Annotated in this window: 54 protein-coding genes (1 of these 54 running past the window's edge); 29 read left to right on the forward strand and 25 right to left on the reverse strand. The window is 44.8% G+C overall.

Annotation, left to right across the window (positions count from 1 at the left end; all coding sequences use genetic code 11):
• Positions 1-245: hypothetical protein (locus HCZ42_RS05855; protein ID WP_167419810.1), on the reverse strand; the 245-nt coding region annotated here is incomplete at its 3' end.
• Positions 246-1,421: 1,176 nt separating this feature from the next.
• On the opposite strand from HCZ42_RS05855, the gene HCZ42_RS05860 reads away from it, so the two are divergent.
• The 5 genes from HCZ42_RS05860 (at position 1,422) to HCZ42_RS05880 (ending at position 4,450) form a co-directional block, all read left to right on the forward strand.
• Entirely contained in the window at positions 1,422-2,036 is a 615-nt protein-coding gene (locus HCZ42_RS05860; RefSeq protein WP_167419811.1) for a CAP domain-containing protein, read from the forward strand.
• A gap of 155 nt (positions 2,037-2,191) precedes the next feature.
• On the forward strand, positions 2,192-2,788 hold the full coding sequence (locus HCZ42_RS05865; protein WP_167419812.1) for a DJ-1/PfpI family protein: 597 nt from the start codon (positions 2,192-2,194) through the stop codon (positions 2,786-2,788).
• Between the two features lie 16 nt (positions 2,789-2,804).
• Positions 2,805-3,287, forward strand: a complete 483-nt coding sequence (locus tag HCZ42_RS05870; RefSeq protein ID WP_167419813.1) for a YbaK/EbsC family protein — start codon at positions 2,805-2,807, stop codon at positions 3,285-3,287.
• Positions 3,288-3,308: 21 nt separating this feature from the next.
• On the forward strand, positions 3,309-3,938 hold the full coding sequence (locus tag HCZ42_RS05875; RefSeq protein ID WP_167419814.1) for a LysE family translocator: 630 nt from the start codon (positions 3,309-3,311) through the stop codon (positions 3,936-3,938).
• A gap of 56 nt (positions 3,939-3,994) precedes the next feature.
• Positions 3,995-4,450 (forward strand): GNAT family N-acetyltransferase, encoded by a 456-nt coding sequence (locus HCZ42_RS05880; RefSeq protein WP_167419815.1) that lies wholly within the window; start codon positions 3,995-3,997, stop codon positions 4,448-4,450.
• A 64-nt stretch (positions 4,451-4,514) separates the two neighbouring features.
• On the opposite strand, the gene yghU is transcribed toward HCZ42_RS05880, so the two are convergent.
• A complete protein-coding gene (gene yghU / locus HCZ42_RS05885) occupies positions 4,515-5,372 on the reverse strand; it encodes a glutathione-dependent disulfide-bond oxidoreductase (protein ID WP_167419816.1) in 858 nt (285 codons plus the stop codon).
• A 160-nt stretch (positions 5,373-5,532) separates the two neighbouring features.
• Positions 5,533-6,180: an HAD family hydrolase gene (locus HCZ42_RS05890; protein WP_167419817.1), complete on the reverse strand. Its 648-nt coding sequence runs from the start codon at positions 6,178-6,180 to the stop codon at positions 5,533-5,535.
• A gap of 176 nt (positions 6,181-6,356) precedes the next feature.
• Here HCZ42_RS05890 and HCZ42_RS05895 point away from each other — a divergent pair, with 176 nt between their 5' ends.
• The 4 genes from HCZ42_RS05895 (at position 6,357) to nqrM (ending at position 8,398) form a co-directional block, all read left to right on the forward strand.
• Positions 6,357-7,235 (forward strand): NAD(P)-dependent oxidoreductase, encoded by an 879-nt coding sequence (locus HCZ42_RS05895; RefSeq protein ID WP_167419818.1) that lies wholly within the window; start codon positions 6,357-6,359, stop codon positions 7,233-7,235.
• A 195-nt stretch (positions 7,236-7,430) separates the two neighbouring features.
• Positions 7,431-7,712, forward strand: coding sequence for a DUF134 domain-containing protein (locus tag HCZ42_RS05900; RefSeq protein ID WP_167419819.1), 282 nt, complete (start codon positions 7,431-7,433; stop codon positions 7,710-7,712).
• A gap of 4 nt (positions 7,713-7,716) precedes the next feature.
• Positions 7,717-8,178 (forward strand): NifB/NifX family molybdenum-iron cluster-binding protein, encoded by a 462-nt coding sequence (locus tag HCZ42_RS05905; protein WP_167419820.1) that lies wholly within the window; start codon positions 7,717-7,719, stop codon positions 8,176-8,178.
• Between the two features lie 10 nt (positions 8,179-8,188).
• Positions 8,189-8,398, forward strand: coding sequence for a (Na+)-NQR maturation NqrM (gene nqrM, locus HCZ42_RS05910; RefSeq protein ID WP_167419821.1), 210 nt, complete (start codon positions 8,189-8,191; stop codon positions 8,396-8,398).
• Between the two features lie 50 nt (positions 8,399-8,448).
• Here nqrM and yqfB read toward each other — a convergent pair whose 3' ends face one another.
• From yqfB to HCZ42_RS05935, 5 genes are all read right to left on the reverse strand, one after another.
• On the reverse strand, positions 8,449-8,766 hold the full coding sequence (gene yqfB / locus HCZ42_RS05915) for a N(4)-acetylcytidine aminohydrolase (RefSeq protein ID WP_167419822.1): 318 nt from the start codon (positions 8,764-8,766) through the stop codon (positions 8,449-8,451).
• Positions 8,766-9,962 (reverse strand): DEAD/DEAH box helicase, encoded by a 1,197-nt coding sequence (locus HCZ42_RS05920; RefSeq protein WP_167419823.1) that lies wholly within the window; start codon positions 9,960-9,962, stop codon positions 8,766-8,768. The genes yqfB and HCZ42_RS05920 overlap by 1 nt, the downstream gene beginning before the upstream one ends.
• Before the next feature lie 213 nt (positions 9,963-10,175).
• Positions 10,176-10,460: a hypothetical protein gene (locus HCZ42_RS05925; protein WP_167419824.1), complete on the reverse strand. Its 285-nt coding sequence runs from the start codon at positions 10,458-10,460 to the stop codon at positions 10,176-10,178.
• A gap of 175 nt (positions 10,461-10,635) precedes the next feature.
• Positions 10,636-12,315 (reverse strand): RluA family pseudouridine synthase, encoded by a 1,680-nt coding sequence (locus tag HCZ42_RS05930; RefSeq protein WP_167419825.1) that lies wholly within the window; start codon positions 12,313-12,315, stop codon positions 10,636-10,638.
• 66 nt (positions 12,316-12,381) lie between these two features.
• Positions 12,382-12,783, reverse strand: a complete 402-nt coding sequence (locus HCZ42_RS05935) for a hypothetical protein (protein WP_167419826.1) — start codon at positions 12,781-12,783, stop codon at positions 12,382-12,384.
• Between the two features lie 148 nt (positions 12,784-12,931).
• On the opposite strand from HCZ42_RS05935, the gene HCZ42_RS05940 reads away from it, so the two are divergent.
• Entirely contained in the window at positions 12,932-13,801 is an 870-nt protein-coding gene (locus HCZ42_RS05940) for a LysR substrate-binding domain-containing protein (protein ID WP_167419827.1), read from the forward strand.
• Here the strand turns inward: HCZ42_RS05940 and HCZ42_RS05945 are convergent.
• From HCZ42_RS05945 to HCZ42_RS05955, 3 genes are all read right to left on the reverse strand, one after another.
• Positions 13,798-14,574: a siderophore-interacting protein gene (locus HCZ42_RS05945; RefSeq protein WP_368484169.1), complete on the reverse strand. Its 777-nt coding sequence runs from the start codon at positions 14,572-14,574 to the stop codon at positions 13,798-13,800. The two genes, HCZ42_RS05940 and HCZ42_RS05945, sit on opposite strands and share 4 nt — an antisense overlap.
• A 141-nt stretch (positions 14,575-14,715) precedes the next feature.
• Positions 14,716-15,801, reverse strand: a complete 1,086-nt coding sequence (locus HCZ42_RS05950) for a glycerol dehydrogenase (RefSeq protein ID WP_167419829.1) — start codon at positions 15,799-15,801, stop codon at positions 14,716-14,718.
• A gap of 108 nt (positions 15,802-15,909) precedes the next feature.
• A complete protein-coding gene (locus tag HCZ42_RS05955; RefSeq protein ID WP_167419830.1) occupies positions 15,910-16,494 on the reverse strand; it encodes a LysE family translocator in 585 nt (194 codons plus the stop codon).
• Between the two features lie 136 nt (positions 16,495-16,630).
• Between HCZ42_RS05955 and HCZ42_RS05960 the strand changes: the two genes are divergently transcribed.
• From HCZ42_RS05960 to HCZ42_RS05975, 4 genes are all read left to right on the forward strand, one after another.
• Positions 16,631-17,071 (forward strand): Lrp/AsnC family transcriptional regulator, encoded by a 441-nt coding sequence (locus HCZ42_RS05960; RefSeq protein ID WP_167419831.1) that lies wholly within the window; start codon positions 16,631-16,633, stop codon positions 17,069-17,071.
• A 171-nt stretch (positions 17,072-17,242) separates the two neighbouring features.
• Positions 17,243-18,871, forward strand: coding sequence for a methyl-accepting chemotaxis protein (locus HCZ42_RS05965; protein WP_167419832.1), 1,629 nt, complete (start codon positions 17,243-17,245; stop codon positions 18,869-18,871).
• A gap of 309 nt (positions 18,872-19,180) precedes the next feature.
• A complete protein-coding gene (locus HCZ42_RS05970) occupies positions 19,181-20,809 on the forward strand; it encodes a methyl-accepting chemotaxis protein (RefSeq protein ID WP_167419833.1) in 1,629 nt (542 codons plus the stop codon).
• Between the two features lie 463 nt (positions 20,810-21,272).
• Positions 21,273-22,316, forward strand: coding sequence for a GMP reductase (locus tag HCZ42_RS05975; protein ID WP_053407455.1), 1,044 nt, complete (start codon positions 21,273-21,275; stop codon positions 22,314-22,316).
• A gap of 172 nt (positions 22,317-22,488) precedes the next feature.
• Here HCZ42_RS05975 and HCZ42_RS05980 read toward each other — a convergent pair whose 3' ends face one another.
• From HCZ42_RS05980 to HCZ42_RS05995, 4 genes are all read right to left on the reverse strand, one after another.
• On the reverse strand, positions 22,489-23,892 hold the full coding sequence (locus HCZ42_RS05980) for a fructose-specific PTS transporter subunit EIIC (RefSeq protein WP_167419834.1): 1,404 nt from the start codon (positions 23,890-23,892) through the stop codon (positions 22,489-22,491).
• Positions 23,893-23,903: 11 nt separating this feature from the next.
• Complete coding sequence (locus HCZ42_RS05985) at positions 23,904-24,344, reverse strand: PTS sugar transporter subunit IIA (protein WP_167419835.1); 441 nt, start codon at positions 24,342-24,344, stop codon at positions 23,904-23,906.
• 225 nt (positions 24,345-24,569) lie between these two features.
• Positions 24,570-25,787, reverse strand: coding sequence for a mannose-6-phosphate isomerase, class I (manA, locus tag HCZ42_RS05990; RefSeq protein ID WP_439848986.1), 1,218 nt, complete (start codon positions 25,785-25,787; stop codon positions 24,570-24,572).
• 85 nt (positions 25,788-25,872) lie between these two features.
• Positions 25,873-27,780: a PTS fructose transporter subunit IIABC gene (locus tag HCZ42_RS05995; RefSeq protein WP_167419837.1), complete on the reverse strand. Its 1,908-nt coding sequence runs from the start codon at positions 27,778-27,780 to the stop codon at positions 25,873-25,875.
• 385 nt (positions 27,781-28,165) lie between these two features.
• Between HCZ42_RS05995 and HCZ42_RS06000 the strand changes: the two genes are divergently transcribed.
• Positions 28,166-29,008 (forward strand): helix-turn-helix transcriptional regulator, encoded by an 843-nt coding sequence (locus HCZ42_RS06000; protein WP_167419838.1) that lies wholly within the window; start codon positions 28,166-28,168, stop codon positions 29,006-29,008.
• A gap of 9 nt (positions 29,009-29,017) precedes the next feature.
• Here the strand turns inward: HCZ42_RS06000 and HCZ42_RS06005 are convergent, their stop codons facing one another.
• Complete coding sequence (locus HCZ42_RS06005) at positions 29,018-29,794, reverse strand: PTS sugar transporter subunit IIA (protein WP_167419839.1); 777 nt, start codon at positions 29,792-29,794, stop codon at positions 29,018-29,020.
• 23 nt (positions 29,795-29,817) lie between these two features.
• Positions 29,818-30,120, reverse strand: coding sequence for a PTS fructose transporter subunit IIB (locus HCZ42_RS06010; RefSeq protein WP_167419840.1), 303 nt, complete (start codon positions 30,118-30,120; stop codon positions 29,818-29,820).
• A gap of 268 nt (positions 30,121-30,388) precedes the next feature.
• Here HCZ42_RS06010 and HCZ42_RS06015 point away from each other — a divergent pair, with 268 nt between their 5' ends.
• Positions 30,389-32,260 carry a fructose-specific PTS transporter subunit EIIC gene (locus HCZ42_RS06015; RefSeq protein WP_167419841.1) on the forward strand — a complete coding sequence of 624 codons (1,872 nt, stop codon included), beginning with the start codon at positions 30,389-30,391 and terminating at the stop codon, positions 32,258-32,260.
• Positions 32,261-32,340: 80 nt separating this feature from the next.
• Here HCZ42_RS06015 and azu read toward each other — a convergent pair whose 3' ends face one another.
• From azu to arcC, 5 genes are all read right to left on the reverse strand, one after another.
• On the reverse strand, positions 32,341-32,793 hold the full coding sequence (azu, locus tag HCZ42_RS06020; protein ID WP_167419842.1) for an azurin: 453 nt from the start codon (positions 32,791-32,793) through the stop codon (positions 32,341-32,343).
• Between the two features lie 388 nt (positions 32,794-33,181).
• A complete protein-coding gene (gene ahpF / locus HCZ42_RS06025) occupies positions 33,182-34,750 on the reverse strand; it encodes an alkyl hydroperoxide reductase subunit F (RefSeq protein ID WP_167419843.1) in 1,569 nt (522 codons plus the stop codon).
• A 146-nt stretch (positions 34,751-34,896) separates the two neighbouring features.
• Positions 34,897-35,454 carry an alkyl hydroperoxide reductase subunit C gene (ahpC, locus tag HCZ42_RS06030; protein WP_053407466.1) on the reverse strand — a complete coding sequence of 186 codons (558 nt, stop codon included), beginning with the start codon at positions 35,452-35,454 and terminating at the stop codon, positions 34,897-34,899.
• A gap of 206 nt (positions 35,455-35,660) precedes the next feature.
• A complete protein-coding gene (locus HCZ42_RS06035) occupies positions 35,661-36,290 on the reverse strand; it encodes a TetR/AcrR family transcriptional regulator (protein WP_167419844.1) in 630 nt (209 codons plus the stop codon).
• Positions 36,291-36,400: 110 nt separating this feature from the next.
• A complete protein-coding gene (gene arcC, locus HCZ42_RS06040) occupies positions 36,401-37,309 on the reverse strand; it encodes a carbamate kinase (protein ID WP_167419845.1) in 909 nt (302 codons plus the stop codon).
• A gap of 398 nt (positions 37,310-37,707) precedes the next feature.
• On the opposite strand from arcC, the gene HCZ42_RS06045 reads away from it, so the two are divergent.
• From HCZ42_RS06045 to HCZ42_RS06060, 4 genes are all read left to right on the forward strand, one after another.
• On the forward strand, positions 37,708-39,111 hold the full coding sequence (locus HCZ42_RS06045) for an APC family permease (protein WP_167419846.1): 1,404 nt from the start codon (positions 37,708-37,710) through the stop codon (positions 39,109-39,111).
• 15 nt (positions 39,112-39,126) lie between these two features.
• Complete coding sequence (gene aguA / locus HCZ42_RS06050) at positions 39,127-40,218, forward strand: agmatine deiminase (protein WP_167419847.1); 1,092 nt, start codon at positions 39,127-39,129, stop codon at positions 40,216-40,218.
• Positions 40,219-40,296: 78 nt separating this feature from the next.
• The gene (gene argF / locus HCZ42_RS06055; protein ID WP_167419848.1) at positions 40,297-41,343 is read left to right on the forward strand and encodes an ornithine carbamoyltransferase; all 1,047 of its coding nucleotides are present in this window, start codon (positions 40,297-40,299) and stop codon (positions 41,341-41,343) included.
• 256 nt (positions 41,344-41,599) lie between these two features.
• Positions 41,600-42,193, forward strand: coding sequence for a DJ-1/PfpI family protein (locus HCZ42_RS06060; protein ID WP_167419849.1), 594 nt, complete (start codon positions 41,600-41,602; stop codon positions 42,191-42,193).
• 79 nt (positions 42,194-42,272) lie between these two features.
• On the opposite strand, the gene HCZ42_RS06065 is transcribed toward HCZ42_RS06060, so the two are convergent.
• The gene (locus tag HCZ42_RS06065; RefSeq protein ID WP_167419850.1) at positions 42,273-43,355 is read right to left on the reverse strand and encodes an ABC transporter substrate-binding protein; all 1,083 of its coding nucleotides are present in this window, start codon (positions 43,353-43,355) and stop codon (positions 42,273-42,275) included.
• A 206-nt stretch (positions 43,356-43,561) separates the two neighbouring features.
• Here HCZ42_RS06065 and HCZ42_RS06070 point away from each other — a divergent pair, with 206 nt between their 5' ends.
• Together HCZ42_RS06070 and HCZ42_RS06075 are read left to right on the forward strand one after the other, a co-directional pair.
• Positions 43,562-44,614 carry a FecCD family ABC transporter permease gene (locus tag HCZ42_RS06070; protein ID WP_167419851.1) on the forward strand — a complete coding sequence of 351 codons (1,053 nt, stop codon included), beginning with the start codon at positions 43,562-43,564 and terminating at the stop codon, positions 44,612-44,614.
• Positions 44,614-45,384 carry an ABC transporter ATP-binding protein gene (locus HCZ42_RS06075; RefSeq protein ID WP_254868898.1) on the forward strand — a complete coding sequence of 257 codons (771 nt, stop codon included), beginning with the start codon at positions 44,614-44,616 and terminating at the stop codon, positions 45,382-45,384. Before HCZ42_RS06070 ends, HCZ42_RS06075 begins: the two co-directional genes overlap by 1 nt.
• 39 nt (positions 45,385-45,423) lie before the next feature.
• Here the strand turns inward: HCZ42_RS06075 and HCZ42_RS06080 are convergent, their stop codons facing one another.
• Together HCZ42_RS06080 and HCZ42_RS06085 are read right to left on the reverse strand one after the other, a co-directional pair.
• Entirely contained in the window at positions 45,424-46,113 is a 690-nt protein-coding gene (locus HCZ42_RS06080; RefSeq protein WP_167419852.1) for an Ig-like domain-containing protein, read from the reverse strand.
• A gap of 442 nt (positions 46,114-46,555) precedes the next feature.
• A complete protein-coding gene (locus tag HCZ42_RS06085) occupies positions 46,556-47,227 on the reverse strand; it encodes an EAL domain-containing protein (RefSeq protein ID WP_167419853.1) in 672 nt (223 codons plus the stop codon).
• Between the two features lie 1,085 nt (positions 47,228-48,312).
• Here HCZ42_RS06085 and HCZ42_RS06090 point away from each other — a divergent pair.
• The 7 genes from HCZ42_RS06090 to HCZ42_RS06120 all read left to right on the forward strand — a co-directional run.
• Positions 48,313-48,894 (forward strand): hypothetical protein, encoded by a 582-nt coding sequence (locus HCZ42_RS06090; protein ID WP_167419854.1) that lies wholly within the window; start codon positions 48,313-48,315, stop codon positions 48,892-48,894.
• Positions 48,895-48,960: 66 nt separating this feature from the next.
• Positions 48,961-49,506, forward strand: a complete 546-nt coding sequence (locus HCZ42_RS06095) for a hypothetical protein (protein WP_167419855.1) — start codon at positions 48,961-48,963, stop codon at positions 49,504-49,506.
• Complete coding sequence (locus HCZ42_RS06100) at positions 49,503-52,268, forward strand: CS1-pili formation C-terminal domain-containing protein (protein WP_167419856.1); 2,766 nt, start codon at positions 49,503-49,505, stop codon at positions 52,266-52,268. Before HCZ42_RS06095 ends, HCZ42_RS06100 begins: the two co-directional genes overlap by 4 nt.
• A gap of 1 nt (position 52,269) precedes the next feature.
• Complete coding sequence (locus HCZ42_RS06105; protein ID WP_167419857.1) at positions 52,270-52,983, forward strand: hypothetical protein; 714 nt, start codon at positions 52,270-52,272, stop codon at positions 52,981-52,983.
• Between the two features lie 18 nt (positions 52,984-53,001).
• Positions 53,002-54,060, forward strand: a complete 1,059-nt coding sequence (locus HCZ42_RS06110) for a hypothetical protein (protein ID WP_167419858.1) — start codon at positions 53,002-53,004, stop codon at positions 54,058-54,060.
• Between the two features lies 1 nt (position 54,061).
• A complete protein-coding gene (locus HCZ42_RS06115) occupies positions 54,062-54,892 on the forward strand; it encodes an outer membrane beta-barrel protein (RefSeq protein ID WP_167419859.1) in 831 nt (276 codons plus the stop codon).
• Positions 54,893-54,979: 87 nt separating this feature from the next.
• On the forward strand, positions 54,980-57,671 hold the 5' portion of the coding sequence (locus HCZ42_RS06120) for a hypothetical protein (RefSeq protein ID WP_167419860.1). Its footprint extends 197 nt past the window's final position; the window shows 2,692 of its 2,889 coding nt (coding positions 1-2,692); it begins with the start codon at positions 54,980-54,982; its stop codon lies off the right edge, out of view.

The raw sequence follows: 57,671 nt of genomic DNA on the forward strand, positions 1-57,671 counted from the left end.
GTCACATTAGTCTCTGTTGCTGATGTCTCATTGGTGTTTGACGTTTCAGCAACATCTGAAGTATCGGTGGTGTCCGAATCATCGGCTACATTAGTCTCTGTTGCTGTCGGTCCGTCAAAGCTGAAAGTGTCTGAGATTGGATCTGTGTCCTCGAGGTTTGTTGTTGAGCTACCTGGGATAACACTGCCATTAATTTGTTTATCTTCATCAGAGGGGGAAGCACTTGAGTCACCTACATTTTTCATATCAATATCATTTGATTCTGTCTCGATACTCAGCGTAGAGCTATTAGTACTTGATGAAGATTGACTATTTCCCGACTCGGAGTTACATCCGGAAATTACTAGAATCATTATTGGTATGAAACACTTATAAATACCCAAAACTATCTCCCGTTAATATTTTTTAACTAATTGTTGAGTGGTTATTCATTATTTTTGAATTGTTTTTCACCAAGTTAAATAATGTTATTTTGTGTTGCAAAAAATGATAACTCTTTAGCTTATTTTTTGTCAATAATTTTGTTTTTATTTTAATAATATTTATTTTATGGATGTTTTTATCTGTTTGTAAATTAAGGGTATTGTTAGGGCTTTCTTAAGTTAAATTTTTGATGTGCCGGAAGAACTTGTTTAAGTCGGAGTGGAATTAGTGTCTCGAACATGGGTTACTAAGCTACTCATATCTAAGGAGGTAATAAATTCAATGACTTACCTTCAGATAGGTTTATAGCAAACGTTATGCATGGTGATAAGATTAATGGCACAGTTTATAAATGTATGCCGACTTTTAAAGTCGCTTCAATTGAATATAGTTGCTTATAATATTAAATTAAGTGAATCTAATTTTTTGTTCTTATTATCGGTAAATCATTAATTAACCTAATGAATTTTATTATAGTTAACCTCAAAGTAGAATGGTGGTTCCTTAATTTAAACTGTTTTTGATATTCAGTTGTCTATTTAAAACTGCATCTTATTAGATGAGATACGAAGCTGTCATTTATAAGAGTTACTGCATTGATAGTGTTTGATTAGAGTAATATTTAAAATATAGATAAGCGGCTTTAATTAGATGGGCTTAACTTAATAAACAAATGAAATTCAGTGTGTTACAGCACGAATAAGCTTCTTTATGTCACTTATTATAGCCATTGGATGTGTACAATATTGAGCCACCCACTCAGCTAACGTCATATGCAAGTCAACTTCCGAGCTATGTCATAGATTGTAAAGTCACTGTCAATATGCTCAAAAAACAAACGTTGCATATTGAGGATACATCACACAAATCAGTATAGTGGCAACCGCTTTATTGGTCAGGTGAATTACTCGCCACGCCTTATTTGGCAAGCCTTTGCCAAATTTTGAGCCAAACCTCCTTGGCTTTTCAAACTCCTTATTCTTATGGCTTTGTTTATTATGAAAATTATTCCAATATTTGCTTTATCTGCGCTATTTTTAGTTGGTTGTGGTGGGTCAGACGGAGACTCTTCAAGTCCTAAATCAACGACAACAAACAACAATGAGTTCAGCAACCCGATCGGAGAGGTAGAAGAGATCAACCAAACCGCTGGCTCAACCGACAACAGCAACACATACACACTCCCGGATTCAAATGAGTTCGCCGAAATGATGCTTAACGCAGTCAACCAGGTGCGTTCTGAATTCCAGCAATGTGGCGACACCACTATGCCGCCAGCTCCAGCACTAATGTGGAACTACGATTTAGAGCATGCTGCATTCGTTCATTCTAGCGATATGGCGAACGTTGACTTCATGGACCACACAGGTTCGGACGGCAGCTCACCTGATGAGCGTATTTCAGCAACCGGTTATGAGTTTAACGCATGGGCTGAGAACGTAGCCGTGGGCCATCGAAGTGTCGAAACAGTAATGGCATCGTGGATGGTGAGTGAAGGGCATTGCAAAAACATCATGAGTACAGACATTACTCAAATGGGCGCTTCTGCGGCCGTTAACCCTGATACACGTTACGGAACGTACTGGACACAGGTTTTTGCACGTCCTCGTTAATCTGAACGTCTAACCAATAAAGTGTTGAGAAAATGCCGAAGTAGGGAATCTCCTTACTTCGGCATTTGCTTTTATACGCGATAGTGGCATAAGCTGGGTCGAAAAATAAGCACTCGCGAGAACATACGCTTAGCACATAACCAAAAGGATTTGATATGGATATAGCGATCGTTACCTTTGAAGGCTTTAACGAATTAGACTCATTTGTTGCATCGGGAATCATCAACCGTATGCGCCACCTTGGTTGGAATGCCCAGATCACCTCGCCGACAGAGCAGGTAACGTCGATGAACGGCGTAACGATCAAAGCGCAGCAACCCCTCGAGTTTGCCAACCGTGCAGACGCGGTATTATTTGGTAGTGGAGTGTTGACTCGTGATATTGCGAAAGACACAAAGATTCTATCGCGCTTTTCCCTCAATCCAGAGAAACAACTGATTGGCAGTCAATGTTCCGGAGCATTGATTTTGGCCCAACTTGGTGTGCTCGATAGCGTGCCTGCGTGCACCGACTTAACTACCACGCCTTGGCTGTTAGATGCCGGTGTAAAAGTACTCGACCAACCCTTTTTCGCCAGCGGCAACATTGCCAGCGCTGGCGGCTGTTTGTCATCTCAATACCTTGCGACTTGGGTGATCAGTAAACTTGGTGACAAAGAACACGCCGCTTCCGCGATCCACTATGTTGCGCCGGTAGGTGAAAAAGAGAAATGGGTTGATCAATGTCTGACGGTTGTCACGCCTTATGTATAATTGAGGGGAGTAAGGTATGTCTGCGGAGCTAAAAGGTTCATCAGCCCGAGTTCAAGCATTTCTGTCTCAACATGGCCAAGATTTCTTAGTTCGGCAAATGCCAGCTTCAACTCGTACGGCAGTTGAGGCGGCAGAAGCAATCGGTTGTAGTGTATCTCAAATCGCCAAGTCTCTGATTTTTAAAGACGGAGAAACGGGTGACCCAATTTTGGTCGTTGCATCAGGAACGAACATGGTTTGCACCAAAAAGGTGAAAGCGGCGACAGGATTAAATTTAAAGAAAGCCGACGCTGACTTTGTCCGTGAACGTATTGGTTACGCAATTGGTGGTGTTCCTCCTGTGGCGCACAACCAAAGTGTCACAACAATTCTAGACGTCGACCTACAGCAATACGATGCAATTTGGGCGGCGGCGGGTACACCAAATACGGTGTTTAAACTGCACGCACAAGACTTGCCAGCCCTGACAAATGGTGAGTGGATAGAACTCGCTAAGTAAAAAATAAAGGAGAAAGCCTGCATGGATGTGAATTCACTATTGTTGTTTGTCGTTGCCTGTTTATCGATAAACTTAATCCCCGGACCTGATGTGATTTACATCGTTTCCAATACCATGAAAGGTAAAATGGCGAGTGGCATGAAAGCTGCTTTGGGGTTAGGGGCGGGTTACTTTCTGCATACCTTAGCCGCGTGTTTGGGGCTCTCTGCGGTCATTCTTAGTTCTGCGCTGGCGTTTAGTATTATCAAATGGTTAGGCGCAGCTTACCTGGTTTATCTAGGGATTAAGGCGCTGATCTCGATGTGGAAAGGAAGTAGCCAGTTAGTTGTGGATGAAACGGCACCTGCGAGCAACAATGTGTTTATGCAAGGTGTGGTCGTGAGCGTACTGAATCCAAAAGTTGCGCTGTTTTTCTTGTCGTTTCTTCCGCAGTTTGTCGACTTGACTCAAGGTTCGGTGAGCGCTCAATTGCTGGTTTATGGCGTGATTTTCAGTGTTTTGGCGACGCTATGTAATCTGGTTTACGCCGTGGCGGGTAGTTGGTTACTGAGTGGTACAAAGTCCCAGCGCTTTTCAAGAACCTTGGAAGGGGTATCTGGCGTACTACTGATTGGTCTAGCGGGTAAAATTGCCTTAAGTGACGCCAAATAATCGATTCTCGCTATGAAAGAAGCATGAGCGCGAGCCGACATGGATAGTGAATTTAGATGGAAATAAGAATAGACGATTTACAAGGTGGGGAAGTGATCCAGCTTCTCGAAGAGCATTTACAAGACATGTACGCGACCTCGCCAGCAGAGAGTGTGCACGCTTTAGATGTTGACGCGCTTAAAGCTCCGGAGATCACTTTTTTCAGTGGTTGGAAACACGGTAAGTTGCTAGGCTGTGTTGCGCTTAAAGAATTGGATAGCGATCAGGTAGAGATCAAGTCGATGCGCACGGCGTCGGATGCGCGTAACTTGGGCGTCGCATCTAGCTTGCTACAACATGTGCTGAAGATTGCCAGTGAGCGAGGCTATCGCTGCGTGAGTTTGGAAACCGGCTCTCAGGCTTTCTTTACGCCAGCACGTCGCTTATATGAGAAGTTTGGTTTTCGTTACTGCGGACCTTTTGGCAATTATCGAGAAGACCCAAACAGCAAGTTTATGACCCGCCTTCTGTAATTCGGCTGATAACAAAAAGCGATTCTTTTAGGAGAATCGCTTTGCTTATTTTGTGGCTAAGCCGCTAAGGTTTGAGCTTTAATACCGCGTCGATATCTTCGGCGTTATGGCGTTCTGGGACTTGTTCCCACTCTTCACCCCAAGCTCGGTTGACGATACGTCCGCGTTGTACCGCTTCACGCGCATCAATCATCTCTGCCCAACGTTTTACGTGTTTATAGCTGTCGACATCAAGAAACTCAGCGGCATCATACGCGCGGCCAAGAACCAAGTTGCCATACCATGCCCACGTCGCGATATCTGCGATACTGTATTCTTCACCCGCAAGGTAAGTGTGCTTCGCAAGTTGTTTGTCCAGCACGTCCAGTTGTCGTTTAGCTTCCATCGTGAAACGGTTGATTGGGTACTCAAACTTTTCTGGCGCATAAGCGTAGAAATGACCAAAGCCGCCGCCAAGATACGGCGCTGAGCCTTGAAGCCAGAAAAGCCAGTTCATCACTTGCGCGCGCGCTGCGGTGTCTGTTGGTAAGAAATGACCAAACTTCTCCGCTAAGTAGAACAGGATATTACCTGACTCAAAAACACTGATTGGTGTATCGCCGGAACGGTCTACCATCGCTGGGATTTTTGAATTCGGGTTTACTTCAACAAAACCAGAACCAAACTGGTCCCCGTCACCAATCTTGATCAAGTAAGCGTCGTATTCGGCTTCTTTCACCCCAAGCGCAAGCAGTTCTTCCAGCATGATGGTAACTTTCTGGCCGTTTGGCGTTGCCATTGAGTAGAGTTGAAGTGGGTTCTTGCCAACAGGTAGGGCTTGTTCGTGGCGGGCGCCAGAATCAGGACGGTTAATGCTAGCCCATTGTCCGCCGTTCTCTTCGTCCATTGTCCAAACTTTTGGTGGTACGTATTGGTTTGTCATTGTTGTTCCTTATCCAATTTAGTGGCTGCCTTTATGGATCATTGGGATGCAATCGATAAATACAAACCCCTTAAGGAAAATAGATTTAGAACGGATGACAATGGAATAGCAGAGAAAAGCATAACCGAGCCTATATTGGATAGGCTCGGAAAGTCAGTCTTTATTGCTGCTTGAGGTAACTCAACGCGTCGTGCAGAGAAGGTAAGATGATGGGTTTCAGTGCTTTAACTTCGTCACATGGCTCGACCAGATCTGGGATCTGGAAGGTCGTCATGTTTGCCGCAACGGCGCTACGCACACCATTGTTTGAGTCTTCAAACGCGATACATTGGCTGGCATCGACATTTAAACGATTAGCTGCAAGTAAGTAAATCTCGGGGTCTGGTTTGCCGTGAGAGACTTCGCAGCCACAGGTTAAACCGTCAAAATATTTATCCAAACCCGCAAGCTTGAGTTTGATCGTCGCCACTTCTTTGTGGGTTGACGTCGCCACCGCTGTTGGCACGTTGTTTTCGTTCAACCATTCGAGCAACTCAACCACACCTTGTTTCACTGGGATCGCTTGGTGTTTGACGATTGCATCGTAACTTTTACGCCACTCTTCGTGCAGTTCGTCGAGATACTCACCGTATACTTTGCGAAATACGGCATCTATCCCAGCAGCATTACGCCCAATGATAGACAGATAGATATCTTCGTAGAAAGGTTGGTTAACCGTTTCGCAAGCTTGTTTAAACACTTGCATGCAGACACGCTCGGTGTCGAGGAGTAGACCATCCATATCAAAGATGGCAGCTTGAAATTTCATGGAACAACTAATTCATACAACATAACGACAGGAATTCATTCTGTCACAGTTAGCGCCACGAGTAAAAGAGCAGCAAGTAAACTCAGCAATTTCAATAAAGTTCGAGTTGGTTAGTGAATTGTAAGGGGATTGTTTAGTACACTGATTTTCATAATTATCTGTCAGCGGAGAGAATGATGAGTAACAAGAAAGTTGCGTTTATCGGTTTAGGTGTCATGGGCTACCCAATGGCTGGATACGTGAGTAAAGCAGGCCACGAGACCAAGGTATACAACCGTACAAAAGCCAAAGCAGAAGCATGGGCAAGTGAGTACCAAGGTGAGGCTTGTGATACGCCAAAACAAGCGGCTGAAGGCGCAGATATTGTGTTCGTTTGTGTCGGCAATGATGACGATGTACGCAGCGTCGTTTACGGCGAAGAAGGTATTCTGGTTGGGCTTAAGCCAGGTGCGGTATTAGTCGACCACACCACGACATCCGCTGAATTAGCAGTAGAGCTAGCGCAGGCAGCCAAAGAATACGGCAACAGCTTTATTGATGCGCCGGTTTCAGGTGGCCAAGCAGGCGCAGAAAATGGCGTACTGACGATCATGTGTGGCGGTGAGCAGGCGATTTTTGATTCCGTTGTTGGAGTGATGGACGCGTACGCTAAACAGATCACGTTGCTGGGAGAGAATGGTCAGGGTCAACGCTGTAAAATGGTTAACCAAATCTGTATTGGTGGCATTTTGCAAGGACTGAGTGAAGCGATTCTGTTAGCGCAAAAGTCGGGTCTAGATATCGAACAAGTGGTCGATACCCTCAAGCATGGCGCCGCTGGTTCATGGCAGATGGAAAATCGCGCCGTGACAATGTCACAAGATAAGTTTGATTTTGGTTTTGCGATTGACTGGATGCGTAAAGACCTGGGTTTCTGCTTAAAAGAAGCGGAACGTGTAGGTATCGAACTGCCTTTAACTAAGAACGTTGATGAGCAATATGCGCAGCTACAAAAAGAAGGGCTAGGGCGCATGGATACGTCGGTACTGTTTAAATCGGTAGCGAAGCAACGCTAATCCTAACGCTATTTATAATAGGCTCAAATATTTAAAGAGGTGCAATCGCGCCTCTTTTTTTATACCTAACTTTTACGTGCGTAATCTAAATAGAGTTGGTGATTGTGCAATTTTGCAATCTTATGTTTTTAGCATATGCCAAAAACATAACACGCACTATGCTTAAGTCGTTCAGTCAGCGAGAGGAATCAAACGATGCCAAGACCCAAAATTCATCGTCGTGTGTGCGGAAGAGCAGCGCACTCGTGCTTCAAGCCCAACGGGATTCCTCTCCATCAGTTGGATAAGATTGAAATATTACCCGAAGAACTCGAAGCGATTCGTCTGGCGGATTTAGAAGGATTAAGCCAGTTGCAAGCTGCCGAGCAAATGGGTGTTTCTCGCCAAACCTTTGGCAACACAGTCAAAAAAGCGCGTTGGAAAATAGCCAAAAGCTTAGTTGAAGGTCAGGCATTGTTGTTTCCGACACAGGAGTAAGTTTATGTTGTACGCTATTCCAAATGATGGTCATCAAATCACCAATCACTTTATGAAAGCGCCATATTTTGCGATTTATAACCAGCTAGGTATGGTGAAAAACATTAAAAACCCTGCGTGTGACGGTGGTTGCCAAAACAAGTCCCAGCTATTGAATACACTCGTCGCTCAAGGCATAGATGCGGTGATCACCCGCAATATCGGCGAACGTTTACTGGCCAAACTACTAAAACAGCAAGTACGCGTATTTCGCGCTGCCAAACGTGCGGACTTAGAGCAGATTCTTCACGTTGAACGAACCGAACTGACGTCGAGTGAGCAAGGAAAAGCGTCTATCAACAACCGGAATAAAACCGCTCGTAGTGGTGGTTGTTGCGGTGACAAACAGTCGCATCAGGTTATGTCTTCGATTACCAAGCCAAGCGCCTTCCTGCGGGTAACAACTGCTAAGCTTATAGCAAAGTAAGGAGGCGAAAATGACGTGGTTATTGACCTTTTTAGGCTTTCTATTGGTGATATTGCTAATGGCTTTGGGGGTGATCTTTCACAACAAACGTATTCAGGGCAGTTGTGGTGGGCTGGGTAATGTTGGTGTCGACAAAGTGTGCAACTGCGAAACGTCATGTTCGGAGAAAAAGCTCTATCAGATATCGGAACCTCAGATAACCGAATCGATGAAAGATTAGTCGTTACAGCTGGATTAAAAAAGCCGCCTTATCGCAAGGCGGCTTTTTACTTAGACGAGCTCGTAACTGATTACAAATAAGGTGTCAGTATCGGGATAGATTTCGCGAATCAACTGCTTGAGCTTTGGTAGCTCAATGTATTCCTGCTGTGCGTGGAATTCGTTGATATCGTCAAAGTGCAACGGTTCTACCGAAAGAATTTTAACCTCACACACCTTTTTGTCTGTTTCAAGGGTAAACACTTCGACAATACTACCCGGCACGTAATGCGACTCGGACTCATCTCGGATGGTAATCGTCTTGTTGCCCGACGCAACCAGCGGTGTCAGAAACTCAAAAAAGGTGATCTTAGTAGGCACACTAGACATTAGCCTTCCTTCTGTTGACGCTTATGTTTAGGTACATAATTTAAGATTGAGATAGGCACTGGTTTGCGTGGTTCAAAACCTTCCACTTCGCGGCGCTCAATCAAATGGCCTAAGCGGCTCTCGATCATACACAGGTTTTTGAAGTTGTCTTTGGAGACAAACGAAATGGCTTCGCCTTGCGCGTCTGCACGGCCTGTTCGACCAATACGGTGAACGTATTCATCTGCAGGGAAAGGCAAGTCGTAGTTGATCACTCGCTCTAGCCCTTCAATATCAATACCACGTGCACCCACGCCCGTTGCGATCATGTATTTGATTTTACCCGCTTTGAAATCTTCGAGTAATTGCTGACGAATCGCCTGGCTGCGGCCGCTGTGGAACGCTTCAGCCACGATACCGCGCTTTTCTAACTGTTGAGCCAATTTAGCCGCGCCGTGTTTGGTCTCGATGAAGATCAGTGCTTGGTTCCACTCATTTTCTTTGATTAAGTGGCTAAGCAGCGCTGATTTTTTATCTTTATCGACCGTTATCAGCCATTGCTCGATGTTCTTCTTCGAGGCTTGGTTTGCCGCGATAGAAATTTCAAACGGGTCATGCACTGCGGTTTTCGCCAAATCACGTACCTTGTTAGACAAGGTTGCCGAGAATAACAGGTGTTGAATGTCGGTTGGCAAGCGGTCGAGAATCTTATTGATGTCTTCGATAAAGCCCATATCCAACATACGGTCCGCTTCGTCAAGCACGAGCATTTCGACTTCTTCAAAGTAAACCGCGCGTTTGCCGTACATGTCGAGCAGACGACCCGGCGTCGCAACCAAAATATCAACACCTTCAATCAGCGCTTGTTTTTGTGGTTGCTCATCAACACCACCATACATCGCAAGAGAAGTCAGGTTTAAGTGCTTGCTGTAGTCACGAACCTTTTGCTCTACTTGCTCGGCCAGTTCACGAGTAGGCGTTAGGATCAGCGCGCGAATACGCTTTTTACGCTGGGTTTCACCTTGCGCAAGCCTTTCCAGAATCGGCAGCACAAAACTTGCGGTTTTACCCGTACCTGTTTGAGCGGCGGCTAGCAGGTCTTCACCTTTTAAAATCGCGGGAATGGCTTTGGATTGGATGGTCGTTGGCTTGTCGTATCCAAGTTCGCGAATCGCATCTGTAATTGGCTGGCTTAAACCAAGTTTTGAAAAAGGCATGGTGGCACTCTGAATCTTTAATATGGGTAGGCTCTAAGCCTAGTTTGCTGGCGCAGAGTGTAGCACAAACTCGAAAAGGATAAGCAGATAAAACGGTTATAAAGGGCGTGGGAGAGGTGGATGTCGGGAAAGATAGAATTGATATGACGCCCGAGCGCTTAGTTGAAAAGTCTCGGCTAGGGCTGGTGTTAAGACAACCCTAGCCGATGCTGCTTATTCACTGGTACATTCTTGCATGGTTTTTCCTGCTTCCATACACTCTTTTACTTCTGCAGTTTGGTCCATTCCTTCTTCCATTTCGGTTTTCATGTCGTCAGTCATGTCTTCCATTTTATCCATACCTTCATCGACGACTTCTTTGGTTTTTTCTACACCGTCATCGACAGACTGTTCGACCGCTTCAACCATATCTGATTTTTGTTCATCTTCAGTGGCGAATGAGTATGCCGAAATAGTACCTAGCAAGCATAGTAGCGATGTCATTATTAGCTTATTCATGATCTCTCCTAAGCGATGTTTGTGACTACCGTTTCGTGATTACCGACGCAATCTCTGTAAGTCTTGTTGGCTTAGGGGATATTCGCTAGATGAACAGGAGGGGATAGGTGGCTAAAGCTAAGATTGAGACACGATGTGTTCAAAGTGTCTCAAATCTGTAACATCGCGGTGAGGTTTAAAAATCCGCCTCGACCTGAAATTGCATCGGCTCTTTGCTGTAAGGGTGTTCAAGTTCGAGTCTTTCCGCGTGTAAGTGCAGGCGGTTGGCTTTATCACCATACAGACCATCGCCCACCATTGGCATGTTCAGCCCTAAATGGTGCGCGCAATGGACACGAAGTTGGTGGGTGCGTCCGGTTTTCGGATAGAGATAAAGCTTTGAACGGCCGTCTTTTACTTCGATCAATTCCCAGTATGTCTCTGCAGGTTTACCGTGTTCGAAGCAAACCAACTGGCGTGGGCGATCGTCTGGATCGCCGCGCATCGGTAAGGTGATGTCACCGCATTGCGAATCCAATGTGCCTTCAATCAAGGCGACGTAACGCTTTTGTACGCTGCGGGAGATAAATTGCTTTTGCAGACTCTTATTGGCGCGTTTTGTCAGTGCAAACACCAATAAACCCGATGTCGCCATATCGAGGCGATGGATAACAAATGGTCCTTCTACATCTGGGTATCTTTCCTGTAAGCGAGTGTAGGCAGAGTCTTTAATCGTTTTGCCGGGAACCGAAAGCAGTCCCGAAGGTTTGTTAACGATGACCATCGCCTCATCTTCGAACAAGATCTCCAGTTCTTTGTCCAATGCCCAGCTTTCTGCTAGCGGGTTGTCATCCACTCGCATGCCATCAAGCATGTGGCCAAGAATCGGCTGGCATTTGCTGTTACACGATGGATAGAACTGCTTATGCTGGCGAATTTCAGACTTAGGTGACACGCCCCACCAGAACTCAGCCAAAGCCAGCGGGGTATATCCGTGTTTAAAAGCGAAATGAAGCAGTTTTGGTGCCGCACATTCACCCGCTCCGGCTGGTGGAACCGGATTGGTGGTGTTTGAGAAAATGGCTTTCAGCGACTTCTGCTCGCCGTTGATGTTAAGAAAACGGTATTGCTCGAACAGTTTGTTTTGTAGGGCGTTAGATAGCTGTTTGCGCTGCTCTTTAAGGGCGTCTAGTTCACTGGTTAACTGATTTAACTCTGCTTGCACCTCGGCAATTTTGGCGTCCCATTCGAGTTTTAAGTACTTCAGTACGTTCTTTTCCGCCACGCTTTCTTTCCCGAGCTGATCGAGTAGCGCCTGCAACTCTGCTTCTGACAGTTGTTGCTCTGCTTGCTTGCGCTTCGCTTTGCGCGCTGCACGACCTTGAATCATCACGTCACGCTGCGTTTGTTCTGCATGAGCATAATCAGTTTGGTACTGCTTTAACGTCTGTTTAAGCTGTAGTAGTTTTGGATTGGCTTTACGTTGTGTGACTTGCTCGTTGATGGCGGTGATCTGCGCGAGATCGCTACGAAAGAAACTCTCCTCAGCAAGCATGTCGAATACTGGTGGAACAAAGCCCGCCAGCAAGTTTTGGTCGGCAATCTTGCCAGAAAACGCACTAAAGTAACCCAGTTCTCCACTTGGTGACTGCACCAGTAACACACCAAACATTTTGCCAGTGCCTTGTGGGTTACCGTCGACACCGAAATCGTGCTGCCAATCGGTTTGTGTCTGTAAGTACTGTTGTAACTGCTCAGCGGCCACCACACATAAAGGGTGTGGTTGGTAATAAAACGGATAAGTGAACTTATCAGGTAGTGAATAATGACTGATATCCGAGTTAAAGCGGGTAAACAAGTTTTCAGGTTGGTGCATGGTTTTTCACTACAGGTAAAGTCACAGGGGCGTGATTTTACCTGTTTGCGTTGGGAATGCCAGAGGTTAGCGGATGTAACCGATGTTTGCGCTGATCAACCAGTGCTCAACGCTACCGCTTGGTTTTTCGACCCATAGATCGTTATCAAAGTGTTTTACACGACCTTGAATGTTCAGTGTCAGTTTGTTGTCTTCAACGTTAGTGACTTTGATAAATGGGTCGGAGCTAATCAGAAATGGCTCCGTACCTTCTACGCTCTGATTTGCCGCGACAATAAAGTAGTGATTCAACTTACCGTCTTTAGGTTCGGTGGATATCGCTTTATAGCCGAGCAAAGTGTATTGATCATTGAGCGGCTGGTTGATGATTTCACTGCCAAGGCGAACGTGAGTGGGGATGAAAACATACGCCAGCAGTGCAGCAATCAACACCAACAGCAGCATTAAAGTAGTTTTTATTTTAGACATAAGGCTCAAGCGAACTAACAAATTAAGCCAAGATTTTACCATGATTCACTGCGCAGAAAGCCAGTTTTGTTAGTGAAATTGCTCCTTTTGTTATTACGAATATGTAAAAATACTCGAGTTAACAACCAGTATTATTAGAGATTGGGTAATGGCAAATTGGGAAGGGGTCAGTGAATTTGTTGCCGTGGCAGAGCTGCATTCATTCACTGCTGCGGCAAAAAAACTCGATACTTCGGTCGCTCAAGTCAGTCGTAAGGTGGCCTTGCTTGAAGAACGTTTGGCGGTAAAACTGTTTAATCGCACCACGCGAAAAGTCACGTTAACCGAAGCCGGACAGCTTTATTTCACGCAGTGTAAACACTTGGTCGAAGGGCTAGAGTTGGCTGAACTGGCTGTCACTCAAATGCAATCAATGCCCAAAGGGCTATTGCGCGTGACTGCTCCGGTGACGTACGGAGAGCAGCGCATCGCCCCTTTATTGCATCAGTTTTTGGAGCGTCATCCACAGGTTGATCTCGATTTAATGCTCACCAACCAAAAACTGGATTTGATCGAGCTGGGTGTAGATGTGGCGATTCGTCTCGGACGACTGAAAGACTCCAGCCTAGTGGCAAAAAAACTCTCGAGCCGTCAACTGTACGTTTGTGCCAGCCCTAAGTACCTAGAACACTACGGGGAACCACATACCTTGTCTGAACTTGCAAGCCATCAATGTTTGGTCGGCTCTGTCGATTACTGGCGTTTCAATGTCAGTAAGCGGGAAAAGTCGCTGCGCGTTCATGGCCGTATTCATTGTAACTCTGGTTTAGCGCTGTTAGACGCAGCCAAGCGAGGTCTTGGGCTTGCTCAATTGCCTGACTATTATGTGCAAGAGTCACTCGATAGCGGTGAGTTGGTGGAAGTGTTAAGCGATTATCGTGATGAACGCGAAGGTATTTGGGCGTTGTATCCGCAGAACAGAAATATGTCGCCCAAAGTGCGTTTGCTTATCGACTTTTTGGCTGAAAACTTAGATTAAGCCGTGTATTGCTTGGCATCCTGTTGCTTGATGACTTTGTGCCCGTCTTCGCTGACGCCTTGTTTCCAATAGCTGCTGATATAAATGTTTTCGCGCTCTACTTGTTTGTCATTGCGTAAGTACTGACGCAGTGTACGCATCGCATTAAATTCGCACGCGCACCAAACACTCGCTTCGCCCGCTAGCCAAGGTAGTGTTTTGACCGTCTCAGCTAAGTCAGCGTCTGCAAAAATCCAGTGTACCGTGACGCTTTTTGGGGCGTTAAGCGGCTGTATATCGGCTTCACTTGCCACTTTGATAACAGCGTAGCCTGTCGCATTTTTAGGCAACTTTTGAATCTTTGTTGAAAGTGCCGGTAGGGCAGTCATATCTGCAATCAGCAAGAACCAATCTGCTTCTGCATTCATGTCTTGAATGGTGCCTGGGCCAACGATATTAATGGTATCGCCGACTTGTGCAGACATCGCCCAGCGCGCGGCAAACCCGCAGCTTGAATCGTTGGTCGTATGACGGACAAAATCCACTTCTATCCGGCGGTTTTGCGGTGAAAAATGGCGAATGGTGTAAGTGCGCATCACAGGGCGTTGTTGATCTGATAGCTCGGAAAGAGCGGTGTCACCCGATGGGCTGAAAAGCAGCTTGATGTAGCTACCTTCGCACCCAGGTGGGAAAGCGGCAAGGTCGTCGCCTTCTAAAACGAGGCGTTGCATATTTGGAGTAACTGTTTGTGTTGAGGCGACGGTGACTTGTTTAGGCGCTGGCTTTTTCATTATTACTGCACTCGATAATTATTCGTATTTGCATCTTAGGTTACCAGCTAGAGCCCAGATGAAAAAGCGCCTTTAAGTTAATTTACGTTTCGCGTTAACGTAAGTATTTATTGCCAGCTAAGTAAAACCTTAGCTGGCGGTTTTCTATCTTAAACCGTGTTGATGAGCTGTTAGAATCGCGGCATAAACGCTTTTCGCACTAACAGGGAAAGGCATGTTGTGAATCGTCTCTCCTTCCGCAGTGGCACTTTGAGCAACTTCGTACAGTTTGTCGTGAACGATTTGTTCGACGCCCATCGCGAACAGATTGGTAGGGAGACCGACGGATTCGCAAAACGTCAATACTGTGTTGAACTCATCCGTTGGTGCATTTTCCAGTACTAACTGCACTAAGGTACCAAAAGCGACTTTTTCACCGTGGTATAAGTGGTGACAATCTTCTAACTTGGTCAGCCCATTGTGGATAGCATGAGCGGCCGCAAGCCCACTACTCTCAAAACCGATACCACTTAGGTAAGTATTGGCTTCAATGATATTCTCTACCGCTTTTGTGCACAGGCCTTGCTCTACCGCGACTTTAGCTTTAAAACCGTCTGATAATAACGTTTCATAACAAAGCTTGGCCAGTGCCTGCGCTGAGCGGGTTGGGGCTCCTCCAGCCATGGTTGCGTTTCCGGAAGTAGCGTTTGCACGAGCTTCAAAATATGTTGCCAAAGCATCTCCCATGCCCGACACAATTAGCCTCACTGGCGCTCGGGCAATAATAGCCGTGTCCATCAGCACCATATCCGGATTTTTAGGTAAAGGTAGGTAGGCTTCAAATTCACCGCTAGGGGTATAAATAACTGCTAAGGCGCTACATGGTGCGTCACTAGAAGCAATAGTTGGAACAATGACAACAGGGAGCTTGGTGTAATGGGCGACGGCTTTTGCAGTATCCAGCGTTTTCCCACCGCCAATACCAACCACAACGTTACTTAGCTTTGATTCACAAATTTTTATTAGCCGATCGATCTCCTTTTGAGAGCATTCGCCTTTAAATAGCTCCATCGTAAATTGAAGCGCTTCCGCTTCAAAGCTTCGAGCTACAGATTTCCCAACCAGATTGGTAACGAATTCGTCTGCGATCACTAAAGGGTTGTTGCCGTAGATCTTAGCGTAGGCTGCGAGTGAGTCTAAGCTGTTTTCACCCTGCACATATTTGCTTGGGCTGCTGATAATCTTATCCATGATGCTTAAGCCTTACTTAGATAAATTTAGCCAATCCAAATTTACTTAGTAATTATAACCATTATTATTTTGTGGTTAAGCAAAGCAGAGCGGTTTCATGCTTATGGACTAGATCATCGGTAACGTAGAGACAACCAGCAATACCGCCATACTCACGTTGAATGCTCTTACTCGGGTTTGAGATGTTAGCCATTTCTGCAATTGCTGACCCGCAATGACCCAAAAGCTGCACGAAGGTAGATTGGCAAGCATAAACATTGCCGCAATTAAAGAGAGTTCTTGCCAACTGCCGCTACTGCTGTAAATAGCGACGGAACTGAGCGCCATTGACCAGCCTTTAGGGTTCACCCACTGAAACGAAGCCGCACCAAGAAATGTCATCGGCTTGTAGTCATCGTCCGATTCAGCTTTGCCAGAGAGCGCGATCTTAAACGCGAGGTAGGCAAGGTAGGCCAAGCTCAGCCATTTTAAAATGTCGTGTGTCATTGGGTAGCGATTGAATACTCCGATTAAGCCCAAGCCCACCAACAGCACCATAAATCCAAAACCAAATGTAATGCCGAGCATGTGCGGCAGTGTGCGGTTGAAACCGACGTTAGCACCAGAAGCCATCAACATTAGGTTGTTTGGTCCGGGGGTAAAGGTCGAGACAAACGCAAATAGGGCAAGTGCGCTTAGCTGTTGAAGTTCCATACTTCTCTCCTGAAGATCGATAATGCGAATAAGTAAATGTTTGTCTGACCGGTCACTGTTCATAATAAGTAGATTCACACACAATTATGTGTTTTTATTCGGTCGGAAAGGGTTGTTTTCGCAATAAGGATGCGTAATGGATAGGTTTGACGAAAGAATATTGCATGAACTAAAAACAGACGGCAGGATCTCCAATGTTGAGTTGGCTGAGAGGATTGGTTTGTCTGCCTCGGCGACGTTAAGACGAGTCCAAGAGCTTGAGAAAAAAGGCGTGATCAAAGGCTATCGCGCAATGCTCAATAGTGTGGAACTGGGGATTGGATTTATTGCTTACGTTTCAATAGGCTTGTCGAGTCACAGTAAGCAAGCGCAGAAAGCGTTTGAAGAGCATGTTCGTTATGTCAATGAAGTGGTCGAATGCCACAACATTACCGGAGCAAACGAGTATTTGCTTCGGGTTGAAACCAGAGATCTGCCGAGCTACAAAAAATTCCATGCTGATGTGCTAGGAGAATGTGTCCACGTGCAATCGATTACGACCATGGTTGTGATGGATTCGCCGAAAGACGAACGATAAAGCGCCGAGCCTGTAGGAAACTTCTCGTGTTGTTGAGAGAAGGTTCACTTTCGAGTCAGCTTACTACAGCTGTCAAAGTGGGTAATAGAGAGGTGCTGTTAAAGTTAAATGCGTAATTAGTTACGGCTATGTAGTCCTTTGATATCTAATAATTATATTGTGAGCCATATTATGCGTTTATTCTTAAATAATTTATCGGTGAAGATTCAGGTGCTTTTGCCTGTCTTCATTATGGCGCTCTCTCTTGCTATTGCACTCTGGTTTACCAATAAACAACTCCAAAGTGAGCAAGAGCGTGTCGCAGAACACACAGACGCGTATGTTGCGTTTCAAGATGCTGTTTCGGGTATAGACGATATGATTTACCCGTTGCGAATAAGCGCGGTGTATGCCATTTACGATGTAAATAGTCGAAGTGCGCTGCTTGAGGAACTCGATAGCCGTAGCGCTCAAATCGAGCAATACCTAGAGCTCATGCAACGTGAACAAGCATTTAAACAAGAAGCAGATGTTGCTGCGGAAGCTGTTGCTAGCTACATCGCGTTCTCACGTCAGGCAGTAGACGTTTTTACGCGTAAAGACCAAGGTTTGATTTCCAATTCTGAGTACGAACTGTTTAGCGAAAAATATAAGCATTACGGAGAAGATATGGTTGAGTCTATTAACCTGTTATCGAACTCGGTAAACCAGTACGTAGAACAATCAATTCAGGAGAGTGAGCGACAAAGTGATTATGCGTTGAATGTGGCCAAAGTTGTCGTTGTATCCGTATTCGCTATCTCATTAATTGTCGCTTTTGTATTTTCGAAAGTTATTGTTACCCCGATCACGGCGTTGCAACAGGTGATGCGTAAATTGGCGCAGGGTGATTTGTCTGCCTCTGCCAACATTGATGGCAAAAATGAAATTGCCCAGTTAGGGCAAGATGTAAATCAAACCGCCGCACAGCTTCGCGCCACAGTTCAGCAGTTGATTGGTATCAGCGAAGAGGTGGCATCAGCTTCAACTGAATTAGCAGCTGTGATGACTCAAGCACAAGCCAATTCGCAGCAAGAACTCGCAGAGATTGAACAGGTTGCGTCGGCAGTCAACGAGTTGTCTAGTACCGCAGAAAACGTCAGTAGCAACGCTCAAGTGGCAGATACCACGGCGCGTGACGCTGATCAGTTAGCGCAGTCTGGTTTGGCAGTATTTGCTGAAAGCTCTCTAGCTAGCGAACAAATGAACCAAGCGCTAAGCGACGCAGCTCAAGTCGTAATGACGCTGAAAATGCAGTCAGAGCAGATCAATGATGTCATCGAAGTGATTCGCGGTGTGTCTGAGCAAACCAATTTGTTGGCGCTGAACGCCGCCATAGAAGCCGCGCGAGCAGGGGAGTCAGGACGTGGCTTTGCGGTTGTTGCGGACGAAGTACGCTTGCTTGCAGCTCGAACTCAAGAATCGACCGGTGAGATCCAGACCATCATTGAAGAGCTACAAAAACAATCTGGATTGGCCAACGACAGCATGCAAGTAAGTTTAGAGATGCTGACGAAAACCAATGAACTGAGTGCTCGTGCGAATGATGCGTTGAAAGGTATTACCGAGTCGGTAGTCAATATTAATGATGCCAATACTCAAGTTGCAACGGCAGCAGAGCAGCAGTCACAAGTAACGCAAAACATTAACCGCAACGTGGTAAACATGTCGGAGTTAGTTAACCAAAACGTGACGGGTATTTGTCAGAGCGCCAGCGCCAGTGAAGAGCTCTCTGAACTGGCAGAAAAGCAGAAAGAACAATTGGCGTTTTTTAAACTCTAATCCCTACCTAATAATTTGCACTAAGGCAGCCCAAAACAGGGCTGCTTTTTTGTTTTCATCAAACAAACCGATAACAATTGATGGATCATTCATCGACAATTGAGCAATAAGCAACCAATGAACGCTTAGGATTGTATATTGTTATAAGAAAAGTCAAATTTCACTTTATATGTGATTTAGATCACGTATTATTGTCCGCGGTCAAAGCAGTTACCGAATTGGTTCCGTTAAAATCTGCTGCTTTAAAAAAGCACGCTTTTCTGCGTGCGACAATAATTTCAATGCCATTCAGAATTTTGAGCTAGTTATATGCAATTTTCGTTAAAGAACTTGTCGATTAAGACGCAGGTGCTTCTACCTGTATTTTTCATTGCTTTCGCACTCGCTGTCACCCTTTGGTTAACTAATAACCAGCTCGAGCACGAGCAGCAGCAAGTCACTGAACATACCAATGCGTTTGTCACCTATAAAGACACATTGGCAAAGATAGACGATCGGGTTTACCCACTACGCATTAGTGCGGTATACGCAATTTATGACGCGAGTCGTCGCGATGCGCTGCTTAACGTGCTGGAGAAGAGCGCGGGTGAGATCCACAAAGATCTTGATGTGATGCAGCAGCAAAAAGCGTTTCGTAATGAAGCGAAAGCGGCACGCGTCGCGATCGACAACTACATCAACTACTCTCGCCAATCGGTCGATGTGTTTACGCGTAAAGACGAAGGCAGTATTTCGGCGGCGGAGTACAATCGCTTTATTAGCGAGTACAAAACCTACGGTGAAGACATGGTTGAATCGATCAACCAACTTTCTGCAGCCGCGAATGAATTTGCGGCTTATGAAATGGAGCTAAGCGCAAAACAGAACCGAAATGTGCTGAATATGGCGAAAGTGCTGGTGGCAGCAGTATTGCTGTTCTCATTGGTTGTGGCGTGGATTCTTGCCAACATCATTGTGAGTCCAATCGCGAGCCTACAAGAAGTGATGCGCAAACTGGCGCGAGGTGACTTGTCTGCTACCGCAAACATTGATGGTAAAAACGAGATCGCTCAGCTAGGCCAAGATGTCAATCAAACGGCTCAGCAACTGAGTACAACCGTTCAACACCTAATTGGTATCAGTGAAGAAGTGGCGTCGGCTTCAACGGAACTAGCTGCCGTAATGAACCAAGCTCAAGCGAACGCTCAGCAAGAGTTGGCAGAAATTGAGCAGGTGGCGTCAGCAGTCAATGAGTTATCCAGTACCGCTGATAATGTAAGTGATAACGCGCAATTGGCTGACTCGACTGCTCGTGAAGCAGATCAGCTAGCAAAATCAGGTTTGGATGTATTTAGTGAAAGCAACCAAGCCAGCTTGCAAATGAGCCAAGCGCTAAATGATGCGGCGCACGTAGTACAAACGTTGAAAGTTCAATCTGAGCAGATCAGCGACGTGGTAGAAGTGATTCGTGGTGTGTCTGAGCAGACAAACCTTCTGGCACTGAATGCTGCAATCGAAGCTGCGCGTGCGGGTGAGTCTGGTCGTGGTTTTGCGGTAGTTGCGGACGAAGTTCGTCTACTGGCTGCACGTACACAAGAGTCTACGGGTGAGATTCAAACCATCATTGAAGAGCTGCAAAAGCAATCTGGTTTGGCAAACGATAGCATGCAGATTAGCTTGGATATGTTATCTAAAACCAACGAGCTGAGCGCTCAAGCTAACGATGCGTTAACGGGAATCACTGAGTCCGTCGTCAACATCAATGACGCGAACACGCAAGTAGCCACTGCGGCAGAACAGCAATCTCAGGTCACTCAAGACATCAACCGCAACGTGGTCAATATGTCTGAGTTGGTGAACCAAAACGTGGCGGGTATCTGTCAAAGTGCAAGTGCGAGTGAAGAGTTATCTAAGCTCGCTGAGAAGCAAAAAGCGCAACTCGCATTCTTTACGCTTTAGTTTTAAACAAACTGATCCACATTAAGCAGCCTCAATGGCTGCTTTTTTTCGCTCAAAATCAAAAAATAAACCTGTTTCTTTGAACGCCAAAATTACCGAAAAGTCTTGGTTTTGTGAGCGAAAACTGCTGTTCTGCAATAGAAAGTGTTAATAGTGACCAAGAGCGAAGCGAAAAGGTTTGCGCAATCGTTTTTCTTAAGGTGATTTAAGTGACTGTTTTTGTGTGAAAAAGTGAAATAAACGTTGCGAGGAGAGGGACTTAGGTATGCAACTTAACCGAACTGTATCACAATAATTTTGAAATTATCAGTCTTGCTAGAAATAAATCGCGACCTATAATGCTGAAAACCGGAGCGTCTGCCAACGCTCCGGTTTTTTTGTGTCCGAAACTCAGTAAAGCGTCTGCCAACGCTTACCGAAAACGCACCGACACTCCGACTTTAAGAGAAAGGAACTGTAATCAATGCGTATCGAACAAGAACTTAAGTTAGGTTTTAAAGATGTACTATTTCGCCCAAAGCGATCAACACTTAAAAGCCGCTCTCAAGTTGAATTAACCCGCGAGTTTACCTTCAAGCACAGTGGTCGTCAATGGTCTGGAACGCCTGTCATTGCTGCAAATATGGACTCTGTGGGTAGTTTCGAAATGGCAAAAGCGCTGTCTGAACATGGTGTAATGACAGCGGTTCACAAACACTACACGGTTGAAGACTGGGCTGAGTTTGTAAAAGGCGCGGATGCCTCTGTTCTGAACAATGTCATGGTTTCTACTGGCACATCGGATGCCGACTTCAAGAAAACTCAAGACATTATGGCGATGTCAGATGAGCTGATTTTCATCTGTATCGACATTGCTAATGGTTATTCTGAACATTTGGTTGAGTACGTTGAACGTGTGCGCGCCGCATTCCCTGACAAAGTGATTTCTGCTGGTAACGTTGTCACAGGTGATATGTGTGAAGAACTCATCTTAGCGGGCGCCGACATTGTAAAAGTAGGCATTGGTCCTGGCTCAGTATGTACCACACGGGTTAAAACTGGCGTTGGTTATCCGCAGCTGTCTGCAATCATCGAGTGTGGTGACGCGGCACATGGCCTTGGCGGCATGATCATCGGTGATGGTGGCTGTACTTGTGCCGGTGACGTGTCTAAAGCCTTTGGCGGTGGCGCTGATTTCGTCATGCTTGGCGGCATGTTAGCGGGTCACGAAGAATCAGGCGGTGAACAGGTAGAGAAAGACGGCAAAACGTACATGAAGTTCTACGGTATGTCTTCTCAGTCGGCAATGGACAAGCACTCAGGTGGTGTGGCTAAGTACCGCGCAGCTGAAGGAAAAACCGTACTATTGCCATTCCGTGGCAGCGTTCACGGCACTATCTCAGATATCCTTGGTGGCGTACGTTCAACTTGTACCTACGTAGGCGCAGCCAAGCTTAAAGAGCTAACTAAGCGTACGACTTTCATCCGTGTACAAGAGCAAGAGAACAACGTATTTGGTAGAGAGTAATCTGACGATTATCTAAAAAATACGATTTATAAAGAGCCGCGATTTCGCGGCTCTTTTCTTACCCAAGGTGATGATGTAGCGCAGGAAATAAGAACGTCTTAACCAAGCGTTAAAGCGTTGAAATAGAATTAAGAGCCCTGGGGGAAGGGCTCTTAGGGGAGGAGCTTAAGGTTTAAACTTGAATCAGAGTCGTTGCGTTGCGCATCGCTTCTTTGGTTGAACACTCGACAATGTTGGCGTTGGTAAAGCGGTGGGCATCTTTCACTTGGATGTCGTGCGCTAAAATAACCAGTTTGGCGTTGGCGACGTCTAGGTCTGTGATGCGGTTCTGGATGCCGTTTTGACCTTGAGTTTCTACTTTGATTTTGATGCCAGCTGCTGCGCCTGCTTTCTCTAGCGCTTTTGCCGCCATAAAGGTGTGTGCTACGCCTGATGGGCAACAAGTGACAGCGACGATGTCGTACTCGCCTTCGCCAGCAACTGGAGCCGCTTGAGCTTGTGCAGGTGCTGCTTGTTCCATTTCTGCTTCAGGATCTTCTGCTACAACTGGTTTCCAGAAGCCGACAATCAGTGCGGTTGTTAAAGAGCCTAATGCAATACCTACAACGTACATTGGAATATTGCTTGATACTGGCGCTGTAATTAAGCCACCCCAAGGTGCGTGCAGTAAAACGTTTGTGAGGAAGCCAAACACACAGCCAACGATACCACCTGCAACAATTGAAGGAAGAACGCGTACAGGATCGTTTGCGGCAAATGGGATAGCGCCTTCAGAGATACCGATAGAGCCCATGATAGCAGCTGCTTTACCTGCCTCTTGCTCTTGCTTGGTGAATTTCTTCTTAAATAGGAAAGTCGCTAGCGCCATACCTAGAGGAGGCGTACAGATCGCGATACCCACACCACCCATTAGCCATGGCTGAGTATCAACCTGAGTTTGAGCGAACAGGGTTGCAACTTTGTTGATTGGGCCGCCCATATCAAACGCAGTCATACCACCAAGAATCGTACCTAACACCACTTTCGAAGCGCCAGCCATTGAAGCTAGAAATTCGTTCATTGATGCCATGAAGATCTTGATTGGCTCTCCGATACCCCACAACACAATGCCTGCAGAGATAATCGTACCAACAAGAGGGTAGATAAAGTAGGCGCCCAATGCAGTCATGTTGGCAGAAAGAGGGATCTTCTTAAGTTGGAATACCACACCACCAGCGATGAAGCCCGCTACGATACAACCAAGGAAGCCACCGCCCATATCCGCCATGATGCCAGAAGAGATCATCGCAGGTGCGAGCGCTGGTTTGTCTGCAATGGAGTAACCGATAAAGCCGCCCAGAATAATAGGGAACAACACCAAGCCTTTGATTCCGATATTAGAAATGTCAGCCAATATACCGTCAGCAGGAACCGCGCCTTTACCAGATGCCATTACCGCCAGTGCTAGTAATACACCGCCAGCAACGATAAATGGCAACATATGTGAAGTACCAAATAAAAGGTGACCTTTCATGGTACTGAGAAGTTTTTTGAAATCACTACCGTTATTAGTAGTTTGAGCTGTTAGGGTACTCATAATTTCACGCCTTATGAATTAATTAGAATATTAAGTATTTGGTTTTCGTCTTTTACGTTATGAATATCTTCAATAAACTCTTCACTAAATTTCCCGAATAGTTCTTGAAGAACATAAATATGGTGATCAGCCCCGTTATCGGGCGAAGCAATCATAAAAAACAGAGTTGGTTTGATGCCGTCTTCGTCGTCGTAATCAATGCCTTCGCGTTTTACTCCCACTGCGATGGCAGGTTCAGTAACCGCTTGGCTTTTCGAGTGTGGGTAAGCGATGCCATCCATAGATGTGACACTCAATGCTTCGCGCGTTTCGATATCGGTTAAGAAAGCTTCTTTGTTGTTGATTCGTTTGTTATCGAATAACATTTGCGCTAATTCTTCAAAGAGTTCTTTCTTATTGGTGGCTTGAATATTGTTATTGATTAGTCTTGTGGTTATTAATTCAGTAATCATATTTCGGTTTATTATCTATGAAGTAATAAACTCAATGTAATTAATGAATTGACTTGGCGAAATAGTAAAAAAAACACAATAACTATACTTTTGTATCACCAATAGTTAAGTGTGATTTAGCTCTCCAAGATATAACAATAGAATTAGGACGAATGAATATAAAAAAGCCAATAACCTTGGTTATTGGCTGAGTAGTAAAATGTGCTGGAAGTTTGCGGTGTGTTGTTAGCAGTAGGCGCGAGCGACTCTGCCTTGACTGCGGATCGTGTATTGTTGCGCGTAAGCAGGGATGAAAACAGATTGTCCTTTCTCTATTACGCAGATTTCACCGTTTGCGTGTGTTACCACTAACGCAGAATCTAATGGCAACAGTATTTCAGCACTCTGTACTTCTAAAGAAAGATCGTTAGCGCTCGGAATGATGGCAAACTTGAAATCGTCGACCGGGATTGGGTATTCGAGTATGCCGTTGTTTTCAATCGGCGCTAACATTAGATGATCAAACGGTTTCTCACTAAAACGAGTACACGCAACAAGCTCTTTAACGTCAATGTATTTTGGCGTCAGACCCGCGCGCAAAACATTGTCCGAATTTGCCATGATCTCAATTCCGGTCCCTTTTAAGTACGCATGGGGTGTTTCTGCATCCAAAAACATCGCTTGCCCTGGCTGAAGGGTGATTACGTTGAGGATTAACGGCGCGAACAAACCAATGTCTCCTGGGTACTGCGTCTCAAGTTCTAAGAGCAGGTCGAACAACGGCATATCGATGATGCGAGCCTGTGCCAATAGCACGGTTAACGCCATCTCTTTTTGTTCACCTTCTAGTGAAAGTAGTCCAGAGAAGAAGCTCGCTAAGCCGGTTGGTGTCTGTTCTGCGATAAGATCGTCGACCAAGCCTTGCAGTTCTGGAATCGCAAGCTCTGAGAAGAAGTGGATGATTTCGCTGATTGGACGAAAACCATTCATCGCTTGGTATTCCGTTAAGGCGTAAACGAGCTCTGGCTTGTGGTTTGGATCTTTGTAGTTACGATTTGCAGCTGTTAATGGGATACCTTGTTGCTCTTCCGCCGCGAAGCCCAGCTCTGCTTGTTGCTTGTTAGGGTGAACCTGAATAGAGAGCGCTTTTTCCGCTGCTAACACTTTGAAAAGGTATGGAAGTTCGCCAAAGCGAGTGGCGACTTCTTTGCTCAAGAAAGCATTCATGTCCTTGGCAATCAAGGTGGAAAGCTTGGTTTCTTTGCCGTTAGACAAGACCGTTGAGCAACCATTTGCGTGTGCGCCCATCCAAAGTTCAGCTTGAGGCTCGCCTGCAGGATTATCAATACCAAACAGTTGATTGATAGAGGTCGTACTGCCCCAAGCGTAGTTTTGAATCGTATTGTTCATCACAAAGAACATCGGATGAGCCGTTGTGGTGTGGGGCGTTTGTGTCTCGAGCATCGTTAAGTCAGACATAGAGTGTCACCATAGGAGGTAATCATGGCTTGGATACTGTCCAAGCCATTGGAGTCGATAAGGGGAGGGGTTAAGCGATCGCTTCAATCATTTTTGCTTTGCGAACCTTCTTCAGAGTTACACACGTAACTGCGGTAACGACTGCGCCCGCCGCCATACAAATTAGAGCCAGCAGTGGGTAGTTCATCGCGCCAAGTAGAGCAACAACTGGACCGCCGTGCGCTACGCTGTTGGTGATGCCGAACGAGAACGCCATGACCGCCGCAACCATTGAACCAAGTACGTTTGCCGGAATTACTGACATTGGATCTTGCGCTGCGAATGGGATCGCACCTTCAGAGATACCGACCAGGCCCATCGCGCCTGCTGCCTTACCAGCTTCGGTTTCTGACTCTTCAAACAGGTCAAACTTACGGCCCAATACGGTTGCTAATGCCATGCCTAGTGGAGCAACTGGGATTGCACACGCCATCGCGCCCATGAATTGTGTTTGACCGCTGGCAATCATGCCGACAGAGAATAGGAAGGCGACTTTGTTGAAAGGGCCACCCATATCAAAGCCAGCCATACCACCAAGCACGATACCGAGAAGAACAACGTTACCTGTGCTCATGCTGGTAAGTAGCGCAGTTAGACCATCCATTAAACTTGCGATTGGCGCGCCAATAACGAAGATGAACAGACCTGCAATGAACAGTGAACCAGTGATTGGCGCAATCATGATTGGCACCAAAGGTTGGATGAACTTGTGGTAGTTGATCGAGGTAATCCACTTCACGAAGTAACCCACAAGCAGACCAGCGATAATCGCGCCGATAAAGCCGGTACCTGCATCTGCGCCGTAGAAAGAGCCGTTGTTGGCAATCCAACCGCCGATTAGGCCAGGTGTTAACGCAGGGCGATCAGCAATCGCGTAAGCAATGTAGCCAGCAAGGATCGGAATCATCAAGGTAAAGGCAACCACACCTACGTTTAGGATTTGGTTCCAAATACTGCCTTCTGGGATTGCCATGCCAGCTTCACTAGGCTGACCACCAATCGCTAGCGCGAGAGCAATCAAAAGACCGCCTGTGACCACAAATGGGATCATGTGCGACACGCCATTCATCAGGTAACGGTATAGGTCAGAACGAGCTTGAGAAGCTTTATCAGCCACCGAAGATTGGCTGTTAGCATTGGCGTCTGCTTGGTATGCTGGCGCGTTTAACGCCTCGTTAATCAGTGCTTGCGCATCGCGAATCGGCGCTTTGACGTTGGTTTTCACCACGCGCTTTCCCGCAAAGCGATTCATGTCGACTTGTTTGTCACACGCGACAATGATTGCTTCAGCGCGCTCGATTTCTTCTGCTGTCGGGCTGTTTTTCACACCAATTGAGCCATTGGTTTCAACCTTAACTTCGTAACCCATCGCCGCCGCGCCTTTTTCTAACGCTTCGGCTGCAAGGTAGGTATGTGCAACGCCAGCTGGACAGCCCGTGACACCGATGATGAAGCCTTTACTCTCTTCAGCGCTTACCACTGACTGTGGCTCTTGTTTCGCCAGCAGCAGCGCTAGCGCTTCTTCAGTGTTTGAAGCGTTTAGGAAAGCGTCGATAAAGCCTTCTTCAATCAGTTTTGAAGAAAGCTCGGCTAGCACTTCGATGTGGTGGTTATCGCCACCATCTGGAGAGGCGATCATAAAGAACAGTTTTGATGGCAAACCGTCTTCTGCACCGTAGTCGATACCCGATTGGCTCACACCAATAACTACTGCTGGCTCTAGAACGGCGGCACTTTTCGCATGCGGAATAGCAACACCATCTTCAAAACCTGTATTACCTAATTCTTCGCGCGCTTTAATATCGGTCAGAAACTGTGTTTGGTCAGAAATACGACCTTGCGCATGAAGAACAGAAACCAGTTCTTGAAAAACCTCTTCTTTCGAAGTCGCTTGAAGATCAAGTTTAATTAATTCTTCGTTTATTAATTTGGTGATCATTGTCGAACCCCTATAAATATAATTTTTATTTCAGGGATATTCTTGAATTAATCAGAAGCAGACTGTAGTGAAGAAAAAATGCATTTACTGGAAGATTGTAACCGCCTAATCGCAATGTGATTTAGATCGTCTACAAGATAAAACTAGCTGCATATCTGATGCATAATGGTGAACCTTGTTATTCATAGATTTTCTGCGCTAAGTACAAGACGTGTAGGTGTTTATAGGCTTTTGTCCATTAAAGTGAGAACTGGATAATTGATGCGTTAACTGGATTTTTGTAACCTTGAAGTGGAAGTGTGATTTTGCTCAATAGCGTGAAATAACTTTCGGGTGTATATCTATAACCAATAGCATCACCGGTGCACATATAGAGTGTGAAAGAATGATTTTCCATGATTTAATTTCGGCAGTATTAAATGAACGTGAACCATTTCATAATATTTGGTTTGCGGGGGATTTTCATACACCACCTGAATTTAGCTATCAGGTTAATTTTCCTCGTTTAGAATTGGTTCTTTATGGGGAATATATTAATGAGATGGAAAGCCACGACAGAAAAGTTACCAATATTGTCGCCCAAAAAGGTGATGCGATATTTATTCCGCCTAACTGCTGGAACAAACCTGATTGGGATAGTGACTGTTCTGTGTTAAGCATTCTATTTGGGCGTCGCCAGCTTGGCTTGAGCTTTGTGAGTAAACGCAAAGGCGAAGCAAACTTCTACGATATTCAAAAACACAGCATCCAGACTCGTTCAGGCTTCGCTATTGATAACATTTTGGAAGCGCTTAGCTCGTTAGCGCGTGAAAACATCAAGAAACCGATGGATGAATTGCTACTACAAGCCTTGTTGCAGTATGCGAAAACGATGTTGGATGCACCTGTCGAGCAGCAGTCACAAAACCGCGTTCAAGATTTGTATCAGGGGATTTGTATCTATATTCAAGAGAACTTTCATCGACCAATCACTCGTGACAGTATCGCGTCACGCTTCAGCATCTCATCTAACCATTTGTCACGCCTTTTTCGCCAGCAAGGGCATATGACGTTGGCAGATTACATTACTTGGGTAAGAGTGGACCGTGCCAAATTCATGCTGAAAAAGTACAACTTCAAACTCAATGACGTATCTATTCGCTGTGGTTTTAAAGATGTGAACTATTTTTGTCGCGTCTTTAAAAGTCGTACTGGCAGAACACCGACAGAATACCGTGGTTCCATTTGAGTGGAAAGGTTAGGCAAGCAAGCTCGACATGGCGTACATCAACAACGCTTGTAAGTCGACGCTGCTTTTTGTTAGCAGCAATCGATCGGCCATTTGGTCCGTTAGTAGATTTCTAGTCAGGTTAGTTGCCGCGATGATTTGTTCACGTGTTGGTTTATCTGGCATCACCAGTGCTATTGCCAGGTGAACCTCTCCCATCTTTGACGACCAATCCATTGGTTGATCGTTGGCGATGACAGCAATAGAAATGTGCTCAACACCCGCATACATCACGTGAGGCAGGGCGATTCCCGGTGCCACGCATGTCGAGGAACGCTCTTCTCTTTTGATGAACGCGAGGAGTAGTTCGTCGGGGTAAATAGGGTGGATCAGTTGGGCGAGTCCTTTTAAACATTCAAATTTCGTCAACTCGGTATGTGCTTTTGCGTAATGCCATTTGATTTCACAGGGGGGGCAGATTTGTGGCAAGCGCTCTGCCAATTGGCTCGAAAACTCGTAGTTGATATTGGAGCCAACCACAGTAAAGTGCTCGGCGATAATATCTTTGATTACAAAACACGCTAGCTCAGCATCGATACCAATCGCCGTAATTTGGCACAGATCGCCTTGGCGCAACCCAGCCTGAAAAATCGCCACGGACTTCGTCAGCTCCGCAACACGATTTTGCGTGATATTGACGATATGTAGAGTGCTTTTAAACTTCGTTGCGACGCGATTCAGCGGCTGGACCACATGAGCACTCGCATTAGTATTTTCGACAAAAAAGGTGATCTGGTATTCGTTCATCAGCAAGTTCAGTGGCGGGAATGTTAGTTGCGGCAGTGGACTAGAAACACTTTGTCGACATTCAGCAACACGTCTTCTATAGAGATTTGAATTTTGGGCGTGCTTTCAAATCGGGCAGGCTGTTCGATCTCAATATCAGACACAATTAACACGCGGTCGGCTTGAGCAATATCGTGGGGCGTGAGCTGATTTTCAATCCCCATTGCGCCTTGCGTCTCCACTTTGATTTGTACGTTATATTTTGGCGCAGCTTTGATTAATGCATCTGCTGCCATATAGGTATGCGCGATGCCTGTAGGGCATGCTGTCACCGCTACGATTCTCATCTTCTATCCACATTATTTTTTGTGGATATTAGCACAGCGCTAACCAATTGAATCTAACTAAGCACGAATTAGCGCAAGAGCTCTATCACAGTTTAAATCTCATGTTACATTAATCCAGTAAATGCACTCTTAGTCCTATATCTCGAAAAATTGGCGCTGGTTAATCTATGTCCAGATAGAATGAGCAGGAACGCATTCGAGTTAGGGGATTCTGTATCTCAAACTCACTTGGGTATATATTCGAGCGTGAATATTGGAAGGTAAAACAATGGACATCACAAACCTGATTGAGTTGGACACGATCTGCTTAGATTTGAAAGCTCAAACCAAACAAGAAGCGCTCGAAGAACTGACCAAAATGCTAGAGGCGGCGGGTAAGCTGAACAATCCAAGCCAGTTCTTGGCTGATATTTGGAAGCGTGAAGAGATAGGAAACACCGGTTTTGATGATGGTATTGCCATTCCACATGCCAAAAGTGATGCGGTAGCGAAGCCAGCAGTCGCGGTTGGGATCAGCCGCAATGGGATCGATTATGGTGCAGAGGACGGCGAACTGTCTGATGTCTTTTTTATGCTGGCATCACCTGAGGGGGATGATAATCAGCACATTGAAGTGTTGGCACAAATCTCCACTAAAATCATCGAAGATGGCTTTGTTGAAAAGCTAAAAGCAGCGCAATCGCGAGAAGATGCGTTCGAAATGCTGACCGATATTGAATCCCAACCAGATCAGTTTTTATCCACCTCTCTGGAGTTTTCGACAGAGCCACTAAGCCCTTGGGCGCAGAAGCTTAGCCGTATAAAAGAACACCTACTGTTTGGCACATCACACATGATCCCGTTTATCGTCGCGGGTGGCGTATTGTTGTCGTTGTCGGTGATGATCTCTGGCCAAGGTGGCGTACCACAAGAAGGTGTGCTTGCCGATATCGCGCAAATGGGTATCGCGGGACTTACTCTATTTACAATGGTGCTTGGTGGATATATCGCTTATTCCATTGCAGATAAACCAGGGCTTGCACCGGGCATGATAGGCTCTTGGATTGCGGTCAGCCATTACAATACTGGTTTCCTTGGCGCGATTGTCGTGGGTTTCTTTGCTGGTTTTGTCGTGTGGCTTTTAAAGAAGATTAAATTGCCAGACAGCATGAGTTCACTTGGTTCGATATTCATCTATCCATTAGTCGGTACGTTTGTTACCTGCGGCGCAGTGATGTGGGTGATTGGTGCGCCAATTGCCAGCGCAATGACAACCATGAATGAGCTACTGACAGGCATGGCGGGCTCGGGCAAAGTGATGCTCGGTACTGTGCTTGGAGCGATGACGGCTTTTGATATGGGTGGTCCAATTAACAAAGTGGCGACCTTGTTTGCACAAACTCAAGTGAATACCCAGCCGTGGCTAATGGGCGGAGTGGGCATTGCGATATGTACGCCACCTTTGGGTATGGCACTGGCGACGTTCTTAGCACCAAGCAAATTTAAACGGGATGAACGTGAAGCGGGTAAAGCAGCTGGAATTATGGGAATGATTGGCATCAGTGAAGGTGCGATCCCTTTCGCTACTGGCGACCCTGCTCGTGTACTACCTGCAATTGTCGCGGGTGGCATTGTGGGAAATGTGATTGGTTTTATGTTCCATGTCATGAACCATGCGCCGTGGGGCGGCTGGATAGTGCTACCTGTCGTTGATGGCAAAATCGGTTATATCGTCGGTACAATTGCGGGGTCCTTCACTACGGCGTTGATTGCTATTGCACTAAAGAAAACGGTGACTGAAGATGACAACTATCCTCGTCACTCGCAAGGTTATGGCTCTGTTGTGGGTGAGGGAGAAGCGGACATATTGGCGGTGACGTCTTGTCCGTCTGGAGTCGCGCACACATTCCTAGCGGCTAAGTCTCTAGAGAAAGCTGCGTGTGCTCTCGGTATTAAGATTAAAGTCGAAACCCAAGGAGCGAATGGGGTGATAAACCGAATTACAGACAAAGATATTGAAAAAGCGCGGTTTGTTATTTTTGCTCATGATGTCGCGATTAAAGAGCCAGAACGTTTCAGAAAGATCAAAGTGCTGGATGTGAGCACTAAAGACGCAATGTTTAACGCCGCCGCTCTAATACATGCAAAGAAAAGTTACTAGATTAGCGAGACAAAGTATTGATTTGTTGATAAAAAGAGCCGCATTTAGCGGCTCTTTTTAACGAAGCTAAGTCAATGCAATTACATAAACTCAAATTTACCTTTCATTACCGCCCAGTGACCTGGGAATGAACAGAAGAATGAGTAATCACCGCCAGCCGTCATGTTTTCCGTGCTGAACGTAACGCTTGTGCTCTCGCCACCGCCGATGACTTTAGTGTGTGCGTAGACTCGCTCATCACCCGGTTTTATGTAGTTATTGTCTACACCAGCCGACATACCGTCGGTACCGATAGCTTGCACGTTGGCGGTGTCCGCGATGACAACGTTGTGTCCCATTGTCTGCGCCGCCAACTTACCAGTGTGGTTAAGCGTCAGAGTCACTTCTTTACAGGTTGCTGGTACGCTTAATGTTTGTGTGGAAAACTGCATCATGTCGTTGGCATCAATCGATACTTCACATTCTGCATTTGCTTGCGCGCCGAAACTGACTCCAACCAGAGCAAACGTTGCTGCTAATAAACGTAAAGACATATCACTTTCTCCATTTTATGTTTTTGGGCTTGTTTGGACCAACCGATCCAATGGTTCTCATTATCATCCTATTGAGGTGCTGAAAATGTGCTTCAATCGATAAATTGACGTTTTGTTGTGCTATTACGAAGTAAGTCTCGGTATTGATCACCGGCACTTAACTCTGTGGAGTTTGTGCGTCACGTTTTAATTTAGAGTTTGTAATCTTAGAGTTTGAACATCGTTGTGACTTACATACAAAAAAAGCCAGCAGGTTTAACGCTGCTGGCTCGCTCACTTGGGCTTCTAGTAAGTGCATCTCTGCTCATGAAGTTCTATTACGACGTCCCGATAAACCGCTCGCTATAGCGGTTCCGCCGTTTGCTTCATGTAACAGACGAATGCACGATTATCCTTGCTTACGGATGAGGTAATCGAACGCGCCTAAGCTTGCTTTTGCACCTTCACCCATGGCGATGATGATCTGTTTGTAAGGAACGGTTGTCGCGTCACCTGCTGCGAACACGCCTTCAAGGCTGGTTTCGCCGTGGCTGCCTACTTCAATCTCACCGCGTGGTGATAAGCTCACTTCTGAATCTTTTAGCCACTCAGTGTTTGGTACCAAACCGATTTGAACAAAGATACCTGACAGTTCTAGCTGTTTGATTTCATCAGTATTGCGGTCCTTGTACTTAAGACCCGTTACGCGTTTGCTATCACCCACTACTTCTGTCGTTTGCGCCATAGTAATGATGTCAATGTTTGGTAGCGAGTTTGCCTTATTGATCAGCACTTGGTCAGCACGTAGTACGTCTGCAAACTCCAGTACCGTTACGTGTTCGACAATACCGGCTAGGTCGATTGCGGCTTCGATACCTGAGTTACCACCACCGATAACCGCGGTTTTCTTACCTTTGAATAAAGGACCATCACAGTGAGGGCAGTATGCAACGCCTTTGTTACGATACTCTTGCTCTCCCGGAACGTTCATTTCGCGCCAGCGTGCACCCGGGCTTAAGATAACGCTTTGGCTCTTGAGTGTCGCACCACTTGCAAGTTGAACATGGATTAAACCATCTTCAGTGTGTGCTGCGCCCATGATTTTTTCAGCCTGTTGCTCTGTAACAACGTCAACGTCGTACTCTTTCAAGTGCTCACCAAGATCTGCCGCTAGCTTAGGACCTTCTGTGCGTTTCACTGATATAAAGTTTTCAATCGCCATCGTGTCCATCACTTGACCACCGAAGCGTTTAGCAACCACACCTGTGCGAATGCCTTTACGAGCTGCATACAGAGCCGCTGCGCTACCACCAGGACCACCACCAACAACCAGTACGTCATACGGGTCTTTCTCGTTCAGTGCTTTTGCTGCTTTTTCGCTTGCGCTGTCGTCGACTTTGTTAAGGATTTCGGTCAACGACATACGGCCTTGGCCGAAGAGTTCACCATTAACAAACACGCTTGGAACCGCCATGATATCGCGCTGTTTCACTTCGTCTTGGAACAGTGCGCCGTCGATCATGGTCGCTTTAATTTTCGGGTTGATCGCCGCCATCATGTTGAACGCTTGTACAACGTCAGGACAATTCTGACACGACAGAGAAATAAAGACTTCTACATCCAGCTCTTTGTCTAGTGCTGCAATCTGCTCGATCACTTCTGGCTCAAGCTTAATTGGGTGACCACCTGAGTGAAGCAGCGCAAGAATCAGCGAAGTAAACTCGTGTCCCATTGGCAGACCAGCAAATCTAAGCGCGGTACTCTTACTTGGGTTAGACACCGCCATTACTGGTTTGCGCTCACTTGCTGAGTCGTCGCGAACCACGGTAATGAAGTCACTCAGTTCTGCAATTTGGTTGGCAAGCGATAGAATGTCGTTTGATGCCTTGCTTTCATCTAGGCTAACCACTAGACGAACATCTTCTTTTACGTTGGCTAGATATTGTTTTAGTTGTTGTTGAATAGCTTGGTCTAGCATGTGTTACATACCTTTTAATGATTATGCTGGATAAAAACAATCAAGCAGAGAGCAAACTAGGCTGAAGGTCGTCAAGGTATCAGACCTAGGATGCTCTCTTAATTGGGTTATGGTTCTATTAGTGAACCGTGTGGGCTAATCTTGACTTAGATTTTGCCTACTAGGTCTAGAGAAGGAGCTAGAGTCTCTTCGCCTTCTTTCCATTTCGCTGGGCAAACTTCGCCTGGGTGAGCGGCAACGTACTGAGCTGCTTTCACTTTACGTAGTAGGTCTTCTGCGTCACGGCCGATACCTTCAGCAGTGATTTCCATCGCTTGAATAGTACCTTCTGGGTCGATTAGGAACGTCGCACGGTCTGCAAGACCTTGACCTTCACGCATTACACCGAAGTTGTTTGTGATGTTGCCAGTTTGGTCACCAAGCATGTAGTAGTTGATTTTGCCGATAGTTTCAGAGCTATCGTGCCATGCTTTGTGAGTGAAATGAGTGTCAGTCGACACTGAGTACACTTCAACACCGCGCTTTTGAAGCTCTTCGTAGTGGTCTGCTAGGTCACCAAGCTCTGTAGGACATACGAATGTGAAGTCAGCTGGGTAGAAGAAGAATACAGCCCATTTACCTAGAACGTCTTGTTCTGTTACTTCAACGAATTCGCCTTGTTTGAATGCAGTTGCGCTAAATGGTTTGATTTTGGTGTTGATCATTTCTTTACTTTCCTTTCAGTTGTTTTGGATGAGCAAATCTTGCTGTCGGAAAGTATATTGTCATCTAGCGTGGGCTAGATAAAATCGCTTGTAGCTATCCTATTGATAGGTAAATCCGATTTTGGTTGATAGGCAAAACTGATGTAGCACGTAATCAGTCAATAGCTAGACCTGATGAAGCGCAAAACATAAGTGGCTTAGATACTTTAATGGCAACTGGCTTTAATGTGTGGTTGAGACTTCTGGCATATCGGTGGGATGTAAAGCTGGAGATAAGACTCGGTCAAACGTAATGCCTCTTTGGCCAGTTCTGGCGTGATGTAGCCGTATTTTCGATAGGAGAGTGAGTAAAGTTTGTCAGCGACTTGCAGGGAGATAGCGAAGATATTGATGGGTTGAGGTAACTGAGGGATATCGAAAAACTGGCGGTAAATCATTTCGACTTGTTGTCCCAGCTCTAGGTCATGCTCGGTATCGGCGTGTCCGAGTTCAGCGAAGGTGTGTCGGCCTAAGATTAACTTTTTCGCGATTGGGTTGTTATTATAATATTCCACATAAGCGGTTTCGATCATTCGATTAATATCAGTCCAGTGAAATACTTTTTCATCATTAATACACTGCTTCAATAATAAATCAAAATCCTCAAAGACATTTTCTAATAAACAATGAAACAAGTTTTCTATGTTTGGATAATGATGATAAACCGTTGAAGTTGCCATGCCGCATTCTTTTGCGACGTCATACATAGAAATATCAGTGGCTTCGCGCCTTTCCATCAGTCGGACAACCGCTTGGTTAATTTTGACCAGTTTTTTCTCTGTGTTAACTTTGCGCATAATTAAATTGTCCATCCAAACTTCAATCAAACAAAATATATAAGGTCACGGCGTCAACGTCCGTTGGTTCGATCATATCTTTGACACCTGACCTTCAATTTCCGGGTTTGCTATCGCTGTACGTGAGTCCCCGATTTACCCTCAATGATTTCTAGCGCGCAGGAAAGATCACCGATGTGGCCGTTTTGTCCGGTGTTTTCAACAAACTGGCAGCACGCGTCTACTTTTGGCCCCATAGAACCCGCTGGAAAGCTGTACTGCTTCATTTGCTCTACGGTGACGTTCTCTAGTTTTTGCTCTTGTGGCGTGCCCCAGTTTAGGCAAACGTGGGTGCCGTCGGTAAGGATGAGTAGATGCTCAGCACCGATTTGCTCTGCGATCAATGCGGCTGTCATGTCTTTATCAATAACCGCTTCAAAGCCTACATAAGCGCCGTCTTTTTCAATCACTGGAGCACCGCCGCCGCCACCACAAATGATTAGGTGCTCTTTCTCTAGCAAGTCTTTGATCGCTCTAATTTCTAACACTTCTTTTGGTTTCGGCGAAGGAACGACGCGTCGCCAGTGTGCGCCATCAGGTTTTACCACCCAACCATTGGCTTCAGCGAGTTGCTTGGCTTGTTCCTCGCTATAGACCGGGCCAATAAACTTGGAAGGATCGGCAACGGCAGGGTCGTTTGCGTCAACAACGATGCGCGTGAGAATCGTGATGGTATAGCGGTCTTCAATCGCGGCGTTTAGCCCTTGTTGGATTAAATAGCCGATCATGCCTTGAGTTTCTGCGCCCAAAACGTCAAAGGGATAGGGAGGGCAATCTTTGTATGCGTCGTTTTGTAGCGAGAGTAATCCCACTTGAGGTCCATTACCGTGAACAATCACTAAGCGGTAGTCTTTACTCAATTCGGCGAGTGAGCTCGCGGTCTGAGCAATACTTTTCTGTTGGTTCTCACAGCTCATGATCTCGCCGCGTTGCAATAGAGCATTTCCCCCGACCGCAACAACAATAATAGGCTTAGACATATAGAAATCTCCAAATAAGTGAAGTCAAAACAGACTTTCCACACTCTATTGAATTAAACATAGGTGATTGGAGATAAAAATCACAGTTCGATTTCTATCCATATTTTGGCTTAGCAAACTATACCAATGTCACATAACTATTATTATTGGCGCGTTGAAGCTCGATATGTGATCTCGTATATATTTCGCTTGTTAGGCTAATAATCAAAGCTCTTCTTCGGTAATTTGATCAAGAACAACTATTGCGTCAGTTGTGAATATTTTTACTAAATATGTAGAAGATATTTCATTTTAAGCGCTACTAAATTCAGCAAAACCGATATTAAGTTTCCATCAAAGTTCGTTACGCAAATTTCACTTTTAATAATTGCCATATTCGGTAGTTAAGGAGCGAAACAATGAGTAACGAAACTCAAGGAAAAATGGGGGTCATGAGTATTGCACTATTTACTTTATGTGCAGTACTTGTGGTCGACACTCTCACCGCATCCGCCAGTATAGGGGTCAGCTCGATCGGCTGGTGGGTTGTGATGCTAATCTTTTTTGTTATCCCTTACGGATTAATCACTTCTGAGCTAAGCACGACTTACCCGGGCGATGGCGGTATTTATGACTGGGTAAAAGAAGCGTTCAACTTTAAATGGGCGGTTCGTACCACCTGGTTTTACTGGATTAACGTCGGCTTATGGATGCCAGCGGTATACATCATGTTCGCGGGCATGTTCGCCGAACTGTTTATGCCAGACCTCTCTTTGTGGGGACAAATCGCTATCTGTGTGGCGCTGACTTGGTTCACGGTCTGGATCTGTAATGTGTCAGCCGATATCGGTGTTTGGGTCACTAACATTGGTGCACTGCTAAAAATCTTGGTTATTGGCACGCTGGGTGTGGGCGGCTTTGTCTACGCAATGAAGAACGGTGTGGCGAACGAATTTACCTTCTCAGCCATAGTGCCAACGTTGGATTCTGCGGTCGCGTTTCTGCCAGCGATTGTGTTCAACCTAATGGGCTTTGAGCTAGTGGCGACCATGACCAAAGAGATGAAAGACGTGCGCGATATGCCGAAAGCGGTGTTCTTATCGATTGGCATTACGGCGTTCCTCTACATCTTCGGCACTATTGGCATCTTGATGGCGCTACCAGTAGCAAGCATCGGCTTGGTGGCGGGTCTTATCGACACATTCAAAACCTTGTTTGGTGACGGACCACTTGGCAACGCGATGGTGTACTTCTTTGGTGTCTGCGCGCTGCTAACCCTTATCGGCAACATGGTGAGTTGGACGATGGGCGCAAGCCGCGCTGCTGCAGAAGCGGCGCAAGAAGGTGAGTTACCAGCACCGGTGGCGAAGATGTCTGACAAAGGCTCGCCGGTTGGCGCGAACAACATCACCGGTATGGTGTCAACTGTGGTGATTCTATCTTACGCATTCTTTGCTCAAGGTAACGATGACTTGTTTTGGTCCATCTTTGCCTTCTCAAGCTGCATTTTCTTATTGCCTTACCTGTTTATGTTCCCTGCGTACCTAAAACTGCGTTTGGTAGATGGCGAACGTGAACGCCCATTCAAAGTACCGGGTGGTCTTGCAGCGCAATGCATCATGTCAGTCGTGTGCTTCTTAGTCGTTTTCCAAGCGGTGGTGCTGTTCATCTTCCCAGAAGCCCTAGAGCTGACGGTAGCGGACTGGAACTACACCGCTCCAGTATTAATCGGCGTCATTGCCACGATCTTAATCGGTGAGTGGATCTTACTAGGCGCCTTGAAACGCAAAAATCAACAAGTCGAACAAAGAGCTAAGGCTTAGTTCAGGAGATTGACGATGAAAAAGCTATTAGAAACAACACCAAAACAAGATGGGTTCAGAATGCCAGGTGAGCACGAACCTCATAGCGAAATCTGGATGGCTTGGCCAGAGCGTACTGACAACTGGCGAAATGGTGCTAAACCAGCGCAGAAAGTGTTTGCCGAAGTGGCGAAACAAATCAACAAAACCACACCTGTGACCATGTTGGTTAGCGCCGACCAATACGACAATGCGGTGTCTCGTCTGCCTGATGATATTCGCGTACTTGAAGTCTCTACCGACGATTCTTGGATGCGTGATATTGGCGCGAGCTATGTTGTCAACGATAAGGGTGAGCGTCGCGGTGTGGATTGGGAATTCAACGCATGGGGTGGATTTGTTGATGGTCTTTACTGGCCTTGGAAACGTGATGACCAAGTGGCGCAGAAGATGTGTGAAGTGACCGCAGACTCCCGTTACCGTGCACCAATCGTACTAGAAGGTGGCTCTATCCACATTGACGGTGAAGGTACCTTATACACCACCGAAGAGTGCTTGCTTGATGAGAGCCGTAATCCGGATCTAAGCAAAGAAGAGCTGACCGAGGTGCTTTGCCAGCACCTCAACGTGGAGAAGATTATTTGGCTGCCACGCGGCTTGTATAACGATGAAACCAACGGCCACGTCGACAATATTCTCCACATTGTGAAACCCGGCGAAGTGGTGCTGACCTGGTGTGACGACCAAAACGATCCGCAGTACGAAATCAGCCGCGAGGCGTACGACTGCCTAACTAGCCAAACGGATGCCAAAGGTCGCAAGATCGTCGTGCATAAATTGCCGATGCCGGGCCCGTTGTACATGGCGGAAGAAGAAGCGGCAGGCATTGATATCGCTGAAGGGATGGAACGTGAAGCGGGCGAGCGTCTAGCTGCCTCTTACGCCAATTACCTCATCACCAATCACCAGATTGTTCTGCCTTTACTGGATGAGCGTTACGACGCTGAAGTGAAAGCGATTCTCGAGAACATTTACCCGGGTTACGAAGTAAACGGTGTTCCAGCTCGCGAGATCTTACTCGGTGGCGGCAATATTCACTGCATTACTCAACAAGTACCACAAGTTTAAACCCATTCAAATCCAACAACTTAAAACAAATGGGGCCGCTTTTGGCGAGCCCCAGACGACAAGAATAGGAATATTATTATGAAATTACCTTCTTCAAGCGCGACTGACCTAAACAAAGCGAACATTGAGCACATGGTGTCGATGAAAGACTTCTCGGTTCAAGAGATGGACAACATGATGGAGCTAATGAGCTATTTAAAACAAGCTCGTAAAGACAATGCAATTCCACAACTATTTAAAGGCAAGTCGGTAGGGATGATTTTTGAAGCGGGCTCGACTCGAACCCGTGTGTCTTTTGAAGTGGCGGCAACACTACTCGGCGGTCATGCGTTATTCCTATCACCAAAAGACATTCACCTAGGCGGTAAAGAGTCTATCGATGATACCTCTCGTGTGCTTTCACGCATGTGTGATGTGATCATGGCGCGTACCAACAGCCCAGAAACATTGGATGGCTTACTAGAAATGTCGACCGTGCCTGTGATCAACGGCTTAGATACGCGTTTCCATCCAACTCAGATGCTGGCGGACTTGTTCACCATTCGCGAGCACATTACCGATGGACGCCAACTGAATGAACTGACTTTGGCATTTATGGGTGACGCGACGGACGTGTGTCGTTCACTGATGTTGACTTGTGCGAAATACGGTATGGGCTTTAAGCAAATTGGTCCTAAGAAATACCAAATGGAACCTGAATGGGTAGAGTTGGCAGAGTCTTTCTGCAAAGAGTCTGGCGGCCATATTGAGATTACCGATGATGTGGAGCGAATCAGCGATTGCGATGTCGTCTACGGTGATAGCTTCTACTGGGTGACACAAATGGACGAGAAAGAAGAGCGCTTAGCAGCGTTTATGCCAGACTACGTGATCACCGAAGAGCTGATGGCAAAAGCTAAACCAGGGGCGATGTTGCTGCACTGCTTACCAGCGAACGACAAAGAAGAGGTAACTCGCGGCGCATTAGAAAGCGAATACTCAGTGGCGTTTGATGAAGCGGAAAACCGTTTGACTGCGCAAATGGCGATTTTAGTTTACTTCACGCACAAAGATACCGTCACACCGAGCGAAGAAACCATTAAACGTCATGAAGACAAAATCTTAACTTTCCTAAGTACTTTGTAAGTCGTCATCACTTGGCGGCCAAATAACAACGTTTACTGAGTATTTAGCATCAAATGTGACTAACTGCTGCGTTTGATTAAGTTCTAGCCCCAAGCTCTACGAGTCTGGGGCTTTCTGTTGTACCAGGCATTAAGCGAAAACAGCGTGACGTACTCTCTAAGAAATTACATCCACACAAATTAAAATTGAAATGACGTTTTATTTTTATGTTATTATGAGGCTAAACTTTACTTTATTGAATTGAAGAGGGATTCCCATGCAAAAGACAGTGGCTGTGTTACTAGCAGATGGTTTTGAAGAAGGCGAAGCGGTGGTGTTCATCGACGTGGTTCGACGCAGCGGTATGCAAGTTGACGTGCTGGCTTGTAAAGACAATGTCGTCATGAAAACCTATTTCGATACTCGTATCAGCGCTGATTTCACTTTGGCAGAAAAATTCGAACAGGATTACGACGCAGTCATGATGCCAGGTGGCCCTGAAGGAACGGACAATTTGACGAGTAACCCACTGGTGATTGAGTTTTTGAAACGTCACATAGATGCAGGAAAATACATTTGTGCGCTTTGTTCATCGCCAGCAAAAGTATTGGGCAAACATGGTCTGCTAGAAGGTAAACACTTCACAACGGGGAGTGGTTTGGAAACCTTAGTTGAGAAAGGGGAGTACTTAGACCGTAAAGTGGTTGTGGATGGTAACTTTATTACGGGCAAAGGTTTAGGCGTGAGCTTTGATTTTGCGCTGACGGTTGCTCAAACTCTTCGCACCGATGACCCAGACCATATTCTTTGGCAAGCGGACCACATTTATTACGAAGGTTGGCCAGAGTCTGTTGAGCGTATTGAAGCATAAGCTTATTGCCGCTTCTGCTTAAAAATTCGAGATGTATGTCAGGTCGGTACGAATTCAACCTGACATACATAAACCTAAACTACAACTGCGTTACAAACGAACCACTTGGCGTGACTGGCAAGTATTTAGAGTAGAAGTCTAAGTACGCTTGCTTTGGATCTAAGTCTTTGAACTGCTCGGGATACATTGCTTTAGCGTAAAATTGCAGCATTGCGCCATCGAGAATGGTGCGGCATGCACCGTGATAAGCAGCATACATGCGGTTGTTCTTAACCGCTGCAATTGATGCCCAACCAATGCGCTGCTTAAATCCGGCCAAACGCTGCTTAGCAAGTTCTTCATCGACACCTTGTCCCATCACCATTGCGTCATCAGAGCTGCCTGACTCATAACCCGTCATGACAATCACATCAGGGTTAGCAACGATAATTTGTTCTGGATTGAGTTTCCCCCACCATTCAACAAACGGCGCTGAAATATTGTCGCCACCCGCCATTGTAGCAATCGCCCCCCACATGTTTTTGCCAAAGGTATAGCCGACTTCATTCACGCCAGCAGCGCCATATTCGGTATAGACTTTCGGCTTTTCTAGCTTGGCAGACTCTAGTCGTTGGGTGATCATCTCTAGGTTCTGCTGGTATTCATTTGCGATTTTTGCTGCACGCTCTTCCTGGCCTGTGAGCACGCCAATCAGTTGTGTACTTTTGAGGTGACGCTCAAGAGTCTGCGCATTGTAGTCGACCACTACTACGGGGATGCCAGCATCTTCGATACGTTCAATTTCTGAACCGAGTCCCTTATATTGCCAGTCTGCCAGCATTAGGACGTCAGGGTTTAGACTAATCACTTTTTCAGCAGAAAACGTATTGGTATCGACACGGCCAATTTCAGGAATTTTGTCGAGGGAAGGGCGGTGCTTAACGTAGAGTTCCCAGTTTGCAGAGCGCGCTTGCCAAATGTACTTCGACATACCGACAACATTGTCATACGCCGCTTCTGTGCCAATCGCCATATAGTCTTCAGGGTAGAAACCGACAATCGCGCGTTTAGCTGGTGCGTCAAAGGTGACTTCTCGACCTAGTACGTCGGTAACGGTTGTGATTTCTGCAAATGCCGAAGCGCTGATCGTAAGCGCCGCAAAACTGAGTAGTGTTTTATACATGGTGATTTAGACTCTTTTCTATATGCCAGAGTTCGCTGGCTCCCTTAGCTAAGTTATCGATGATAATATTTTTATTAATCGTTATGCAAATTATTATCATTTTTGTTAGTATGCCTGTTCAGGCAAATGGGCAGCGCGTTTGTCTAAAAACAAACCGCAGTGTCGTGGAAAAGAAAGTCAATTTTTAAGTAATCAGGTAGCGTTAGATGCAATCCGAAGCAGTATTACAAGCCATTGAAAATCAGAGAAAGTATGAGCGGAAACGTTTTCTTGTACTCAGTGTTTTCTGCCTTATTTTAGTTGTCTCATTTGTGCTCGATATCATGACTGGACCATCAATGCTGGATGCCAGTCGGGTTTTGTATGCGATATTGGAGTTTGTCGGTTTGCCGTTTCAGGTCGATGCCTCAACACAAGTCATTGTGACGAATTTACGTTTACCGATTGCGCTTATGGCGATTATTGTCGGCGGTTCTCTCGGTGTTGGTGGGGCAGAGATGCAGACCTTGCTGAATAACTCAATGGCTAGTCCGTATACTTTGGGTATGGCTGCGGCTGCGGGTTTCGGTGCTGCAATTACCCTTTATTTTGGTTCATTGGGTCTAGATAGTAATTACGCAGTACCGCTTGGCGCGTTCATTTGCTGCATGCTTTCAGCGTGTTTCCTCTTTGCCTTGGCTTCGATGCGCCATATCAGCTCTGGTCAACTAATACTGGCGGGTATTGCATTGTTGTTTTTGTTCCAGTCGCTGTTGTCTTTGGTGCAATTTGTCTCGTCTCCGGAGTTAAGTCAGCAAATCCTATTCTGGCTTTTCGGTAGTCTGTCGAAATCAAACTGGGGAAATTTATTCATTACCTCAGTGGTAGTCATCACTGGCGTCGTGTTGTTACTCAAAGATTCTTGGAAATTAACTGCACTACGGTTAGGAGAAGAGCGGGCCAAAAGTGTTGGTGTTAATGTCGCAAAGTTGCGTTTGAAGACACTATTCATCGTTGCTTTGATGACAGCGACGGTGACCAGTTTTGTCGGCATCATTGGATTTGTTGGTATTGTAGCGCCAAATATTGCCAAAATTTTGGTTGGAGAAGACCAGCGGTTCTTTTTACCTCTTTCTTTTCTAATTGGTGCGTTTCTCCTTTCTACTGCGTCTGTTCTTTCAAAAGTAATTGTGCCCGGCGCACTGTTTCCAATCGGGATTGTGACCGCAATTATTGGCGTGCCCTTCTTCTTTTGGTTGATTATCGCTAGGAGAGGTTAATGATGCTGACTGCAAACAAAATTCACATTCAGATTGGTTCATTGAGTTTGGCCAAAGGCATTGATTTTGCGCTGAAGCCAGGTCAAGTGACAGCGATTCTTGGTCCAAATGGAACAGGTAAGAGTACGTTACTCAAAGCGTTGTTTGGTGACATTAGATTGGAGTCGGGTGAGATCCATCATGGTGAGAACTCGCTAACACATAATTTACTCTCGCAGTGGCGAAACCAGTTTGGTTATATGCCACAAGACATCAACCTAGACGTTAACCTAACTGCGATTGAAGTTGTGTTGCTTGGGCAACTGGATGCGCTGAGCTTGCGAGTGGGAAATGAAGCGCTGAATAAGGCGCTGGGGATATTGGACCAGATTGGGCTTTCGCATCTCGCAAACAAAGATGTGAGCAAGCTTAGTGGTGGTCAACGGCAAATGATTCTCTTCGCCCAAGCACTAATGCGTGAGCCAAAGATTATGATGTTGGATGAACCTGTCAGTGCTCTCGACTTGCATTATCAACACGTATTGCTTGAGCATTTGGTAAGCCAGACTCGTCAAAAAGAGTACGTAACAATCATGGTGTTGCACGATCTCAATCTGGCTGCGCAGTATGCAGACAATCTACTCGTGCTCAAAAATGGACATTTGATGGCAACTGGACACCCAAAAGAGGTGCTAACGTCCGAACTTGTACAGGATATTTATGATGTTCAGGCACAAGTCATTGAAGACGAACATGGTGTGCCTTTTGTCCGTACTACTCGAACGTATTAGAGCGTATTTGAGGGCAAGTGAAACGGATAAATGAATGGCTTAGTTAATCCAACTGGTCACGCCAATCGCTTTACCGTCAGACATTTTCGTCATTGCAGAGAATTGTTTTGTTAAACCAACAGGCACGCTTTGCTTGCTGGGGGTAACGCTAAATTCCGTTACAATCGCTTCACTGACATTTAGAGTGGTGCTGTCACTCAAACTGTTTCCGTTGAATTCAAAGGACGCAGTGATAGTCGACGAACCGATAGCTTTACCGAGTGCAATGCCCTTACTTCCATCTATGTTTGAAATCGTCGCAACGTAACTATCGCTGCTGTTCCATTGCGTGGAGCGATCATTGCTAATATCAATTGCTTGGCCGTTAGAGAAAAATACCGTGGCGGTGAATGCTCTCGTTAAGCCCACTGGTGTGGAGCGTTCTTTCGGTGTAACAGTAAGTGAAGTAAGCACTGTGTCTGTAACTTCAAGGGTTACTGTGTCTTTGAACTCGCGTTTTTTAAAGTTACCAACGGCGGTGACCTCTACGATCCCCGCTTTGTTATATGTAGTTACAAGCCCGTTAGAATCTACAGTTGCAATTGAATCATCCGAACTGCTCCATTTCACATCGCGGTTGTTTGTGGCGTTAATCTCTTTGCCTTTCTTGTAAACTTCTTGCACTTTTAGTTGCTGTTGGAAACCAATTGGCACCGTGCTTTGCTTTGGTGTAACAACAAGCTCTTGCATTTTATGGTTACACCCGCTAAGCCCTACGGCGGCTATCAATAAGACTAATATTGACCGTATAGAAGGCCTAATCTTCATAGCTAAACTCCTTTATTTATAGACTAACGGCATAAAACCTATTAGTGACAGCATTTGGAGGTTAGTTTTACTTTCGATGCTAATGCGTTAACTGATATTTCGACTTAGCTGGCAGTTGAGAAGATGTATGGTGAGATAACTTTGGACGTTAAAAAGACTCTCACCTTTAGGGGAAGGTGAGAGTAAATATTACAACATAGATGATCTTAGAGTATGGATGGTGTAAACACCCAATACATTTACATCATAGCCTTTAACAACGTCGTTAAAGTAAGCATTCTGACAATAATATAAATTCATTTGCTAATTTTATAACCGAGAGATGACAATATTAAAGTTTAGTAAAGTGAGTAAAAAGGTAACTCTAAATTTTCGCCGAGAACGTGTTGTAGAGATATCCTTGCAACGCCCAAGTTTCAGGGGCATGTTGAGTTACCCAATCTCTATCACTCTCACTTTCAATGTACTCGACAATTAATTTCAAATTGTACTTCTCTAGTAGTTCATCAAGCTGTTCTTGATGATTAGATAACGAGGCAAAGTCAACCTTAATAAAACTATAAACATTGGTATCTAGCTCTTTGTACCTAAAGTCACTCTTATTTAACTCATAATCGTCTAAGGCAAGAAGTACATTGTTCTTGTTTAAGAAATTGATCCCTGTTCCAATTTCTGGACATTTGCCACAAGTATCTCGCTCGGTTATCTCGATAATAACGTTTACGTTTTTATGTGCCGCTTTTCGAGAGAGAATAACAATGTCACAAAGAAGGAATTTGTCACATAAATGGCTTCGTTCTAAATTGATAAATAGGTTTTTTCCGAATAGAACTTGGCTGTTTTCTTCGACGTAGCGTTCAAGTCGCCTTATTAGTCTTTGCGTAGAGTGAGGAAACATTAGGCCTTTGTTGTATATCTCATCTGCCTGCCTAATGGATAACCCCTCTGCATTGATAAGCACTTCGTAACCAATGTTCTCTCCTTTTAAATCATTGATTTCTTGTATCTTGTAGCCAAGGTTATGTTTGTTCGCCATGTTGCGATCTGACAAGTATCTATCTAACAGAAAACACATGTTTACATTCCTTTCTAGTTTGAGGTGATATGCGTCCTCAACAAAAAAACTCCTAAGAGCAATGACTGAAAGGGGAGGCCGTTACTCTTAGGAGAAAACTATTGCCATAGTTAAACGATTTAAGTTGCTATAACGAACAACTCATAATCATATTGTATAAATTTCCAATGTCATTGTAGGCAGGTAAATAAAAAAATAATGATGAATGCTAATAGCTTGATTGATTTCCGCTGTGATTGCGTTGGGTATTGGCGTCTCAATCATAATGTAAATCTGTATGCTAAATAATCACTATTGAGATTTTGTATAAAATCCCTATCTAGTATCAACAGGTACATCTTATGCAAAAGGTTAAATATCCATTTACACTGGATGGTAAAGTTTCAATAAAGTTTAATAAACATATAAAAGGTATGTTTTTCGAAACTGACGATAATAACAACTACGACATATCATTAGATGATTTCGTGATTAAATTATTTACTTACGATTCAGAATGTCGACTTTTAGTGGTTTCATTACACAAATCATTTTCGTTAATAAATGTTTCTGAATATGAGAAGTTAGGCAGTGGAATAGAATTAGAGCTGAGTAGTATTAAGATCGATCTAGTTTACTGTTTATATAACGCATCTGTTGTCAGCTATGAGATGACGTCCTCTCTAACTGAGAACGAGTCGGTCTCTAGCGTGACATTATCTCGTCCTTTGAAAATACACTTACTTTAAAATAAAAATGCTTATTATTATCTACTGGATTTTTAGTATACCGTTCCAATGTACTAGAAAACTAGTCTTATAGATCATGAAGGAAAGGTTTAATATGCTTGTAGGAATACTCCTAACCCACAACTGATATATTCACGTCGCTTACCTTTTTCGTATTTTTAGACCAAATGAATGTCGGTAACAAAATAGCATTCTTATTTATATTTAAATCACTTTGCTAACACATGTCTGTACAAGATAACTAACATTGGGTCTCGAGAGAACATGGAAACAAATGTTCTTATTAATAATAAGTTAAAGTACACACAAGGTAAGTTTATGAAATTAAGAAAGATTTTCTCAGCTTGTGCAATCGCACTAGTCGCTCAAGGCGTAAATGCAGCAGCTGGTGACACTGCAACAGCCACGGCAAACTGGCAAGGTGTTGTTCCTGGCGTAATTCAATCTAGCGGTTTTGTGATCACCGGTGAAGGCGGTGCACTAGTGACTCCTATTGGTCAGCTAATGCGTGCGCAAGACGGCACAATCGTAGCGCCTAATATTCAACTTGAAGCGCGTGACAACACTGGTACGGCAGCCGCTCCAGAAGTTGGTGAATTGGTTTCTACGACTCAACGTGATGACGGTCAAGGCGGTACAGAAGCTCGTTCTATCGAGTGGACGGTTGCTGATGTTGCTTTCTACGCAAACGGTTCTCCGGTGACAGGTATTGAGTGGTCAGTAAAGAACGATGGCACTGAATTAGCCACTGTTTCTTCAACTGGTGTGACGCAAGTTGCTTCTCACACAGGCGATATTCTTCTTCTAAATGCAGTTTCTACGTCTGACACAAGCGCTATTGACGCATACACAGGTCAAGACGCAGCGCTATCAGTAACAGTAGTGGCTTCAGAGCTTTAATTTAGAAAGCAGTCTGGGGCAATGCCATTCGAGATTGCCCCTATTTACTGGGATAGGAAGTATTACGTGAGAGTTATTGTCTGTAGCACTGCATTGTTGGCGGCTCTGACGGTCCCTAGTGCCGCAGCGGATTACAAAAGTCATACGTTTCAGGTATCGACCAATATTGACCGTTCAAACATGTTGGCAGATACGGTCAGTTTAAAGCTCGATCCTAGTTCAATAACGTTGGCTTATGACCCGGCTATCAGCACGTTTGCAGATAAGCCAGTCAAGCTCACTATTGAATCGGACGTTTATTCATTCGATTCACAATTAGAAGTAACGGGCTATCAGTTGTTTCTCATAAATAACGTCTCTAGTTGTTACTCCTCATTTAGGCCAGAGACTGAAAACAAACTTGATGGTTATGACAGTATCGCCAATGTCCATATCGATAACAAAGTGGAGCCGATGAAGATTGGTGAGGCGATTACTTACTCAGATACACAATTTGATTCAGAAAGTAGCGTGCTTGCCCATGATCTGATGCTTAAGTTCGAGTCCATAGGTGATGAGGAAGTTAGAAGTTGTAACGGCTCGTTTGTGGTGGGCTTTAGGTATGATTTATGAAAGGTGTATACAACTTATTAATTTGCATCTCTTTGATCATCTCATTTAGTGCTTTTTCAATGGGAGTGAATGTTCCTGAAGGTTTTGAAGGTTTCTTCGCATATCAAAAACAAAACCTAAAGTTAAAGCAACTAAACGGTGACTATCGTGATGTGGTTCTGCTGGCTGCCTACGATAGCGTAAAGCTGAGCGACGATTCTAGCGAAAATGCAAAGCTAAATGCCATGTTGTTGGACAACAATCTGAAGCCTCAGTACGTCGCAAAAATCCTAGCCGACCTAAAAGGTGGCGTCGCGGTTAGAAACAATGAGTGTAAAGAGCAAGAGCTATCAAACTGTGTGTTATTACCAACAGGTGAAGATTATGCTCTGGTTTTAGATTATGACAATAAACGCTTACTGCTATTTGTCAGCCCTAGCTTTGTCAATAAAGTCGAATCTAAGGTCGAGGGGAAATACCAACAAACTAAAAAAGATAACCCTGCGACCATTAACCATTTTTCAATTGATTTAGACAAATATGACGACTCTGATTTCAACTACAGCATCAATGACGAGTTGATGGTTGGGTTGAACTACGGTTACATCCAAAGTGAGGTGCAGTACCAGAGTTACAGCGATGAGTTTGATGTGTACAAGCTTGCGTATCATCTCGACTTCGACCAGTACAGTTTACGAGTTGGGCAGTTTATTGGCCATGAATCGATGAATAGCACAGATTTCCTGCGCGAAGGTTCAACGTTGAATGGTGTAACCGAGCGAACCATAGATTTTGGTTCATCTGACAATTTATTGTTGGGCAAGAAGAACGAAAACAAACAGCTCTATTTCTTCTCCCCATCGGTTGGTCGTTTGATCGTCAAAGATGCCGATAATGGTCGGATACTATTGAACCGAAACACTCCGCCTGGTCAGCAGTTTGTTTCTTACTCTGAGCTGCCATACGGTATTTACGATGTCATTCTAGAAATCCGTAATAACGACAACGTGTTGGTACAAGAAGCTCACACAATCTATAACAAACGTTCTGACAATTTGGCGCTTAACGACTACGACTTTCTACTTTCTGTCGGTCAGCTTGAGAGCAAAAACATCGTCGATAAAGTACAAGAAGAGGAGTTGATGTTTGCGCGTGGACTGACGAGCTTAAAAGTACACAATTCAACTCTTTTAGGGCTAGGTGTTACAGGCAGTGATTTAGGGGCCATCGCGACGGCGGGCTTAGAGTTCGATCTACCTTGGGATCTGTCTCTTCAGTCAACGTATAACTATGCCAACAGTGGCGAGACCTATTTTAATACGACATTGAACTTGGGTTTTTTAACTACCTCTTTTCAAGAGTACAAAGGGGGTAGTGACAGCAATTTAGCATCCAAGTTATACGGTTACGGCAACTTTAAACGTGCCTATGTAGGTAGCTCATTTAAGTTGTTTAACTTAGGTCAGGCAAGGTTAAGTGGCGCGTATAACTTTAACCAAAGCGATGTCACATCGATTGACTATGAAAACTATAACTTCGCATTCGGCTTGGGACGTCAGATTAACAACTATGTACGCATGGACGTCAATCTAGGTTACACAACCAATTCGCTGGAAGAAGACTTTGAGTTAGACAAGCTTGATGGAACTTTGACGGTAACGATCAATTTGAACCCAAAAGATTCTATCTCTTATCGCTCTACGGTTTATGGCTACAACCGACAGGTATCATCGATTAGAAATACTTTGTCAGCGTCGTCCATTATCGACGGAGAAAATTATCAGGACTACGGCGAAGTGAGTCATGTTTACAACAATGTTTCAGAGTCCTCGACCAGAGTCGATGCCTCTTACTCAGGTAATTACCGTAATGACTACTTACGTGCTAACGGGCTAGTCACTGCGGATACTCAAGGCAAGAGAGGGGCTTCACTGGGTTTTGATTCCTCACAAATCTTTGCCAACGGTAAAGGGTACGTTACCGCTGATAAAAGTAGCAGTTACGGCATTGTTGACTTACAACGCAACGGCGGTCAACAGCGTGCCGATGACGATAAAAAGCTGAAAGCTTATTTAACTGTCAAAGACCACGATGGCCAGTTGAAGAAAGTCTCACTTTACAACTACCAGACAGTTATCCCGATGGATGACTATCGACAGTACGCGATTGAGCTGAATACCGATGTCGGTGATCTACAAAACAGTGGTCGAGATTACACCTCGGGTTATTCCTACCCATCAGGCGTTATCGAGTTGACGACCAGTGTAGGTATCACCAAAAAGGTTATCTCAGGCTTTAAAGATATTTTTGATACACCGATTGCGAACCTAACGTGTGATGGTGCTGGTTGTTTAGATATATATGAGCTTTATGACGGTGTTTTCGATATTACGGTATTTGATGAACTGCCATTTACATTAAAAGCTGATGGTTTGGTGTGTGAGTTGGAAATTTATCAGGATAAAACTAATTACGGCACTAACTATTGCTTCCCAGAATTAAGGCTGGGAGAGTCAATCCTAATATCTGGTCATCCTGAAAACGATAAGATGGTTAAATACTTGGGTGAATATTATAAAGACTCTAATATATTTGATTTCATATCAAATATTGAAAGCAAGGATATGAAAGTTTATATGCTAGATAAGCGCGAGCGAATTGCCGTTTATGTTTCTTATGAAGATGAACTCCTTCTATCAAATAAACAGTTAGAAGAGATGGATATGCTACTTAAATTTGCGAGAACAAATACTCCTATCAATATTGGTGAGGTAAGGAAGTAATATGAAAATGAAACTATTAGTTGGATCTTTTTTGTGCCTTTTCTCGACATTATCCAGTGCAGTGTATCTCGATAAAATGCTTCAGGTTTCAGATGAAAACGGTAACGCTTCATTCATCGTTACCAATGACAAAGAGATGGTCTATTTTGTTGAAACGAAAATCAATGAAATTTCGACCACAAAAGAGGGTGATTTAATTCGTAAGCCTTATACAAGAGAAAACTTGGCAGAATGGACGGTCGCAGTTAGTAACCCGAGATTCATTATCGAGCCAGGCAGAACAAAAAGTCTTGGTATCCGAGCAATCTGTGGGGACAGTTGCTCATGGGAAGAAGACCGTACCTACGAAATCGTCTTTGTTCCAAAACCTTACGCAAATGGTTCTGAATCTAGTGAACAATCGGTCAACATTTTCGTTGGTTATGCGCCAGTATTAATTGTTCCGGCTAAAGAACCCAAAGTAGATTATGCCATTGATGTTGTGGGTAAAAGCCTTTCAATTCAAAACAAAGGCAACACCATGCTTAGAGTTTTGGTAGACAACTGCCAAGGTGTGAAAGAAAGCTCGTGCCGTGTTTTTTATACCCTGATCAAAGGCAGAAAAAAGAGCTTTGAGTTACCAACAGGCTTAGTAAATAAAGACCTCAACGTCACGGTGCTAAACCATGACGAAAGTTATCGAAAGAAGATCGTCGTTCCTGGTAAAGGGCGCTAACGTGTGTATGGGTAGCTTATGAAACATCTAATTCTATTAGCTCTTGGTTTTATATTTAGCACATCGAGTAGTGCATTGACGATTAACATATCAGTCAAAGGACAAAATGTTCGATATGAAAATTCACGCGATTGGGGAAGCGGATATTATGTTGCGACTACATCAGAAATATTTTCTAGTTTAGAACCCACAAAAAAGTGGATACCAGCGATGCAGCAAGTAAATAAAAACGTGACATTAACGGGTCCTTCTTCAGAACAAACAACCGTGCAGGTATTGGTTCAAGGTTTAGAGTATGACTGGGGTAGTCTGAGCAATTCAACTGCAATTAACGATAAATTGGGGCTGGAATCAGGTTATTGCAGCAACTCTACGACCTCAAGCATGACGAAAATTCTGAATAATTCGATGTCATCTTGTATTAGCTCTGCCGCCATTATAAGTAAATCAGGTTCAGAGAATATTCCCTTTTATTTTGTTAGGCCAATATTTGAAATAAAAAAATTGTTGGAAGCGCTAAAAGGAAAGGCTGAAGGTGTATATGTAGGTAGTGTGAAAGTTCCGTTTCGTTATTACTTCTACAACAGCATGTCGATTTTAACCTATCGAAATCTGTCGTTTAATTTGACTTTTCAAGTCAACTATCTTCCAGAAACATTTACGTCATTAATAGTGACACCAGAAAACGGCGGCGTAATGTCTCCTCAATATGGTTCAGGAACGGTAAAGGGAGAAACTCGGTTTAATATCGAGACGCTGGGTTACTTTAATACTGGGATTAAAATGAAGTTTGATACTTCAAAAACATATTCCTTAACCCATGACACTCAAACAGAGAAAAAAATTCCGTATTACGTTCACTGTGATACCTGTGAAGACCAAGTGATTGTCGGTGATAACGGCAATGTAACCACCTCTGTATTGAACAATGCTGGCGTGGTATTGGCGCCTGTTGGAAGTGATAAGACGAGAATTAATTACAACCTAACGGTTGGTTACAGCGACAAAACGGTCAATGAAGTCGTTACTGGCGGTTACTCGGACTCCTTTGTCGTAATATTTGGATTGGACTTTTAATATGTTTAAAAAACTCATTGCAGTAGCGACTGCCATCTACTCTATCGCCAGCTATGCAATAGAATACGATGAATCGTTTTATATTTCACCGAAGCTAGATTTTGTGAATCAGTTAGATTCAGAAGATAGCTCTGATTTCGGTATAGGTTATGCGCTAGATATCGGCGTACCGGTTTATAAATTTGTCTCGATCGAGAACACCGTTAGATACATCGATTGGAATTCAGAACAGTTTGACAGCAACTTTCTTCAATATGGAGCCTTGCTAAAGCTGAACTTTCCATTCACCGATAAAACCAACTTCGCTCTCTCAGGTGGTTTCTTAGCCGACCTAGATGTAGGGAATGAAGCAAGAGACAAAGAAGTGAACCCTTACGTGAAGTTGGATGTGGACTACAACATCAATAACAACTGGGCGGTTGTTTTAGGCGTTAACCAGTCTTTCAGTTCGGACTATTTAGATCAATACGCATACAGCTTGGGTGTGAAATATAAGTTTTATAAAGAGAAAGCAACCGTTGAACCACAACCAGCTTGTGACTGTATTTTCACAGAAGAGAAAGTAGAAGAAGTCGTACAACCTGTTCCAGAAGAACCAAAAGTGGTTGAACCTACTATTGAAAAGGTACCGGAGCCAGAACTTAATAAGCAGGAAGTGAAGTCTACGCTTGATTACGTTCTTAAAGAGGGTGATTACATCTACCAAATATGCCGACGATTTAATATGTCCTTAGATGAATTTGTAAGCATGAATAAAGATTACTTTTCTGGTCGGAATTTGGATTACGTATACCCAGGTGAAATTGTAAAAGTAAAAAATCCAAAAAAATAAAAATACTCACAAGGCTCGTTATTAAAAATATTTATAACGGTTAAGCCTTCGTATTAATTCATTTAATGAATATGTGTGAGAGTAATGATGAAAAAATCATATTTAGCCTTAATAGCAGTGCCTTTTGCACTATTGGGTTGTGGTGGAGAAGGGAGTGGTAGTTCAACATCGAACTATAATCGTCCGGTAGAGCAAGAGCCAGTGGTTTACACACAAGATAGTATTGTGCGTACTGTCACTGAACAAAAGCTCTCGGTTAATTTAAGCGAAAGAAACTCTATCTCAAATAGCGACGAGCTGCTGATCGATGATATTACTAATATCACGGGGAGCAGTCAGTGTGATCCTGTGACCATATCGGGCATGATATTTGAGTTGGAGGCTTTTGAAAATCCGACGATGTGTCAATACCAATATTCATTGCGTAGCGTTGAGTCTGGAACAACCTTTTCGAATCCAAGAATGGTAACGAGCGTTCTGGTTGAAAAGCGTACAACGATCATGCCAAATAGCCGTTCTAGCCTACGTTCTTTGCCGTCGACAACACTTCCACCTATTCAGGTCTCTATTTCTGTGCCTGGAAGCGTAGCAAATATCGATTTGAATGCTCAGCTAGCGAGCTTATATCCGACGGACAGTGAAGGTAACAAATACGTCTTATCTAGCACGGTATTGGTGCTTGGTTCAGGCAGTGCGAAAGCGACTACGGATGACTTAAAAAAGAGCATTGTTGAATACACTAGTGACACCTACGACCTAGGCGGCATTACGCGCTTAATATATTCACTGTCTGACGATTTTGATGGTGACGGCGTAGGGGACTTTAAAGTTGGTGCAATCGATATCAGCGTCAGCTCATCAGACAGCAATAGTAACCCTGAAACCAAATATTTCCAGTGGACCAATAATGGGGTGGATATTAAAGTCGGACAGAAATACACAATCGATGTCGCTAGTGATATTAGTGCGGACTGTACCTATGGTCGTGAACCGCAAGATACTAAAGGTAGCTGCGTTTTTGACTCAGACGGTGATTCTCTCCAACTAGTAGGGGTTTACGCGTACGACGCCACCGTTTCACCAACAAGCTTAACCCAGTTGGATAATACTAAGTTCGATGTGACGTTTAGCCGTACTGGCTTGCACGATATTAGCTATCAAGTCAGCGACCATTATGGCGGTTTTGCGACAGGTATTGTTCGTGTGTACGTAAAAGAAAACAGTGCCCCTATATTACAAAATAATCCGTACATTTGGTATGCAAATGAACTCACAGGAATGTCAATTTCCGCATCAGCTCTTGCGACCGATATCGATGGAGACACAGTCTCGTTTAAATCGGTTACGCAACCGACATCTGGAAAAGTAACAGCGAAAATTTCAACGGACAAATCAAAAATACAAGTTGATGCACAAGTTGATTCCGAAGGCGCACATTTTTTTGATGCTGTATTGACTGATGGAGACAACGATGTCACTCAACATTGGGTAGTTATTGTTAATTCAAATACTCATCTGTCTTTGAAGAGTGAGCTTGAAAGAACATTTAACGTGACGGTCAACACGCCACTGACTATCGATATATCGTCATTGATTGAAGGGTATCGTCCTGGTGAACAGGCTTCAGTAGAAGTTAAAAGTACGTCAGGTGCGTTGCTTGGAACGGTCAAAGTGTCTGATGAGAGTGTATACAAAGTTATTTATACACCTAATAGCAACGTCATGGGTGTAGATGACTTCATCTTTGAAGTTAAGACTAACTCGGGGGCAGAAATTGCTGGTAACGTGATTGTTCATGTAGGTAATCCACCAGCACTGGATATCACGGAAATTAATGCAACTGAGGGACAAAATGATCTTATTACCGCATCGGTAACATGCGAATACTGTGATGTCAGCAAATATGAGTACGAATGGGTGATCAATGGTGAAACTGTCTCTAAAGAGAAGTCTTTTACCATTACTCCTGAACAACGTATTTACAATGTGACTCTGTTGGTTATTGGCTACGATGTATTTGGCCAGGTGACTTACGAGCTTGGCTCATTTGATTTCTTCAAAGTTGTTATCGGATCGTTCGAACAGCCGGCAAAAAGTTGTCAAGACATTTTCTTAACTTATAACTCTCCGTTTGCCCTGAAAGCTAACGATGGGGAATATTGGCTAAGAAGTGCCGACAATACCTACACCTACAAAACCCAGTGCGACATGGTTTCACAACCAGAATCTGATTCGTCAAAGAAATCCGTAGGTGGATATACACTCGTATGGTCTTACTCAGAGAAAACGAACTTACAGCGTTTTGGTGGCAACACGAATGTGTTCTCGCAGCGCGGTAAGAATGTGGCGTTTAATGGCTCTTTGTTTACTAACGGTCGAGGACTGGTGACATCAGAGAGTGGAACTGTCAACTACAATGACTTCCGCGTAACGAACGCTGAGATGAGCAATAAATATGGCTTGTCATATTCACGAGTATCTTACACCTCGGATACGTCAGTAGAGACGATTAACAAAGACCCAGATAACACTGTACAGAATTGGTATATGCAGACTACGCATCCAGTTACGTTTTATAAAGGTGACTATGTCTTTAATGGTGGTGGCGAACAATCTGGAGTTTATGGAATGCTCAATGGGAGCTACTTTGTTGGTACATACCAAACCACGCGCACCGTAAATTTAAAAGATAGCAGCGGAAATAGTTTGGGCAATATGACAGCTTATGGTGGAGGGTATGGATTCCACTTCTCTGTAGATGAAGTGATTTATGGTCAAT

This window comes from Vibrio hepatarius (assembly GCF_011806575.1).
Taxonomy (GTDB): Bacteria; Pseudomonadota; Gammaproteobacteria; order Enterobacterales; family Vibrionaceae; genus Vibrio; species Vibrio hepatarius_A.

Coding starts and splice junctions, on each gene's coding strand:
- HCZ42_RS05860 (WP_167419811.1), top strand. CDS start 1,422: ATGAAAATTATTCCAATATTTGCTTTATCTGCGCTATTTTTAGTTGGT.
- HCZ42_RS05865 (WP_167419812.1), top strand. CDS start 2,192: ATGGATATAGCGATCGTTACCTTTGAAGGCTTTAACGAATTAGACTCA.
- HCZ42_RS05870 (WP_167419813.1), top strand. CDS start 2,805: ATGTCTGCGGAGCTAAAAGGTTCATCAGCCCGAGTTCAAGCATTTCTG.
- HCZ42_RS05875 (WP_167419814.1), top strand. CDS start 3,309: ATGGATGTGAATTCACTATTGTTGTTTGTCGTTGCCTGTTTATCGATA.
- HCZ42_RS05880 (WP_167419815.1), top strand. CDS start 3,995: ATGGAAATAAGAATAGACGATTTACAAGGTGGGGAAGTGATCCAGCTT.
- yghU (WP_167419816.1), bottom strand. CDS start 5,372: ATGACAAACCAATACGTACCACCAAAAGTTTGGACAATGGACGAAGAG.
- HCZ42_RS05890 (WP_167419817.1), bottom strand. CDS start 6,180: ATGAAATTTCAAGCTGCCATCTTTGATATGGATGGTCTACTCCTCGAC.
- HCZ42_RS05895 (WP_167419818.1), top strand. CDS start 6,357: ATGAGTAACAAGAAAGTTGCGTTTATCGGTTTAGGTGTCATGGGCTAC.
- HCZ42_RS05900 (WP_167419819.1), top strand. CDS start 7,431: ATGCCAAGACCCAAAATTCATCGTCGTGTGTGCGGAAGAGCAGCGCAC.
- HCZ42_RS05905 (WP_167419820.1), top strand. CDS start 7,717: ATGTTGTACGCTATTCCAAATGATGGTCATCAAATCACCAATCACTTT.
- nqrM (WP_167419821.1), top strand. CDS start 8,189: ATGACGTGGTTATTGACCTTTTTAGGCTTTCTATTGGTGATATTGCTA.
- yqfB (WP_167419822.1), bottom strand. CDS start 8,766: ATGTCTAGTGTGCCTACTAAGATCACCTTTTTTGAGTTTCTGACACCG.
- HCZ42_RS05920 (WP_167419823.1), bottom strand. CDS start 9,962: ATGCCTTTTTCAAAACTTGGTTTAAGCCAGCCAATTACAGATGCGATT.
- HCZ42_RS05925 (WP_167419824.1), bottom strand. CDS start 10,460: ATGAATAAGCTAATAATGACATCGCTACTATGCTTGCTAGGTACTATT.
- HCZ42_RS05930 (WP_167419825.1), bottom strand. CDS start 12,315: ATGCACCAACCTGAAAACTTGTTTACCCGCTTTAACTCGGATATCAGT.
- HCZ42_RS05935 (WP_167419826.1), bottom strand. CDS start 12,783: ATGTCTAAAATAAAAACTACTTTAATGCTGCTGTTGGTGTTGATTGCT.
- HCZ42_RS05940 (WP_167419827.1), top strand. CDS start 12,932: ATGGCAAATTGGGAAGGGGTCAGTGAATTTGTTGCCGTGGCAGAGCTG.
- HCZ42_RS05950 (WP_167419829.1), bottom strand. CDS start 15,801: ATGGATAAGATTATCAGCAGCCCAAGCAAATATGTGCAGGGTGAAAAC.
- HCZ42_RS05955 (WP_167419830.1), bottom strand. CDS start 16,494: ATGGAACTTCAACAGCTAAGCGCACTTGCCCTATTTGCGTTTGTCTCG.
- HCZ42_RS05960 (WP_167419831.1), top strand. CDS start 16,631: ATGGATAGGTTTGACGAAAGAATATTGCATGAACTAAAAACAGACGGC.
- HCZ42_RS05965 (WP_167419832.1), top strand. CDS start 17,243: ATGCGTTTATTCTTAAATAATTTATCGGTGAAGATTCAGGTGCTTTTG.
- HCZ42_RS05970 (WP_167419833.1), top strand. CDS start 19,181: ATGCAATTTTCGTTAAAGAACTTGTCGATTAAGACGCAGGTGCTTCTA.
- HCZ42_RS05975 (WP_053407455.1), top strand. CDS start 21,273: ATGCGTATCGAACAAGAACTTAAGTTAGGTTTTAAAGATGTACTATTT.
- HCZ42_RS05980 (WP_167419834.1), bottom strand. CDS start 23,892: ATGAGTACCCTAACAGCTCAAACTACTAATAACGGTAGTGATTTCAAA.
- HCZ42_RS05985 (WP_167419835.1), bottom strand. CDS start 24,344: ATGATTACTGAATTAATAACCACAAGACTAATCAATAACAATATTCAA.
- manA (WP_439848986.1), bottom strand. CDS start 25,787: ATGCTCGAGACACAAACGCCCCACACCACAACGGCTCATCCGATGTTC.
- HCZ42_RS05995 (WP_167419837.1), bottom strand. CDS start 27,780: ATGATCACCAAATTAATAAACGAAGAATTAATTAAACTTGATCTTCAA.
- HCZ42_RS06000 (WP_167419838.1), top strand. CDS start 28,166: ATGATTTTCCATGATTTAATTTCGGCAGTATTAAATGAACGTGAACCA.
- HCZ42_RS06005 (WP_167419839.1), bottom strand. CDS start 29,794: ATGAACGAATACCAGATCACCTTTTTTGTCGAAAATACTAATGCGAGT.
- HCZ42_RS06010 (WP_167419840.1), bottom strand. CDS start 30,120: ATGAGAATCGTAGCGGTGACAGCATGCCCTACAGGCATCGCGCATACC.
- HCZ42_RS06015 (WP_167419841.1), top strand. CDS start 30,389: ATGGACATCACAAACCTGATTGAGTTGGACACGATCTGCTTAGATTTG.
- azu (WP_167419842.1), bottom strand. CDS start 32,793: ATGTCTTTACGTTTATTAGCAGCAACGTTTGCTCTGGTTGGAGTCAGT.
- ahpF (WP_167419843.1), bottom strand. CDS start 34,750: ATGCTAGACCAAGCTATTCAACAACAACTAAAACAATATCTAGCCAAC.
- ahpC (WP_053407466.1), bottom strand. CDS start 35,454: ATGATCAACACCAAAATCAAACCATTTAGCGCAACTGCATTCAAACAA.
- HCZ42_RS06035 (WP_167419844.1), bottom strand. CDS start 36,290: ATGCGCAAAGTTAACACAGAGAAAAAACTGGTCAAAATTAACCAAGCG.
- arcC (WP_167419845.1), bottom strand. CDS start 37,309: ATGTCTAAGCCTATTATTGTTGTTGCGGTCGGGGGAAATGCTCTATTG.
- HCZ42_RS06045 (WP_167419846.1), top strand. CDS start 37,708: ATGAGTAACGAAACTCAAGGAAAAATGGGGGTCATGAGTATTGCACTA.
- aguA (WP_167419847.1), top strand. CDS start 39,127: ATGAAAAAGCTATTAGAAACAACACCAAAACAAGATGGGTTCAGAATG.
- argF (WP_167419848.1), top strand. CDS start 40,297: ATGAAATTACCTTCTTCAAGCGCGACTGACCTAAACAAAGCGAACATT.
- HCZ42_RS06060 (WP_167419849.1), top strand. CDS start 41,600: ATGCAAAAGACAGTGGCTGTGTTACTAGCAGATGGTTTTGAAGAAGGC.
- HCZ42_RS06065 (WP_167419850.1), bottom strand. CDS start 43,355: ATGTATAAAACACTACTCAGTTTTGCGGCGCTTACGATCAGCGCTTCG.
- HCZ42_RS06070 (WP_167419851.1), top strand. CDS start 43,562: ATGCAATCCGAAGCAGTATTACAAGCCATTGAAAATCAGAGAAAGTAT.
- HCZ42_RS06075 (WP_254868898.1), top strand. CDS start 44,614: ATGATGCTGACTGCAAACAAAATTCACATTCAGATTGGTTCATTGAGT.
- HCZ42_RS06080 (WP_167419852.1), bottom strand. CDS start 46,113: ATGCAAGAGCTTGTTGTTACACCAAAGCAAAGCACGGTGCCAATTGGT.
- HCZ42_RS06085 (WP_167419853.1), bottom strand. CDS start 47,227: ATGGCGAACAAACATAACCTTGGCTACAAGATACAAGAAATCAATGAT.
- HCZ42_RS06090 (WP_167419854.1), top strand. CDS start 48,313: ATGAAATTAAGAAAGATTTTCTCAGCTTGTGCAATCGCACTAGTCGCT.
- HCZ42_RS06100 (WP_167419856.1), top strand. CDS start 49,503: ATGAAAGGTGTATACAACTTATTAATTTGCATCTCTTTGATCATCTCA.
- HCZ42_RS06105 (WP_167419857.1), top strand. CDS start 52,270: ATGAAAATGAAACTATTAGTTGGATCTTTTTTGTGCCTTTTCTCGACA.
- HCZ42_RS06110 (WP_167419858.1), top strand. CDS start 53,002: ATGAAACATCTAATTCTATTAGCTCTTGGTTTTATATTTAGCACATCG.
- HCZ42_RS06115 (WP_167419859.1), top strand. CDS start 54,062: ATGTTTAAAAAACTCATTGCAGTAGCGACTGCCATCTACTCTATCGCC.